This is a genomic window from Limnohabitans sp. Rim28 (assembly GCF_000293865.2).
Classification (GTDB): Bacteria; Pseudomonadota; Gammaproteobacteria; order Burkholderiales; family Burkholderiaceae_C; genus Limnohabitans_A.
Window position 1 is genome coordinate 1 of the sequence record NZ_ALKN02000014.1, and the last position, 55,237, is coordinate 55,237.

At 55.2% G+C, this 55,237-nt stretch carries 68 protein-coding genes and 1 riboswitch (1 of these 69 cut by a window edge); of the genes, 22 read left to right on the plus strand and 46 right to left on the minus strand.

Translation table 11 applies throughout. The annotated features are described in order from the left end of the window. From B472_RS17355 to B472_RS14140, 7 genes are all read left to right on the plus strand, one after another. On the plus strand, window positions 1-278 hold a 278-nt coding region (locus B472_RS17355; protein WP_238147453.1), incomplete at its 5' end, for a hypothetical protein. Then, complete coding sequence (locus tag B472_RS14115) at window positions 185-916, plus strand: SDR family NAD(P)-dependent oxidoreductase (RefSeq protein WP_026039268.1); 732 nt, start codon at window positions 185-187, stop codon at window positions 914-916. The genes B472_RS17355 and B472_RS14115, both read left to right, overlap by 94 nt. A gap of 18 nt (window positions 917-934) precedes the next feature. Continuing rightward, window positions 935-1,495: a pyridoxamine 5'-phosphate oxidase family protein gene (locus B472_RS14120; protein ID WP_019425623.1), complete on the plus strand. Its 561-nt coding sequence runs from the start codon at window positions 935-937 to the stop codon at window positions 1,493-1,495. A 106-nt stretch (window positions 1,496-1,601) separates the two neighbouring features. Then, window positions 1,602-2,159 (plus strand): GbsR/MarR family transcriptional regulator, encoded by a 558-nt coding sequence (locus B472_RS14125; protein WP_026039269.1) that lies wholly within the window; start codon window positions 1,602-1,604, stop codon window positions 2,157-2,159. 53 nt (window positions 2,160-2,212) lie between these two features. Continuing rightward, a complete protein-coding gene (locus tag B472_RS14130; protein ID WP_019425625.1) occupies window positions 2,213-2,692 on the plus strand; it encodes a DoxX family membrane protein in 480 nt (159 codons plus the stop codon). Between the two features lie 118 nt (window positions 2,693-2,810). Next, a complete protein-coding gene (locus B472_RS14135; RefSeq protein WP_026039270.1) occupies window positions 2,811-3,254 on the plus strand; it encodes a tetratricopeptide repeat protein in 444 nt (147 codons plus the stop codon). Next, entirely contained in the window at window positions 3,251-3,736 is a 486-nt protein-coding gene (locus B472_RS14140) for a DUF411 domain-containing protein (protein WP_040505771.1), read from the plus strand. Before B472_RS14135 ends, B472_RS14140 begins: the two co-directional genes overlap by 4 nt. 60 nt (window positions 3,737-3,796) lie before the next feature. Here B472_RS14140 and B472_RS14145 read toward each other — a convergent pair whose 3' ends face one another. The 28 genes from B472_RS14145 to B472_RS14280 all read right to left on the minus strand — a co-directional run bounded on the left by B472_RS14145 (window position 3,797) and on the right by B472_RS14280 (window position 28,487). Further along, entirely contained in the window at window positions 3,797-4,252 is a 456-nt protein-coding gene (locus B472_RS14145; protein WP_019425628.1) for a lysozyme, read from the minus strand. Further along, on the minus strand, window positions 4,249-4,725 hold the full coding sequence (locus B472_RS14150; RefSeq protein WP_019425629.1) for a hypothetical protein: 477 nt from the start codon (window positions 4,723-4,725) through the stop codon (window positions 4,249-4,251). The genes B472_RS14145 and B472_RS14150 overlap by 4 nt, the downstream gene beginning before the upstream one ends. After that, entirely contained in the window at window positions 4,722-5,021 is a 300-nt protein-coding gene (locus tag B472_RS14155) for a DUF6127 family protein (protein WP_019425630.1), read from the minus strand. The genes B472_RS14150 and B472_RS14155 overlap by 4 nt, the downstream gene beginning before the upstream one ends. 70 nt (window positions 5,022-5,091) lie before the next feature. Next, on the minus strand, window positions 5,092-6,381 hold the full coding sequence (locus B472_RS14160; RefSeq protein ID WP_238147450.1) for an SPASM domain-containing protein: 1,290 nt from the start codon (window positions 6,379-6,381) through the stop codon (window positions 5,092-5,094). Window positions 6,382-6,454: 73 nt separating this feature from the next. After that, a complete protein-coding gene (locus tag B472_RS14165) occupies window positions 6,455-7,072 on the minus strand; it encodes a hypothetical protein (protein WP_019425632.1) in 618 nt (205 codons plus the stop codon). Beyond that, entirely contained in the window at window positions 7,069-7,926 is an 858-nt protein-coding gene (locus tag B472_RS14170) for a hypothetical protein (RefSeq protein ID WP_133176102.1), read from the minus strand. Before B472_RS14170 ends, B472_RS14165 begins: the two co-directional genes overlap by 4 nt. Window positions 7,927-7,935: 9 nt before the next feature. Continuing rightward, on the minus strand, window positions 7,936-8,898 hold the full coding sequence (locus B472_RS14175) for a hypothetical protein (RefSeq protein ID WP_019425634.1): 963 nt from the start codon (window positions 8,896-8,898) through the stop codon (window positions 7,936-7,938). Then, the gene (locus B472_RS14180; RefSeq protein WP_133176103.1) at window positions 8,899-10,251 is read right to left on the minus strand and encodes an H-type lectin domain-containing protein; all 1,353 of its coding nucleotides are present in this window, start codon (window positions 10,249-10,251) and stop codon (window positions 8,899-8,901) included. It lies immediately after the preceding gene. 5 nt (window positions 10,252-10,256) lie between these two features. After that, window positions 10,257-10,703: a hypothetical protein gene (locus B472_RS14185; RefSeq protein ID WP_202862787.1), complete on the minus strand. Its 447-nt coding sequence runs from the start codon at window positions 10,701-10,703 to the stop codon at window positions 10,257-10,259. Window positions 10,704-10,783: 80 nt separating this feature from the next. Further along, the gene (locus B472_RS14190; protein ID WP_019425637.1) at window positions 10,784-14,287 is read right to left on the minus strand and encodes a host specificity protein J; all 3,504 of its coding nucleotides are present in this window, start codon (window positions 14,285-14,287) and stop codon (window positions 10,784-10,786) included. Further along, window positions 14,284-14,877 carry a tail assembly protein gene (locus B472_RS14195; protein WP_019425638.1) on the minus strand — a complete coding sequence of 198 codons (594 nt, stop codon included), beginning with the start codon at window positions 14,875-14,877 and terminating at the stop codon, window positions 14,284-14,286. Before B472_RS14195 ends, B472_RS14190 begins: the two co-directional genes overlap by 4 nt. Beyond that, complete coding sequence (locus B472_RS14200; protein WP_019425639.1) at window positions 14,852-15,568, minus strand: C40 family peptidase; 717 nt, start codon at window positions 15,566-15,568, stop codon at window positions 14,852-14,854. The genes B472_RS14195 and B472_RS14200 overlap by 26 nt, the downstream gene beginning before the upstream one ends. Next, window positions 15,568-16,272 carry a phage minor tail protein L gene (locus B472_RS14205; protein ID WP_019425640.1) on the minus strand — a complete coding sequence of 235 codons (705 nt, stop codon included), beginning with the start codon at window positions 16,270-16,272 and terminating at the stop codon, window positions 15,568-15,570. Before B472_RS14205 ends, B472_RS14200 begins: the two co-directional genes overlap by 1 nt. Next, a complete protein-coding gene (locus tag B472_RS14210; protein WP_081504913.1) occupies window positions 16,269-16,607 on the minus strand; it encodes a phage tail protein in 339 nt (112 codons plus the stop codon). Before B472_RS14210 ends, B472_RS14205 begins: the two co-directional genes overlap by 4 nt. Then, window positions 16,608-19,070, minus strand: a complete 2,463-nt coding sequence (locus B472_RS14215) for a phage tail tape measure C-terminal domain-containing protein (RefSeq protein WP_019425641.1) — start codon at window positions 19,068-19,070, stop codon at window positions 16,608-16,610. After that, on the minus strand, window positions 19,063-19,359 hold the full coding sequence (locus B472_RS14220) for a DUF4035 domain-containing protein (RefSeq protein ID WP_116798695.1): 297 nt from the start codon (window positions 19,357-19,359) through the stop codon (window positions 19,063-19,065). Before B472_RS14220 ends, B472_RS14215 begins: the two co-directional genes overlap by 8 nt. A 32-nt stretch (window positions 19,360-19,391) precedes the next feature. After that, entirely contained in the window at window positions 19,392-19,748 is a 357-nt protein-coding gene (locus B472_RS14225; protein ID WP_026039272.1) for a hypothetical protein, read from the minus strand. 5 nt (window positions 19,749-19,753) lie between these two features. Further along, window positions 19,754-20,167 (minus strand): phage tail tube protein, encoded by a 414-nt coding sequence (locus B472_RS14230; RefSeq protein ID WP_019425644.1) that lies wholly within the window; start codon window positions 20,165-20,167, stop codon window positions 19,754-19,756. A gap of 42 nt (window positions 20,168-20,209) precedes the next feature. Then, a complete protein-coding gene (locus B472_RS14235) occupies window positions 20,210-20,545 on the minus strand; it encodes a DUF3168 domain-containing protein (RefSeq protein ID WP_019425645.1) in 336 nt (111 codons plus the stop codon). 2 nt (window positions 20,546-20,547) lie between these two features. Further along, on the minus strand, window positions 20,548-21,036 hold the full coding sequence (locus B472_RS14240; RefSeq protein WP_157951984.1) for an HK97-gp10 family putative phage morphogenesis protein: 489 nt from the start codon (window positions 21,034-21,036) through the stop codon (window positions 20,548-20,550). Continuing rightward, entirely contained in the window at window positions 21,029-21,379 is a 351-nt protein-coding gene (locus B472_RS14245) for a phage head closure protein (RefSeq protein WP_019425646.1), read from the minus strand. Before B472_RS14245 ends, B472_RS14240 begins: the two co-directional genes overlap by 8 nt. Beyond that, window positions 21,376-21,999: a head-tail connector protein gene (locus B472_RS14250; protein ID WP_019425647.1), complete on the minus strand. Its 624-nt coding sequence runs from the start codon at window positions 21,997-21,999 to the stop codon at window positions 21,376-21,378. Before B472_RS14250 ends, B472_RS14245 begins: the two co-directional genes overlap by 4 nt. Further along, entirely contained in the window at window positions 22,000-22,446 is a 447-nt protein-coding gene (locus B472_RS14255) for a hypothetical protein (RefSeq protein ID WP_019425648.1), read from the minus strand. Between the two features lie 26 nt (window positions 22,447-22,472). After that, entirely contained in the window at window positions 22,473-23,810 is a 1,338-nt protein-coding gene (locus B472_RS14260) for a phage major capsid protein (protein WP_019425649.1), read from the minus strand. Between the two features lie 153 nt (window positions 23,811-23,963). Beyond that, window positions 23,964-24,908, minus strand: coding sequence for a S49 family peptidase (locus B472_RS14265; protein ID WP_019425650.1), 945 nt, complete (start codon window positions 24,906-24,908; stop codon window positions 23,964-23,966). A 107-nt stretch (window positions 24,909-25,015) separates the two neighbouring features. Continuing rightward, complete coding sequence (locus B472_RS14270; protein ID WP_081504915.1) at window positions 25,016-26,422, minus strand: phage portal protein; 1,407 nt, start codon at window positions 26,420-26,422, stop codon at window positions 25,016-25,018. A gap of 4 nt (window positions 26,423-26,426) precedes the next feature. Next, a complete protein-coding gene (locus B472_RS14275; protein ID WP_019425652.1) occupies window positions 26,427-28,139 on the minus strand; it encodes a terminase large subunit in 1,713 nt (570 codons plus the stop codon). 9 nt (window positions 28,140-28,148) lie between these two features. Beyond that, on the minus strand, window positions 28,149-28,487 hold the full coding sequence (locus B472_RS14280; RefSeq protein WP_238147451.1) for a phage terminase small subunit P27 family: 339 nt from the start codon (window positions 28,485-28,487) through the stop codon (window positions 28,149-28,151). Between the two features lie 180 nt (window positions 28,488-28,667). Here B472_RS14280 and B472_RS16980 point away from each other — a divergent pair, with 180 nt between their 5' ends. Beyond that, window positions 28,668-28,895, plus strand: a complete 228-nt coding sequence (locus B472_RS16980; protein WP_133176104.1) for a hypothetical protein — start codon at window positions 28,668-28,670, stop codon at window positions 28,893-28,895. A gap of 149 nt (window positions 28,896-29,044) precedes the next feature. On the opposite strand, the gene B472_RS14285 is transcribed toward B472_RS16980, so the two are convergent. Then, window positions 29,045-29,410 (minus strand): HNH endonuclease, encoded by a 366-nt coding sequence (locus B472_RS14285; RefSeq protein ID WP_019425655.1) that lies wholly within the window; start codon window positions 29,408-29,410, stop codon window positions 29,045-29,047. A 129-nt stretch (window positions 29,411-29,539) separates the two neighbouring features. On the opposite strand from B472_RS14285, the gene B472_RS14290 reads away from it, so the two are divergent. The 3 genes from B472_RS14290 to B472_RS14300 are packed head-to-tail and all read left to right on the plus strand — an operon-like array spanning window position 29,540 to window position 30,425. After that, window positions 29,540-29,746: a hypothetical protein gene (locus B472_RS14290; protein WP_019425656.1), complete on the plus strand. Its 207-nt coding sequence runs from the start codon at window positions 29,540-29,542 to the stop codon at window positions 29,744-29,746. Further along, window positions 29,746-29,934, plus strand: a complete 189-nt coding sequence (locus tag B472_RS14295) for a hypothetical protein (protein WP_019425657.1) — start codon at window positions 29,746-29,748, stop codon at window positions 29,932-29,934. Before B472_RS14290 ends, B472_RS14295 begins: the two co-directional genes overlap by 1 nt. A gap of 14 nt (window positions 29,935-29,948) precedes the next feature. Further along, complete coding sequence (locus tag B472_RS14300; protein WP_019425658.1) at window positions 29,949-30,425, plus strand: DUF3489 domain-containing protein; 477 nt, start codon at window positions 29,949-29,951, stop codon at window positions 30,423-30,425. Here the strand turns inward: B472_RS14300 and B472_RS14305 are convergent. From B472_RS14305 to B472_RS14385, 17 genes are all read right to left on the minus strand, one after another. Then, complete coding sequence (locus B472_RS14305) at window positions 30,371-31,657, minus strand: site-specific DNA-methyltransferase (RefSeq protein WP_050995410.1); 1,287 nt, start codon at window positions 31,655-31,657, stop codon at window positions 30,371-30,373. The genes B472_RS14300 and B472_RS14305 overlap by 55 nt on opposite strands. A 222-nt stretch (window positions 31,658-31,879) precedes the next feature. Further along, window positions 31,880-32,299 (minus strand): GNAT family N-acetyltransferase, encoded by a 420-nt coding sequence (locus B472_RS14310; RefSeq protein WP_238147452.1) that lies wholly within the window; start codon window positions 32,297-32,299, stop codon window positions 31,880-31,882. Window positions 32,300-32,388: 89 nt separating this feature from the next. Then, window positions 32,389-32,667 carry a DUF1778 domain-containing protein gene (locus B472_RS14315; RefSeq protein ID WP_026039274.1) on the minus strand — a complete coding sequence of 93 codons (279 nt, stop codon included), beginning with the start codon at window positions 32,665-32,667 and terminating at the stop codon, window positions 32,389-32,391. 64 nt (window positions 32,668-32,731) lie between these two features. Next, on the minus strand, window positions 32,732-33,253 hold the full coding sequence (locus B472_RS14320) for a hypothetical protein (protein ID WP_019425662.1): 522 nt from the start codon (window positions 33,251-33,253) through the stop codon (window positions 32,732-32,734). Then, on the minus strand, window positions 33,246-33,788 hold the full coding sequence (locus B472_RS14325) for a hypothetical protein (RefSeq protein WP_019425663.1): 543 nt from the start codon (window positions 33,786-33,788) through the stop codon (window positions 33,246-33,248). Before B472_RS14325 ends, B472_RS14320 begins: the two co-directional genes overlap by 8 nt. Before the next feature lie 399 nt (window positions 33,789-34,187). After that, complete coding sequence (locus B472_RS14330; RefSeq protein WP_157951985.1) at window positions 34,188-36,521, minus strand: PriCT-2 domain-containing protein; 2,334 nt, start codon at window positions 36,519-36,521, stop codon at window positions 34,188-34,190. Beyond that, window positions 36,518-36,787, minus strand: a complete 270-nt coding sequence (locus tag B472_RS14335; protein ID WP_133176105.1) for a DUF6511 domain-containing protein — start codon at window positions 36,785-36,787, stop codon at window positions 36,518-36,520. The genes B472_RS14330 and B472_RS14335 overlap by 4 nt, the downstream gene beginning before the upstream one ends. A 68-nt stretch (window positions 36,788-36,855) precedes the next feature. Next, on the minus strand, window positions 36,856-38,430 hold the full coding sequence (locus B472_RS14340; RefSeq protein ID WP_019425666.1) for a DEAD/DEAH box helicase: 1,575 nt from the start codon (window positions 38,428-38,430) through the stop codon (window positions 36,856-36,858). A 45-nt stretch (window positions 38,431-38,475) separates the two neighbouring features. Beyond that, the gene (locus B472_RS14345) at window positions 38,476-39,429 is read right to left on the minus strand and encodes an oxidoreductase (RefSeq protein ID WP_019425667.1); all 954 of its coding nucleotides are present in this window, start codon (window positions 39,427-39,429) and stop codon (window positions 38,476-38,478) included. Then, window positions 39,422-39,823, minus strand: a complete 402-nt coding sequence (locus B472_RS14350) for a hypothetical protein (RefSeq protein ID WP_133176106.1) — start codon at window positions 39,821-39,823, stop codon at window positions 39,422-39,424. Before B472_RS14350 ends, B472_RS14345 begins: the two co-directional genes overlap by 8 nt. Before the next feature lie 11 nt (window positions 39,824-39,834). Further along, window positions 39,835-40,347, minus strand: a complete 513-nt coding sequence (locus tag B472_RS14355; protein WP_019425669.1) for a DUF669 domain-containing protein — start codon at window positions 40,345-40,347, stop codon at window positions 39,835-39,837. Window positions 40,348-40,369: 22 nt separating this feature from the next. Next, on the minus strand, window positions 40,370-41,164 hold the full coding sequence (locus B472_RS14360) for an ATP-binding protein (protein WP_019425670.1): 795 nt from the start codon (window positions 41,162-41,164) through the stop codon (window positions 40,370-40,372). After that, a complete protein-coding gene (locus B472_RS14365; protein ID WP_019425671.1) occupies window positions 41,164-41,688 on the minus strand; it encodes a hypothetical protein in 525 nt (174 codons plus the stop codon). Before B472_RS14365 ends, B472_RS14360 begins: the two co-directional genes overlap by 1 nt. A gap of 14 nt (window positions 41,689-41,702) precedes the next feature. Beyond that, complete coding sequence (locus B472_RS16985; protein WP_133176107.1) at window positions 41,703-42,008, minus strand: hypothetical protein; 306 nt, start codon at window positions 42,006-42,008, stop codon at window positions 41,703-41,705. A gap of 230 nt (window positions 42,009-42,238) precedes the next feature. Continuing rightward, window positions 42,239-42,862: a sigma factor gene (locus B472_RS14375; RefSeq protein ID WP_157951986.1), complete on the minus strand. Its 624-nt coding sequence runs from the start codon at window positions 42,860-42,862 to the stop codon at window positions 42,239-42,241. Window positions 42,863-43,096: 234 nt separating this feature from the next. Then, window positions 43,097-44,041: a hypothetical protein gene (locus B472_RS14380; protein WP_019425674.1), complete on the minus strand. Its 945-nt coding sequence runs from the start codon at window positions 44,039-44,041 to the stop codon at window positions 43,097-43,099. Between the two features lie 53 nt (window positions 44,042-44,094). Then, window positions 44,095-45,123: a P63C domain-containing protein gene (locus B472_RS14385; protein WP_019425675.1), complete on the minus strand. Its 1,029-nt coding sequence runs from the start codon at window positions 45,121-45,123 to the stop codon at window positions 44,095-44,097. A gap of 173 nt (window positions 45,124-45,296) precedes the next feature. On the opposite strand from B472_RS14385, the gene B472_RS16990 reads away from it, so the two are divergent. The 11 genes from B472_RS16990 to B472_RS14440 form a co-directional block, all read left to right on the plus strand. After that, a complete protein-coding gene (locus B472_RS16990; RefSeq protein WP_133176108.1) occupies window positions 45,297-45,491 on the plus strand; it encodes a hypothetical protein in 195 nt (64 codons plus the stop codon). Beyond that, window positions 45,484-45,927, plus strand: coding sequence for a DUF2924 domain-containing protein (locus tag B472_RS14395; protein WP_019425677.1), 444 nt, complete (start codon window positions 45,484-45,486; stop codon window positions 45,925-45,927). Before B472_RS16990 ends, B472_RS14395 begins: the two co-directional genes overlap by 8 nt. Further along, window positions 45,927-47,270 carry a recombinase family protein gene (locus tag B472_RS14400; RefSeq protein ID WP_019425678.1) on the plus strand — a complete coding sequence of 448 codons (1,344 nt, stop codon included), beginning with the start codon at window positions 45,927-45,929 and terminating at the stop codon, window positions 47,268-47,270. The genes B472_RS14395 and B472_RS14400 overlap by 1 nt, the downstream gene beginning before the upstream one ends. Then, on the plus strand, window positions 47,267-47,665 hold the full coding sequence (locus B472_RS14405; RefSeq protein ID WP_019425679.1) for a hypothetical protein: 399 nt from the start codon (window positions 47,267-47,269) through the stop codon (window positions 47,663-47,665). Before B472_RS14400 ends, B472_RS14405 begins: the two co-directional genes overlap by 4 nt. Window positions 47,666-47,775: 110 nt before the next feature. Beyond that, window positions 47,776-48,012, plus strand: a riboswitch (cobalamin riboswitch). A gap of 78 nt (window positions 48,013-48,090) precedes the next feature. Next, on the plus strand, window positions 48,091-49,929 hold the full coding sequence (locus tag B472_RS14410; protein ID WP_019425681.1) for a TonB-dependent receptor domain-containing protein: 1,839 nt from the start codon (window positions 48,091-48,093) through the stop codon (window positions 49,927-49,929). A 27-nt stretch (window positions 49,930-49,956) separates the two neighbouring features. After that, on the plus strand, window positions 49,957-51,285 hold the full coding sequence (locus tag B472_RS14415; RefSeq protein ID WP_019425682.1) for a cobyrinate a,c-diamide synthase: 1,329 nt from the start codon (window positions 49,957-49,959) through the stop codon (window positions 51,283-51,285). 4 nt (window positions 51,286-51,289) lie between these two features. Beyond that, entirely contained in the window at window positions 51,290-52,108 is an 819-nt protein-coding gene (locus tag B472_RS14420) for an ABC transporter substrate-binding protein (RefSeq protein WP_026039276.1), read from the plus strand. Then, entirely contained in the window at window positions 52,101-52,682 is a 582-nt protein-coding gene (locus B472_RS14425) for a bifunctional adenosylcobinamide kinase/adenosylcobinamide-phosphate guanylyltransferase (protein WP_026039277.1), read from the plus strand. Before B472_RS14420 ends, B472_RS14425 begins: the two co-directional genes overlap by 8 nt. Next, window positions 52,679-53,563, plus strand: coding sequence for an ABC transporter substrate-binding protein (locus B472_RS14430; protein WP_019425685.1), 885 nt, complete (start codon window positions 52,679-52,681; stop codon window positions 53,561-53,563). The genes B472_RS14425 and B472_RS14430 overlap by 4 nt, the downstream gene beginning before the upstream one ends. Continuing rightward, entirely contained in the window at window positions 53,560-54,630 is a 1,071-nt protein-coding gene (locus tag B472_RS14435; RefSeq protein ID WP_019425686.1) for an iron ABC transporter permease, read from the plus strand. The genes B472_RS14430 and B472_RS14435 overlap by 4 nt, the downstream gene beginning before the upstream one ends. 1 nt (window position 54,631) lies before the next feature. After that, a protein-coding gene (locus tag B472_RS14440; protein ID WP_026039280.1) for an ABC transporter ATP-binding protein crosses the window boundary here: on the plus strand, window positions 54,632-55,237 show its 5' portion. It continues 177 nt past the right edge of the window; the window shows 606 of its 783 coding nt (coding positions 1-606); it begins with the start codon at window positions 54,632-54,634; the stop codon falls past the right edge of the window.

A 55,237-nucleotide genomic window follows, 5' to 3' on the forward strand; every position in this document is an offset into this window, starting at 1 on the left:
CCTGCCGCGATCGGACGCCTGCCGGGAGCTGGCTGGGTGATGGAGCGGATGTACCGGTTATTTTTAAGGTGGCGACCAACGATTCAGCGCTGGGCATTGCGCTGGGACCGACACAGCTAGACAAAGCATTCATCCTCCCGTCTAGCAAAAGCTTATTTTTCACTCCAGTTTCTCAAGGCATTTCATGGAATCCATCGTTCTCATTACAGGCGCCAGTGGCGGCATTGGCAGTGCTCTCGCACATCAACTCCATAGCAAAGGACTGCGAGTTGCCGTAGTCGGGCGTGACATGGACCGTTTGACCAACGTTGATGCGGCATTGCGCATTGCTGCAGACACAACCACGCCGGAAGGCGCAGCACAAGCAATATCAACCTGCCAAGAGTCGTTGGGCGCTGCGCCCTCGCTGCTGGCACATTGCGTGGGCAGCACTTTGATTGCGCCTCTGCATCGCACCAGTGTGCAAGCCTACCGAGAGGTCATGCGCATCAATCTGGATAGCGCTGTATTTATGTTTCAGGCTTGGGTTACCGCGCTTCAGGGCGGCCCAGGCGCTGCCGTGATGGCAAGCTCCGTGGTGGCTCGTATTGGTGTGTCCAACCACGAAGCAATTGCCGCTGCTAAAGGGGGAGTTGAGGCTCTGGTACGCAGCGCTGCTGCGACCTACGCCGCTCAAGGGCTACGCATCAATGCAGTGGCTCCTGGTCTGACCGAAACACCCATGACAGCCAACATGCTCAAGATGACAGCCATGCGCGAAGGAGCTGCACGCCAGTACCCTTTAGGTGGCATTCAATCAGCTGAGCAAGTCGCCGATGTCATGGCTTTTTTACTGGGAGATGGTGCCGCACGGCTGACGGGTCAGGTCATTGCGGTAGACGGTGGGTTCACCACAGTTAGGCCCTTGGTGCGTTGACTGACAATTTTCAGTTCCATGAAGCACGGCTTAGACACATCGCAGGAAATTCGCCAGCAAATCTGGAAAGAGCTTGGGCGCGCCAGCGTAGATCGTCACCACGCCTGGCGAACTCCTGTGCTGGCCACATTGGGTTGCGATGGCTCGCCCAATGCCCGCACGGTCGTGCTTCGTAAGGTAGACACCAACCAACAGACGCTTTGCTTTTATACGGACGCACGCAGCACGAAGGTCAGCGAACTTACAAAAGAGCCCAAGGCGGCACTTACCTTTTGGAGTGGTCGACTTAATTGGCAACTGCGCGTAAAAGTTGAAATCTCTGTTGCCACCGACGGTCCTGAACTTCAAGCCCTTTGGCAGCGGGTCCAGCAGTCGGCATCTGCTGGTGACTACATGGCTACTGAGGCCCCAGGCACCGAGCGCCCTAAAGGATTCGGCACCGCGCAAAATCTGAGTGGCGACCATCACTTCGCCTTGTTGAACGCCCAGGTCCTGCAGATGGACTGGTTGGAATTGGGCCATGGCGCACATCGACGAGCGCGCCTGAGCGCCAACACCTGGCAGTGGCTCGTCCCCTGAAATACTCAAACAAAACCCTCCTCCCTCCAATGTCTTAAAAGGCAACAACTTCGCAGGTTTCCTGTAAGTTCTAGAATTTCAGGAATTACTGAAATTTGGAGAACCTGTGAATCTGCCACCTTTGACTCAACGCTTTGTTCTGCACTTTGGCGAGATGGGCAGCCGCTGGGGCATCAACCGAACAGTTGGACAAATTTACGCACTGCTGTTTGTCTCACCCACACCTCTTAACGCAGATGAGTTGGGAGAGGCTCTGGGGTTTTCTCGGTCCAACGTCAGCATGGGCTTAAAAGAACTTCAATCATGGAACCTGGTCCGGCTCATTCATCAACCAAATGACAGACGCGAGTACTTTCAGGCACCAGAAGAAATGTGGGCCATCTTTCGAACACTGGCTGCCGAACGTCGCAAAAGAGAAATCGACCCAACTCTTTCCATGTTGCGCGACGCCTTAATGGAGCAGCCCAGTGTTGAAGCGGATATTCATGCACAAGAGCGCATGAGGCAAATGCATGGATTCATTGACCTGATGACCAACTGGCTTGATGACGTGCAAAAAATGGACTCTGCAACTCTCGCAAGCTTGATGCAAATGGGCTCCAAAGTTCAAAAGCTTTTAGAGATCAAAGGCAAAGTGAAAGAAGTTTTTTCTAGCAAACCGTGATGCTCCAGTGGAGCGAATGACCATAACTCAATCTTTTTAGAAGGAAAACTGACGTGCTTATTCAAAAACTACCGAGTTACTTCACCATCAGAAATTATTGGAATCAGCTCCCTGATTTCAGCCTCAGCCATATTCTGCTGAGAATACCCTTGGCGCTTTTATTCATTAATCAAGGACTCAGCAAGCTTCCGTTTGATGCTGCCGCAGGACAAGCTATGGGCATATCGCCACTTGTTTGGTGGTTCGTTTGTTACGGTGAGGTAGCAGCCGGTTTAGGACTTCTGATTGGCGGGCTGGCAACAATTCCTAAAATACGTGACACTGCTTTTTTAGCTGTTTTGGGTGACATGATTACTCGGTTTAGCGGCATTGTGATGTGCTGCGTTGTGACTGGGATCATTTGGACCGTCATCAAGCCAGAAAGTTTGTTGAACTTCATCCTTACTGATTACATGCACTTTTCCCTGTGGGCTGGCGGTCTCTACTTTGGCCTAAGAGGAAATTGGGCAGTGGCAATTGACAAAAAACTTTGATACGAAAAGTTTCGCGTCAGCTACAAGGATCGGCGTTACATCTTGCTTAATGCAAGCAAATACCGCCGAACTTACCCTTTAACTAACCAAGATCCTCTAGTTAATCCAGAAAAATAAAATGCGAAATCTATTTTTAAGTATTCTTTTAGGCTTGACGTTTTCTGTAAATGCTGCCGACACTTCGCCAGCAGGTCCTGCCGCACCCAATTGGCTGAAAGAAGCCAAGCAACTTATCGTTGATAAAAAATTTGACCAAGCCATCAATTTGCTTTCGCAAGCTAGCGACAAACAGTCCGCCGACTGGCATAACCTGATGGGCTTCAGCCTGCGTAAAAAATCTCCACCCGACTTGCTTGAGGCCGAGAATCAGTACAAAGCGGCTTTGGCTAAGGATCCTAAACACCGAGGTGCGCTTGAGTATTACGGAGAACTTTTACTTTTGAAAAATGACTTAGCTGGTGCCGAAATCATGGTGAGTAGATTAGATAAAGCTTGTACTTTTGGATGCGAGGAGTACTCGGATCTCAAGAAAAGCGTTGCTCAATTCAAATCTCGCAAATGATGCAAAGACGTCAATTACTTCGTGCCATAAGTTCTTTGGGACTTGTTGCACCGATCTTTTACTTTCCATCATTCGCACAAACAATAATTGTGGAGGTCTGGAAAGACCCCAATTGCGGATGTTGTCAATCGTGGGTTGATCACCTTGAGGCAAATGGCTTCAAGGTTGACGTCCGAAATGTGGGCAACACCGCTGCCCGTAAGCGTCTTGGAATGCCTGAAAAACTTGGCTCTTGTCATACAGCCAAAGTTAACGGATACGTACTAGAGGGCCATGTCCCTGCAGCAGACATTCGTAAGCTGTTAGCTGATCGTCCAATTGCTCTTGGTCTGGCGGTACCGGGCATGCCGATCGGCAGCCCAGGTATGGATGGGCCCGAGTACAAAGGCCGTAAAGATTCTTTCGAGGTGTTGTTGGTTCAAAAAAATGGAAACACGGAAAGTTTTACGCGCTACGCTGGCCAAAACCGCATAGTCATGTAGCAATAGCAACTCAGGGCGCTGTCGAGGTGGGAGATCGGAAAAAAGAGATGACCTAGTTGCTCAAAAAATTAGCAAAATCTCCGCGTTTCGCCTTAGTACCAACCCCGGCAGCACTTTGCCACCGCCGTAAACCCAGCGACGCAACTCCTGCGCTACACCTGGCCAGTCACGCTGATTGACCCGTCTTCTAAGTGTTGATGCCTGCAACCGGCCAGCACCAAGGTTGAATGTGAAATCAACAATGGCCGCAAGCCGCCCCTCCGGCTCAGTGGCCAGCACCGGGCAGTAGCGCAGTGTGGCTCTTAGTGCATCGGCCATGTCGGCAGCGAGATAAGCCTCGCCCTCTTCTATAGAGATCGGCGGATGCTTGGCATCGCATAGGTGACCGTATCCAATGGTCCAAAACCCTGCTGGACAGACATACGGATAAGCGCGGTCAGGGTCTGACTTGGGCACACGGCAGAACCCTTCGAACCGCTTGGCCAAATCGATAGCTGCTTGCGGAACATCGATCACGGCCGAACCTTGTCAAACACGCGGCCCAAGAACCAGAAGTTCAAGACCCCGGCCCACAGCGCCTGGTCGGCTTCGGTCCAGGCGTGCATAACTGCCGTACCCCAGTCCGCACCGGCAGAGAAAGCCGCCGCGAATGCTGCAGTCTTCGCCGCGCAGTACAGGGCCATGAACCAGTAGGTGATCACTGGGCGAACTGAGCTGGAAAGTGCATCGGCCCAGGCAACCCCAGTTTTTTCACCCTGAGTGCGCACTGCATCGCGCAAGGTTTCTATTGCGCCGCTGTTCCATGCGCCGTCGGACGTTGCGCCTATTTCTGACATGCGCTGGGCACCGCGCAGTTTCTCGAACTCAAGTGCCTTGTCCTGCATGACCAACTCGTGGCCACGCTCTCCTTGGCGGTCGAACCATTTCAGGACCTCGGGAGCCAGGCGAAACGCGCCACCCAGCAAGCCGCCCAATAGTGTCTCGATCATTGGGGACCTCCCATCAGCCGCAATTTGATGGCGATGCCGACAAGCAGTGCAGCCAACACACCGGTAGTCAGAACCTTGACCGTGGTTTGCCAGACGGTTCGGCGCGCTTCACGCCAGGCATCGATGAGACCTCGCAGGTCACGGATATCACGGGCAGCATGGCCGTTTTCGAGGCCAAGACAGGCCAATGCGCGCTCTGCACCTCGCTCGGCGGCGCGGGTAAGCAACTCATCTAGGTCCTCCGGGCGAAGGTTCAGGATGTCAGCATTTTGTGAACTGGTGGATTCTTCTGTCATAGGCATCTCCAAAAAGAAAAAGCCCGCACAGGAGTTAACCAGGCGGGCTTGAAGTGAAAATTTTTATTTTTTAAGCGGCAACAACCTGAACCGGAAATGGTTTGCGAGTAGCTACGGTTTCATTGGCATTTGTGTGGCCAAATCCAAAAATATCCTTTCTGGCCTCTGGGATGTCGCCATCTATGAAGACAGGCACCAAACCAGTGAGAAACTCAATCCCAGACGCAAAGATTGGGAGTGCATCGGAATAAGCGTTGTTGCAAGACGCTTCCCAAAGCGGCCCTTCAAGAAACATGCACGAACCTTTGCAAATTTGCAGCACTGGACATTTCGGACATTCAGATCGATGTGACCAGTGCGTTGCTGTTTTGAGCGCCACCTGATCCAGCTGGCTAGTGTGGCCAATGCGGTGAGACTCTCCGTTCGGAGCCAACGCAGCAGCACTCACGTTCTGACACGTGAGCACATTGCCCTTGAGGTCAACAGCAATTGAATCAGGCCGGTCCATTCCGCACTTTTGCCCAAGACTAGGCGCAGGACGCATGAAACGTAGCGAGTTAACAAATGACATCACCCTATCCCGTACGCTCGCGATGCGACTCGCCTTGCCATGCCGGATATCGTGAAACGCTTGACGTCTAAAGGAATGAAACTCATCTTCCCGTAGCGACTGATTGATTCCACCTGCATCGTAAGCATCAACAAAACCTCCCTCACCAATCAGTACGTTCGGATCACCCGTGAGGTTCACAAAGAACGATTGAATTTCTGCGCGAGACTGGTTATCTCGATTAAGCATGGCATTGAAGCTGAAACGCTCCTTAGGAGCTAGCCTTTCATACAGGTCCAAGATGGCAGTCCTGACCTGCTGATCTTCCAGCGGATCTGGCCCCCGCACATGCTGGCCAGGCCCATCATGGGAGATGCTGACGGTGAACTCCAAGTCTTCAAGCCATTGGTTGGTTTCAGGATTCAACAACGAACCATTTGTTATCACTGAGAACCTGGCAGCCGGAAACTTCTGACGCAAGGCATCTGCCAGGGGTCTGAGAGTCTTTATATAAACAAGGGGCTCCCCACCCCAGAACTCGATGGCATCTGGGGGGGTTAGGACCCAACTGTCTAACGATGCCAGAAACCAATCTATGTCGTCCGGGTTGGTTTCTATGTTTCGGGCAACGAAACGCTGCGAACAGTATTCGCATGAGTAGTTGCAGGACAAACCAAGAGAAATTTTAAGTACGCGCGGGGATGTTTTTCCAAGCGGAGCTTCACGGGATGTCACTAGAGCATCTTGCGTAGCAGCTAGAAGCGTGGGATCTACTGTTCGAACCATTGATCGCCCCTGAAGGTCGGTCAAGCTGGAGTCCGAGTTATCGTACATAAGAGGTACGACCGCTTCTGTTCGTGGATCCACTGTCGTGATTATGAATTTAGCCATTGAGTCTTTCCACCTTTATGTTGAGGAGCACCTGCATGAAGGGAACTTCGCCCGTATACGGCTTCTGAAAATGAACAGCACGAGCATCAAATGCCACAAGCAATCCCCTGTGAGGTCTGATCCAATACTTCGCGTGGTTTTCCCACGGCATAAGGCACTTGCCAAAACCTGAAGATCGCCAGTCGGGATTGCAAATGGCAAAGGCGTTAGGACCGTATTGGTTAACTTGCTCCAGCAGATCTTCTGACGGATCAAGTTCAGGACCGTTGGGGAAATACACCGCCTGCAGATGACATTCGTCTTCGTCGGAGTGCGGCATGATTTCCACGCCAGCAACTCGCACAACTTCTCGCCCTTGCAAATGGGTGATCCGCCCTTGTGGGCCTACAAAGTCACGCTGGAGGATGGGTATGGCCATACTGGCCAGTTGGGTAGCACTGGGGACAGCCCCGTCAAAGACGTCGTGAGGGTGCCGATCCCAGATTTCCCCAGCCTCAGTCTTCATCGCGCCATGGACCTTAAGCAGGTCCTGGTAAAGACACTGGTCGAAGCTAGAAGGGGTGTTGAGCACCCATAAACCCACGGCTGTGGGAAAAAGGTTCAGTCTCATTGGACATTCACCAGCAGATCATCGGTCCCCGAGAAGTACTTAAACCCCACCTTGATCTTGGCCACATCCCCTGTTGCCATACCATCCGGTCTGAAAACCGTACAGCCTGAGCCACCAGAGGTTCTGACCCGTCGTGCAACGAGATACCCAGCGGTGGACTCCAGATACACCTCGGCGTCTCGATCCTCAATCGGATCACCGTCTGGGATTTCGAGCTGGAAATCAATGCTCACCTCTCCACTGGCTGAGACATTGATAGATGGGCCACCTACGAAGCGGACAACGGGAAGCGTTTCCTCACGAACTAATGCCAAGGTGACGGCAGGAATGACTTCAATGTTCGAACTGACCTTAATCAACTCTGGATCAAAAACATTAAATCCAATAGACCAGTCCGCAATAGGAGATGTCTTAAACGGAACCAACACATGACCAATTGGATGCGTCTGGAGAACTGATGCGTGATACGCCTGTGCATCCATCTTTGATGCTAAGGTGGCCGCGTAGAGATTAGGGGTTTGCTGAAAAAAACCTGCTGAAGTTCCGCTTCTATCCATGAACCCAACAGGCGCATAAAGCATAAAACTGGCGTGATCTGAAAACTCTGGATGTTCCCGAAGGGAATCTAAATTTAGAGTGCGCTCATAGATCGGTTGTCCAAAGACGCCAAAGTTTCCACGCCACTCAGTGATCAAGCTTTGATCAAAAAACTTTCCACCGTTTGAGTGGTTCATTAGTGGATCACCGACGAATTCACGCTGCATAACTGCGCGAACAGAAAAACTTAGATTGCGCTCATCAAGTGCCACATCCAATGCGAATGGCGTGTTCTTGTTACCTGTATAAAGTTTCATCTGAACTCCTTAGCAACAGTTGCAATCGCAATTGCAGTTGTAGCGTGTGGTTTGCGAACCAAAGCTGATCGTTGAACCGCCATCAACGAGTCGAAGCATATAAATGCCGCTAGTGGGAACCTGATCACCGCAGTTGTAGAAATCGGCAGTATTTGCAGTGCAGTTGGATGCGCCTTGCCAGCCTGAACCTGGATTACTGCTTCTGAAGCAATTGCCAACTGCGTTGAAAAAGTAGTCGTGCAGCCATCCGTAATTGGCGGTCCACAAGGATCCACCGTTGTTCATGTACATGTCCCAGTTACCGTCGGACTTTAAAAATCCCATGAGGTTGCTGTTCACATGCAGTGAGCGAGTCACGTTGTCCGTGTCCTGCATCGTGAGTGTTGGGGCTGTGTTTTGAATCGTCAGATTCCCCGTCATCGTGTCACCCGTCTTGGCAACACGACTAGACAAGTCAATTACTACCGTGGCATTACCGCTTGCATTTGGACCGGCTCCATTTACCGATCTCACAAACGCGGTGGAGTCATAACCATCCAACTTGTCGGCGTCAGCGGCCTTGGCAGCAATACCAAGGTACGTTGCATTGTGGTTGTGAGTACTTGAGGCAAACGCACTAGCGTGCTGACCATCAAGCAGATCAGCATCCAAACCAGTTCCCGCCCCATCAACAGTAAGTAGCTTCGCTAAAACATCGGCAGCGGTGTAAGAAGAGGCATTGAGCTTGGTCGCGAACTGGGAGTCGATCCCACTGGACAAGTCCATGATGAAACGCCAGTTATCGGGGTTGACTCCGATCAACTGGTATAGCTTCAATTGATCTGTGCGGTAGCAGAGCATTCCAACTTGCTGGTTTGTAGTCGGGAAAGTGGTTCCGCTATTACAAGAAATTCCGGTCTTGTCGTTGTTCAAAATCTCAATGAGCGAATCTGAAAGCGAGCGCGACGACGGAATGTCGGTAAAGTTTTGCATCTAGTACCCCTGTGCAATCCAAGTGAAAGAACCGGCAACTCGAGTGCCGGACGTGTTTTCCAGAACAGCGGTAAACCCGCCTGTTGTGATGGAGCCAACTAGCCGCGCTATTGCCACGATCGTTCCGCCCTTGTGGGTCATGGTGACTTCGGGAGGAACCCGAAAGGTGCGTGTGAAAGTGATTGCGACACCAGCAGCTGCGTCGGTAATCTGAGCTGTACCCCGATCAAAGATGTCGGGCACATCCACCGTTACCCTCAGGGCATCAATAAAGCCACGGTCTGAATTTCTTGAGTTCAAAATCGCTCTGAATAGAGCGCGTCGGTAGGTGTAGTCACCCTGAATGAAATCTCGAAAGTCGGTGTAGCCCGGTGGATGTCCAGACTGAACGATGGCTGCAAAGTCATCTTCAGTGATCTCACCGCTGGCAACAATCATGTCGCTGATAACGCCATTGGCATGCCTGCGGTACTGCTCGGCAAGAAGTAACGCCTCTCGAGCGGTCAGCCTCAAAGCTTTTCGCAGTGCATCAGATACGCCGAAACCATCAGTGAGGTTGCGTCGGTATGCCACAGTCCTGCCTAGGGCCTCGCCAATAGCCACGGCTTCGGCAACTCGCTTGATCGCTTGGCGGGTCACCTTGTCGGACGTGCCAAAGGATTCGTTCAGTGGCTTTCTTACCTGCTTAGCGCCTAAATCGCTGACACCGAGGCCTTCGCTCACTCGCAGGACAAAGGCAATGAGGTCTGTGTAGGTTTCAGCAAACGCAATCGCCTCTGTGACCTGCTTTGTGATGACGCGGTCCAAGTCGTCGCCTAATCCCAAGCTTTCGGACCTGTTTTTTACTATGAGCTTTTGAAGAGATTCAGAGAGAGGCATCACTTCAGCCAGACGCTTTATGTTGTTTCGCCGAAGTGATTCAGACCATGTGAAGCTTTCACCGGTATTTTTTGTCAGTGCGCGCCTGAGGTCGTCAGAAGCCTGAAATGACTCTGCCGCTTGTTTTTTATTGCCTTTCGAGACGCTCTCTGAAAAGGCCATCGATTCAACCCAGCGCAAGACAAAAGCGATCAGGTCAGAGTAGGTTTCAGAGAACCCAACCGACTCAGACTCACGCAAGGTGAATATGTTTTTTCGACCTTCTGAAATTGGAAGGCTCTCACTAGAACGCTTTGTCCAGCTTCGCGATCCAGCTTCGATGAAGGCAAGCGTTGCGGCTACAGCAATGCTGTAAACCGCAGGATAGGCTGCAGTCCAGCTTTTGCCTGCACTGGCACTTGACCATGTGAATCCAGCCGAAGCCCAGGTGTATCGAGACCCCTGGGTTTCAGTAACCGTCACCGTTTCGGGCATGACGATCAGCTCATCGTGAAGGTGAAAACGGCGGTCAGGCTGTCATCAGCACCTTTATTGACCACAGGGAACACCACTCGGTCAAACATGATGCCAGCTGACGCTGCGTTGAATACCCCTGCCTCTGTGATTGCACCGGTCCCATCACCAGCCAGGAAATCAGCTGTGAAAGTAAATGTTTTGGTGCCAGCAGTATGGGCGTAGGTCGCAGCGTTGCGATCGAGTTCTGTCACCAGCGCCGACTGTGTTGCTGCGGCTGCGGTAGTCCCTGTGCCAAGGGCAATGAATCCCATCACGTTGGGACGACTGACAGACTTTCCAATGGCATCGGCAATAAAGTCGAAGCCCACGTTGACGATGATGTTGTCCTTATGAACAGTTTCAACCTCGCCGTTAGAACGGTGCACGATGAGAGTCATCGCGCCATAAAGCTGCATAGATTCTTGGATCATAAAAGTCCTCATTTAAAAAAAATGACGCCGCCTCTTGCGAGAGCAGCGCCACGGTTGGGTGAAATTTTGTTGAGCTAGATCTAGTACAAACGCAGGCTTGTAAAGGTGCCGACCGGCGCTATTGCAGCGCTCGCCGAATCGACATCACCACCCATTCGTCCTGCAAAGAGTCGGCGCTCGCTGGCCGTTTGACAAACACCAAGACAAATCCGGTCCGTAATGGATACAGAGAACGCCACACTCACTCGCCTTGCGAGATGGTCCTCCAAGAAAAAGGAGCCATTTGAAGCGTCATATCCCACGAGCAGTTGCCCCGATGAGCCTGTCGCAGCCCAGATGACACAAGTTGTAATCTCAGAAGGCGCAAACCAGAATGACGTGTGAAAGACGTCTGGAATACTCACACTCCAAGCGACTCGGGTCGTGTCCTTGACCATCAGCCCGTCGCCATACCGACCTGCGGCGTAACTCACGCTTGCTGCTTGGCTTAGCAACGGGTTACCAAGACCGCCAGTGGAACCATTAAGCCTCCAGCCGTAAATTTCTCCAGCTTGCAGCGCATCTTCACGCGCAATTTGAAACCGCGCATCCACGTTGGCAATTGCACCGTCATATGCCCATTGGCGTTTGGCAGCATCACTTGCCCAAGGAAAGTTAGCCTCCAGCCATGTTGTCCGGTCATCAACCGATGCACCCAAACTGTTGAGCAGCGTGTTCTGAGCACGAATGGGTGAGACCAAGTCCAACTCAAACAGATACTCAGCCGTCTGAGCACCTGTGCTCATGCGCAGCACATTGCGGCCATTGACCGAGACGACCGATGCGAAGTGCTTGGTACCAGGAAACCCTAAAGCCTGCTCATCGCGTGCGAGTATTAGATTTGCGTTTTGGGGTTGGGCCACCACCGTCGAGACAAAGGTCGGCGTGTCGCTGTAAATCCCAGGTGACGCAATTGCTTTGATCCAAAACTTACGTTCACCATCAAAACCGGAAGGCAGCGTGTAGCTGGTGGATTTGACCTCAGCAACAAATAGCGAAGCGTCCCAAGCCGCCCCTTCGCGTAACTCATAGCCCACCACCTCTGGCTCAGGGTTAGGTTGCCAGCGAAATTCCAAACGATTGGCCGATTGCACAACATCGAACTGCCGAACCGTACTCGGAGCAAGTAAATTCAAAACAAAGGTTGTGACGTGCGCGCTGTAATTTCCAGAGGTATCAATCGCACGAATGTGATACGGGTACTGACCTGCTGCACTTTGATCATGCAACATCTGAGTACCTGACGTCTTGGCCACAAGTTGAGCGTCATCCCAACCTGTCCCCACGCGCACCTCGTATCCTGAGAGGTCAGCATCTTGCAGTTCATCCCAGGCAATCATCAAGTCTGAAACTCTGCGCTGGACCGTAAATCCAGTGACGTCCGATGGCGGCAACGTCTTACCCAGCACTGTCGCGCTGAGGGTTGCGGGAATGCTCTCCTTACGGGTGATGCCAATGGCTCTCAGACTGAACTCGTACTGCCCCTCTTGGGCGTCACGAATTTCAGCGTAGTTTGCGCTGGTCAGTGGCAGGCTTACGAAGTTTCCGCCTGCGACCCGATAAGACAGGCGGTAGGCAATGGCAGTTTGAACCTCGGTCCATGAGACCTGAACCAAGACTTGAGCCTGGTCTTTCACCCTATAAAGACTCTCTTGCATTGCCAACCCCGTAGGCGGTGGAGGAATGTCCGAAAGAACAGTAATCGAGCGTGGCTGAAGTGCCAGACCTTCTTCAATCGCTGCGTATTTGCTGGGGTTGTGCGCCAGTGCCGTAACTTCATGGACACCCGGATCGCGCTCAGCGACAGACACCACCCTAAAAAGCTGCGGCTCAATGATTGAGGATGCCAACATCCAAATTGCATCAACTTGGGGGACCGAGCTGAACGGTATCGTCACTGTCAGAGTGCGACCGGATACAGGCCCCACCAGTCGCTCCTCGACAGTTCCATTCGGCAAAACGACCGCGAGTCGCCAAGGTAAATCAGCTGGCAACTCTTGGTCGAGCGTGACCGTGCTAGCCGTTGCAGCGGCGATCCGACCACCCAAGCGCATACCGCCGCGAACAGGATCAGCGACCTTGATGATGTCGCCTGGACGCACCACTGCACCTTCAAGGCCCGTTCGGAAAGTGACAATTTCTGACTCAGATTGCTCGGAGAACAAAAGCCATTTGCCCACCCGGTGGGCCTGACCGCGAGCAGTGCAACCGAGTGCAACTACGTCGCTTTGCACAATCCCATAGCGGGCGATACCTGCGGCGTCTTCGACATATTCAACCTTCTGACGGTAGAAATCATCTGGATCATTCCAGGTCACGAGCGCCACGGTGTGACGAGCTTTAGCTGAAGACCCTTGGTAGGCAAACTCACCGTCCACCACGTTGCCGGGGGCGAACTGGTAAACCGCATCACTGGGTGCGTCCTGCGTGACAGTGATTGCTCCACCCGACCAATACACCATGCCTCGAAAAATCGAGGCCATGTCCTGCACCACCTTGTAAGCCTGCTCGCGCGTCTGTAGATACAAGTTACAGGTAAAGCGTGGCTCAAAGCCCCCAAGCCCGTTAGGAACCAACTGGTCACAGTACTGCGCTACTCGGTAAAGCGCCCATTTGTCGACCTGTGACTCAGGGATGTATCCACCCAAGCCGTACCGGGTACTGGTGACCAGGTCATAAAAACACCACGCAGGGTTGTCTGTCCATGCGATTCTGAAGTTTCCGTTCCACACGCCACTGTAGGTTCGTGTACCAGGGTCATAGTTCACCGGCACACGGACACGCAGCAGTTTCATGTCGTAGCTGCGCCGAGGGATGGCCGAAAACTGCGAAGCATCTACCCTCAACGCAACCAAGGCGCTGTTGGGATAGCGCAGCTTGCTCTCAACAACTTCGGTGTAGGAGTCGAGGTAGGTCTTGTTCTGGATGGCGCTGGAGGTTGAATCCGCCGTGATACGCCGAACACGAATTTCCCATGGGCCGTTACCGGTTAGCGGCACGTAGTAACTGCGCTGGTACTTGGTCGTGGTCTTACCTGAGATCGTGTCGTTTATTACTTCGACAAACCCGCCGCCGCTGACCTGCCGATCGATGGAAAACGATACAGAGCTTCCGTTCAGATCTCCATTGGTCGTGTCTTGGTTGGTCAGTTGCCCAACGCTCACCTTAATCCTGACTGCGTCTACATCAGGATCAGTGATTGAACGAACCACAGGCTGGCTCGCCTTGATCTCAACGCCAACGGGCACCTCGTTTTCGACAGAAGAGAACCCAGGTACATAGCTTTGCTGCTGTGTGCCATCTCTGGTCTCAAGCGTTACGCCAGAAAAATTGGTTGTACCGTCGGCGTTCTGTATGGGCGTGTCGTCCAAATATACCGATTGGAGCCCATCGACCAAGCCCTCAATCTCTCCCTCGGAAATGAGATCAACAACTCGTGCATAGGCTTTGGAGCGTAAGCTGTCAGGCGCTTCTTGGGCTACGCGTGCGCTAGCACCTCCGCCCCCTTTGCCTCCACCTCCTGCGCCGATGATTAGTTCAGTCATGCAGGAATCTCGTCGACATCAATACCTGCACTGATCACAGCCGAGCCCACAATCAATCGACCATAACCCACAGGCACGGGGTGACCCTGTGCCGTCGTGTTGACTGCACCGTTGAAGCTGTAGCTTGGCTTGTTTTCTGGACGCTCAGATGGTTCAGTTGCTTTGGGTGTGGGTGCAATCATCTGCGCAACACCGCCAAGAATCATGGCTGTGCCCACCGAATAGAGCGTGGCCTGAGACAGAAATGCACCCGATGCAGCCCAGCCAAGTGGGTTCCACCATGCGACGGCAAGCAATGCTGCGCCAAGCAAGATTTGCCCCAAACCATCTCCGCCAGCGCCAGACAATACCGGCGCAATCGTGATGCGCTGGGAGCCGGTGGGCTCGTGCAATCGCTCCAAATTAAGGGAATCTCGGCCAGCAAGCACCCGGTAGCCAACCCCGCGTTCACCGGACGCAACCAACTCCCTCTCAAAGGATGGAAAGTTGGCACTAAGCGCGCGAATCGCTTCTGCGGCTGATGAAATGGCAAGGGTATGCCTGCGCCCAAAGCTGCGTCCGATTTCACCGAGAAGTATGACTGTGACCATATCGAATGACGTGCGTTGTAACTTTTTGCCAGTACCCACCGTAGATATCGCGGCTGGAAAGACGTCCCTGCAAGTGATGCAGGATCAGTCCATCCCCGAGATAGACGGCGGCGTGATTGGGAACAGGCGAAGCAACCTGCATCAAGATGCAATCGCCCATTTGGATTTCTTCTGGCTTCACTTGCGTAAAACCTACTTTTTCGAAGTTGTCGATGTACAAGTTCTCACCACGTTTCCACCAATCATCAAAGCGCACGAAGTTTGGAAGCACAAACCCACGCTCCGACTGGAACCAGTCCCGCAGTAACGCGTAACAGTCAAGAACACCGTGAGACCATTCACGCCCCACAAGCGGTGCGACATAGCCAGAAGGCTGAATTTGCGCCCATTGACCACTGGGAAAACTGATGATGTGCCAAGGCAAACCACTGGCTTCACAAGCCACGCGATCGGCCTGACTCGCTGTCGGAGGTAAGCCCGGATGGCTGTGCACCACGCCTACGATCTGCCCCCTTGAGTCAGCTTGTGCGAAGTCCTCGGGATGAATAACGAATTGATCGGTGCCCACGCCGATGTTTCGGCAAGGCACATACACCTCACGGCCACGGCGGATCACAAGCAAGCCACAAGATTCGCGCGGATACTCCTCGCGGGCGTGATCCATTGCCAGAGACTGGTTCTCGCTTTGCATCAACGAATCAACCCAGCTGCGGGGAAACCGCCGAATGGAAGCTCAGCGTTTTGTCCAAACCGCACTTGGCATGAAGCCAATCGCTTGCCACAGATATCCTGAATGCTTGCAACTACCGACTGATCGTTAGCGTTGAAATAATTTGAGCCTGTGTAGCCACACTCAGATCCCCGGTAACGCCAGGGACATACGTTTTGAACGATCTGCCTGCGCGGCAAAGTTACGCCCTCAAGATCGAATGAAGCCGCGAGTTCGAACTCAACAACATCTCTAGTCTCACGCGACTTTCGATCCACGTAATAAATGTCATCGGCAAACTCCGCCAAAGGGTCAGCAGTTGGGTTTGATCCACCGGAAAAATTAACTGCGTCAAGGTATTTGGCAAGCGTTCGCTTGCGTGTGATCTTGGCACCCACCAAGTCCTGATAGGTCAGTACAAGCGCCGTAATGGCTCCAGTGACGTTCGCCACGCGCAGACGCGGCCTTGGCACCTGGCCATTGCCGTTGAACTCGAACCCCTCGACCTCAATTGGAAATGCTTCGTAGGCGTTCCCCTGCCAGACCACGCGCTGCTGCAACGCATTTGTACCTGCATGAAAGCGCACTGGCCCCTGTCCAAAGATCGCCAGATCCAAAACGAACAGCTCAATGACACTACTGGGTGCGAGCTTCTGGATTTCCGAAGAGATGGCGACAGCAGTCATGAGAGATCAAATACCTGCTTAAAAGTTGCTCGGACAGATTCAATATTTGGCTCGTCCACGGAACGACTCCATTCATCACAAACAAACTTGGCAGGCAATCCACCTGGAGGCGTCCAATCAAAGGCCTGGACTGCACCACGAGCCCGAAGAAAGTTGTCGATTGCTACGGCATCACTACTGGTGCGTCCGCGAAACTCCAGCGACCACACCTGCGGCTGTGTATTGATTCCGAATCCCAAGCGCTGTTCATAGCCATCACCAAAGGAGACACGGCGCACTGTGGGACGCATTGACAAATTGGCACCAACAGAAGGAGTCCAAGTAAATGTGGCCATTTATGCCCCCCTGCGACCGTCAAGCAGGCCACCTGCACGTTTTTGCGCAAGGAGTTCTTGCCGCACTGCACTTGCTATTGCGCGGCCCAAATCACGCCCACCTGGGTCATCCCCACGGCTAGATGCACCTGAGTCAGTCAAACTGACGGAAATGTTGAAGACATCCCCACTGCCCCCAGCCCCACTCATGGTTACGGGAATTGAACGACCATCAGGCAGCGGTACATAGGCTTCTGGGCGAGAGCCCTCACCAAAAAGGGCTAACTGAGGTGAGTTGGCAATACCCCCGCTGGCATAACTGCGCAGTGCAGTTGGACCTGCAGAAGTCATGACACCTCCGCTGGCAAAACCAAAGAACCCAGCCATGGCGTTGGCCAGGGGCAATGTGATGGCCCTCTGAACCTGAATCCTGATCAAGTCAGAAATGATGGAGTTCGCCAAGGTTCTGAAATCAAGCTTGCCGGTCATCACAAAGTTCACCAAAGCATCGGTCATCCCGTTAAATGCTCGGGTGGTGGCTGACTCCATTTGCTTGCCAACCTGCTCGGCCTCTTCGGCAACAGATCGCAGGCCCTTGGCAAAACCAGCTTCCGGATCAGACAGTTCCTTGACGCGTAAAGTCAAAAGAGATGCGCCATCGGCTGCCTGTCGAGCCGCTTCCTCAATTTTTCTGAGGGCATCTGCTAGCTTTTCGTTACCAGGCGCTGCCTCAGCCAATTCACGTGCCTGTCGAGCAAGCGCTGACAATTGAAGACCACTTTCTTGGCGTGCCGTTGCCAGTTGCTGCAATGATTTCAGTTCACTGATAGCGCCCGTTTCACGCAAAGTTTTGATTTGCTCTTCAACTGCACGAAGCTCCCCAAGCCCTCGGGCTGCTTGCTCTTGGAGATCCTTCATCGACTCGCCAGGCAACCGAATCTGGCGCTCCAAATTCGACTGTTGAGCTTCACGCTCTAGTCTTTGCCGTTTTAAAGTGATTTCAGCCAGACGATCCTGAAGCTTAAGTTTGTCTTGGGTGGTCTTAGCGACTGTCTCTAGGCCTCTGCGCAAGATCGTCTCTTCATCTGCAGACAGTGCACGAAGCTTTTCCGTGAAGTCTTCTTGCGCAGCCAAGCGCGCCTCACTTGCATCTTTAAAGCTCAGGTAGCCCTGACTTTCGTAGAGGTCGATGATTCTTTGCCTGTCCTTGAGGATGGCACTTTCGACATCCACCTGCCCCTGAAGACGCTTAATCTCGCTGTCTATTACGGCCATTGCATTGGCCGAAACAGCGCCAGTCGCAGTGCTGTAATTCAACTGCTTTCTGGGAGCGGCTGCCTGAGTGGCTGCGTTGGAAGCCTCCGTACCTTTGCGGATCTCGTCAAATCGTTTAGTTACCGCATCTGCCAAAAGCGGCATATCCCAGAGCTCAACGTAGTTCTGGTTGGACTGCGCCACGATGGCATTTCGCTTTTCAAGCGCGGCCTGCAAGCGAGAACGGTTTTCATCTGAAAAAGGATTGAGCCCTTTACCCCCCGCCAAGAATGTTCCCGCCAATTCAATATCGGCCCAAACAGCAGAAAAGCTGCCGATGACCGATTTGATTGTGTGGCCAATACCTCGAAGTGCATCAATAACGACGGCAATCGCATAGGCCGTTTTCTCTGCCCAGTTGGTCAGCGTACCTTCAGCGCGCATGCGCTGAATTCCCTCAACTGCGTTATCTGTTCCTAGAAAAACACGCTTGAGTTCTTGTGTCAAAACGGACATTGAAGGAATTGCCGCCGTCATCAAAGTCTGAGCAACGAAATTCGACTCTGCTCTCATGCGGCCCATTGCCTTGGAGGCGTTGTCTGCCTCCTCAATTTGCATAGCCGTTAAGCGAATGTTTAGGTCTTGGTTTTCAGCCAAATCTTTAAGGAACGGGAGCATGGTGGCCCCCGACTTTCCAAAGAGTTCCATTGCAATAGCGGTTTTTCCAGCACCGTCCTCAAACTCCGCCAATTTGAGCGCGACATCATTCATGACCTCTGCAGGATCACGCAAAGTTCCACTGGCTTCTTTTGCGCGAATACCTAAAAACTGCAGCGCCTTCGTTGCCCCAGCAGTCTCATCATCAACACCTGCCAAGCCTTTGGAGAGTTTGGCAAGATTGCCGCCAATTGCCTCCATGGCCGTGCCTGAAATAGTGGCCACGGGTGCAAAGCCTGAAAGGGCCGCAGCACTTGCGCCTGTCTGCTCTGAGAGACCCTGAAGAGCCGCAGCGGCCTCGATGGTCTGACTAACAAAGTCTCTCAAGGCGGCAACAGAGGTCGCACCTATCGCTACCGCAAAGGTTGTCCTGGCAATGGATGAGACCTGCTGCAGCGAGGTCTTCATGTCATTGGCATGTCGATCTAAAAGTCGCGCCGTCCGTCCTAGATCGGCACGAAACTCAGAGGTTTCCGCCGAAAGCTTTACGACAAGTGAGCCAAGATCAGCCATGCTTTTTGACCCTGTGTGCAAACATTGACTTAAGACGAGCGACGTTCAATCGGGCCTCATCAATTGGCTCGGGTCGGTCGATAAATGGCATGAAATCTTCTGGCGTAAAAGGACGTGCGTGCTTGGTACGGTTGGCGTTGGCAAAGGTTGACGCAATCACACCACTTCTCAAATCAGCCCGCATGTCGCCAAAGGGTTCCAGTTGATAAAAGGCCATCCACTCGGTGATCTCGTCTGATCCGATCCGCTGCAATAGCTCACGAACCGGCATGCCCAGCGCAAGCGCCAAGCGAAAAGCGAAGCGACGAGTGGGATTGGCCTTTAGTCCTTTTTTGCTGATTCAGCCTGCTCGATACCGATACCGTTTAGACGCTGAGCAACAGCGAAAACCCTGTCTAGTGCACGAGCACTTTTTCGGCCAAGCGCAACAATTTCACCATCTTCAAAAAGACGGCTGCCCGTCGCATCGCAAAGGGTGAGCGCGACAAGTCTGGCTCGAACGTTTTCCATACGACCATCCTTTGCACCATCGCGAGCAATAAGGCTGCTCTCAAAGGCATCGCGGTCCGTACCGCTCATGGTGCGGACGTAGACGTCTCCACCCCACTCAGGTACGAGGACTGTTTCGCGCGGCAGATCATCGGCTGCAAGGATGGCTTCTTTGGTCAAAATATTCATAGTCTTTATGCCTCCGTGATGTCGCCATCGATTTCGATCGTGACGCTGGCTTCAACTACAGCATCCACACCACCTTGAACACTGAACTGTGTAACGTAGCCGTAGAAAGTCCATGTCGCAGCGGGTGTGGTGTCGGTGAAGGTGATCTTGAACTGGCGGCGCACGCGATTGGCTCTATCTGTACGAAGGCCCTGATGGACCGTGTCGTCAGGATTGAAGTGCAGGCTCAGTGAGAGTTGACCTTCATCGCGAAGACCGACTCTCTTCTCTTTGGCTGTTGAAGCAAGATTGGTGACGTCAATAACTGAAGCTTGACCCCCAGGCCCCTGAAAGGAAACTACGTTGGGGATGGTTTCAAACGTTGTGGTTCCAAACCGGGCAATGGTGATGCCCTGCGCGGTGATGGCAGTACTAGGCATAAAAGGCCTCCATAAAAAAATGAAAAGACAACCTGACCACCGTTACCGGTAGTAGGTGAAGTCCACGGATATCCGGTAAGTACCGGCTTCATCGTCGAAATCGGTAAGGCCCATGCGTACATCGGCCACCGTTTTGATACTGGCTAGCAATGCCGCAAGGACCTGCTCTTGCAGTTGTTCGCAAGCGACCAGTGTTAGTGCGTACGCATCAACTTGCACTCGCGAGCGCCGCAGCTGGTTTGGTCCGTCAAGCGACGCAACGTTTGACTGATCAATAGGGGTGTAAACAAGCGTCGGATACTGAGCACCCGCAGGTGCAACGATGGCGTACACCTGCCCAGCGGCCAGATGTTTGATCGCGTCATAGAAGTCCTGCATCGTTATCGACCATTCAAGGCTCGCGCTTCTATCTCGATGCGCTGGGTCAGTCGCTGCTTAATGGCATCAACGGCTTGGCGGCGTCGAGATTCCAGTGCCGGACGCAGAAATGGACGAGCCGCCATCTTGCGAGTACCGAATTCAACAAAGCGCCAATACCAAGCATCTTGCGATAGGTTCCCTCGCTTGCCCTGATTGCGGTACTTTTTACCGTGGCGCACCAAAACATAAAAGGTCTGGCGACCCCCACCAGATAGCTCGCGAACGTGCTTCATGATCACCGAACGCTTGAGCGTTCCGGGTGGTGGTTGCTTAGAGCCAAGCGACTGCGCAGCTTTTGGAGCCTGAGCACGCGCCTCATCACGTATGACCTTTGCTCCTGCGTAAACCGATGACCTGAGCCCTCGATTAGCAACACGGTCAGGCAGTTCACGAAGTGCACGATCAAGTTGTGCTAGTCCTTCAATGCGAACTGTTTCAACTCTAGCCATTGCGCGCCCCTTCACTTGCCAAAAGCATGACCGAGACATTGGCCTCGTCAACATTTAGGGCTGCGTGGATTGAAAAAATACGATCTCGAAACAGAACTCGCATTTGTGAAACGCTTTTGGGGTCGTTGAACTCGGATCTGTAACGCATAGTAATTTGATGACTCACCACCGCAGCTATACGATCTGCAATTCGTGCCTCGCGCCCTGATATCGGTTGGATATCAGCCCAGACAGTCGCTATATCGCTCCAGGTCTGTGTCGGCGCACCCAATGCATCCTTTGCAACAGTGGGCTGCTGAATGCGCACACGCTGGCTCATCTGACCTGCACTGATTAAGCTCATACAACGCTCACGCGGTAACCGTCTAAAAGTCCATCTACAAATGGCAATGAGTCAATGCGACCGCGCGTTAGGACTGCCATTTCTTCCCGATGTCCGTACAGGCTTCCCACACGCAACTTAATCCAACTCTTGATTCCCTCGGGCACAGAGGAGCCTGCGCCGTATCCTGCGTCAAAGGTGACGCTCACAGAGCCAATCTGTGGGAGAGTCGGGGGCCAAGTCTTACCAAATACCGGGGTGAGTCTCGCAGGCTCGCATGCTGCGTCCAAGACGTAATCGCCAGGCGGCATCAACTCGGGGTTGCCATTCATGTCAAGGTACTCGATGCTGACCAATGACTGCACTGGGCATTTATCAAGAAGGATTGCGTGCCCAGGCAAACTAAAGGAAGCATCGGATGGAACATGATTGGCCAAAGAACCCGGAAAGGCGTCGAGCACCAGCTTCCAGCGGGCAGTCATCAACTGCCTGCCGGTGCGAGTCTCGGCTGCCTGCCGGGCTGCCGTAATCAGCGAGCCGATCAATGCATCATCGTCATCAACATCCACCCGCAGGTGCTGCTTTGCCTCAAGAAGCGTGATCGGCTCCCCGGCTGGAGCTGAAACGAGTTGCAGTGGCATTTAGACAATCTGCACAACAGCCGCCTGATTACCAGCATTGGCAGGGAGCTCTCGCGGATTAACACCTAGGACTTGAGCAGCAGTTTGGCTGGCAGCCACTCCTACCGTCAGAGACAGGCGAACAAAGCCAAAGCCGTTGACTGTGTCGAGCTCCTCGGGCTTAACGTTGATAAGCGCCTGCTTGTTGTCGCCTGTGGCTTTGATGATCTGGGTGATCGCTTTGCCGGTGATGTCCTTGGCACTGATGCCAGTGGAATCAACAGCTTGCTGCAACTTCGCATCCACTGTGGCGCTGGTGCCGAGCACTCCGGTCTGAACCAAGGAGAGGAATCCGTGGTGGTTGGCCACAGAAATCCAGCCTGTAGTGACAGTTCCTGCGGCTTGCGCGGCAGGGTCGATGGTGGCGAGAACGGACAGCAGTTCGCTGCCTTTTGCGTTGGGAAACATAGTTTTCTCCTAAGGTTTGGGGCTGCTTAGCGCGCGCCCAGTTGGATGAAGGGCGACATCGTTGCGCTGCCTTTGGCAGGCGTGATCGCTGTAGAAATCTTCGACTGACCATCCATACGGAAGGTGGTTCGAAACGCCGTGAGATCAGCATCGAAGTACAGGTGCATCGATGTGGCGGTCTGCATGCCACCTGCCTTGGTGATGGTCTGGTAGTACTTCAGGTCCACCAGCAAGATGTCCCCTTGGGCCGAGAAGGTGTTGGCGTGCTGAGACACAAACACCGGGCGACCCAGCAGCGTGCCGTAGGGAGAGACCTGCATGCCGCCAACGTTCAATCCGGTAGGCAGGTAGATCGGGTAGTTCCCCAAGGTTAAGGTGAACAATGCTGGCAGCACGTCGTTGTTGACGATCCATACCGCATTGGCCAGGCTGCCCGAGGGAAGTCGCGCAATCATCTTGGCCAGGTTTTGCGGAAGCAGCGTTTGAGTCAACTGCCCAGTCTCCTTGGCCACACTGACCGTAGCGCCAGCATTGAGTGCACCTACCGGTACGCCAGAGCCCGAGCCGAACAGGATGGATTCATTGGTTTTCCAGCGAATGGAGTGTGCAATTTTCTCGGGCAGATAGGTCGACAAGGCATTGGCGTCTTCCAACAACTCATCGGTTGTTGGCACCAGAGCCATCAGCTTTTTGAGCCGCAAAGTAGACAGTCCTAACACGGGCTTGGTGGTCACCGAAGGCGCCGCTTCGCCTTGCCAGTAAGCGCGAATGCCGTTGGTGCCCCAGGGCGTGGTTTCATCCTTAGGAAACGCCATGGTGTTTCCGCTGATCTCCACATTGTCAGTAAGCGGCAGCAATGAGTCCTCGCCCAAAGACAGCTGGAAAATCTCCTTTGAGAACTGTGGCGGTACAAAGAAGCCACCGTCTTGACCGGAGCCTTCACTGCCAAAGGTGGCTGGAGCGGCAGCACCACGACCGCTGCCAATCAGCAGGCGATCGTCTATCGGGTTGCCTGGCTTTTGCGCATGGCAGACGTTTTGCAAAAAGTCACCCAGGCTTTGAAACCCATGTTTGGGGTCGAGTTCGCGGTTATCGCTCACTATGACGCTTGGGAATACCGAACCATTACCAGCACCAGAGTGGTTGCCTACATGCGCCCCCATCTGAACCTCTTCGGAAATCAAGGCCGACTCGCGGTCAATTGCTGCCGAAGCGGTCTCAATTCGACTCTTGAGTCCATTGAACTTGGTTACCTCCTCATCTGAGAGGTCACGGTTTTCTTGGGCGGCGATGTCAGTTAAGGCACGAGCCTCTTTGACAAGATCAGACTTACGAGCTTGAAGCTCGCGCAATTGCTTACTCATTTGGGTTTCTCCAGACGTAAAAAAACCACCTCTTGGGTGGCGGGATTGCAAATATTAAAAAATGCGCAAAGCTAGTCACGCATCAGGTTTGCGACCTACGGGTCGCCTTTCGGACTGGAGGCGCTCAACGGAGCAACTCCTGAGCAGTCCAAATTACAAAATCCCAAGCTCTGAGCGGGCTTGGGCCAATCGGGAGGTTTTGGGCTTGGCAGGTGGACTGGTCTTAGCACTTGACGCCGCGTCTTTATGCATCTTGCTCAAGACCTGATCGAAGCTGGCGATGCCGTCGACCATGTTTTGAGCCAAGGCCGCATCAGCGCCCAAGACCCGGCCCTGGCCCATTCCATCTCGTACCTGAGTGATGGGCACACCACGCCCCTTGGCCACAGCCTTGGTAAATGCGGCGTAATAGTCATCTACGCGGGACTGCATAAATCCTTGCGCTTCTTCGTCCAGTGGTGCATAGGGATTGCCCTCGACCTTGAACTTGCCCGCCGATATGAGCGTCGTCTTAACGCCAGCTTCATCCATGGCTTTGCTGTAGTCCTGGTGCGCCTGCCACACGCCAATTGAGCCGACTTCTCCGCCGGATGTGACGTAGAACTCACTGGCTTGGGAACCGATCCAGTAAGCCGCCGAAGCTGCCAGACTGTTAGCGATGGCCACCACCGGCTTTTGGGCACGAGCACTCAAAATAGCATCACCCAGTTCAGAAACGCCGTAGACGCTGCCGCCAGGGCTATCAATGTCCAGCAATATCTGACTGACCGCGTCGTCGGCAACAGCTTGTCTGAGCATTTGGGTGACGATCTGGGTGCTGACCATGCCAGGGCCGGAGACGTCATCCACCATATTTCCACGCTGTGTGATGACGCCGTAAATCGGGATGACGGCAATGCCGCCACCCGAAATGGCAGCCGAGGTCTGTCTGCGAGTGTCGCGCAGCACACGGTCTGTTTGGACCTGAAACCTGGCGGCGTCGCTGGCAGGCTCACCTTGCGACCACCGGGAAATGACAGTGGCCAGAGCACTTAAACGCTCAGGCATCAAGGCCCAAGGCGTTGCCAAAAATTCAGCGACTAAAAGTTGGTTTTTCATAAATTCTGTCCGAGGGAGATAAGTGATTCGGTAAGCTGTTTTTGATCTAGCGGCTCGTCTATTTGGCTTGCCCAAAGCTGAACCTGGTCTAGCGGTACGGCCAAGGCTTAGGAGATCAACAAGATGTCTTTTTCGGCCAGATGATCTGATCGGCTGATACGGCGAGCAAGTCGCTCAGAGGTCGTTTGAACAAGAGCGCTATATCGCCCACTGAGTCGGGTAACACTCTCATCCTCCGAAGGCTTGATCGCTTTTTTCTCCAGTGGCTTTGCCACTTCTGCTTGTGTATCGATTTCCAAATCCTCCGCCACGTCCTCCTCGACCATATTGAGTGGTCGTAGTGGCTGATCAAGTCCGTCAATGGGATTGAGATTTTCTGCAATGCGTGCTTCGTTTCTGGTGAGCCAGCCGTTCTGAATTCCGCTTTGGTAGTAGCTTGAGCGGCTGGACGCATCGCCGCGCATCAGATTGGCGAAATCAAACTCAATCTCTATATCGTCACTCTCAAGAAGTAACTCAGATTGAATGCTAGCCTCCCAGCGCTCAGCCCAAGGCGTCATGGTGTGCATGACGAACTCCAGACTCTGCTGCTCGATGTTGGAGAAGGTCGCTCTATCAAGATCAGCAATCATGTGCGGTGGCACACGAAAGAGCCGGGCCACGTCGGTGATCTGAAACTTGCGCAGTTCCAGAAACTGGGCGTCTTTGTTTGTGACGCCCACTTCGTGAAACTTCATGCCGTTTTCCAACACCAGGACCTTGCCCCGGTTGGAGCCGGACTGCGCCTGCTGATAAGACTCACGAAACACCTTCTTGGCCTCGGAGTCCTTGAACGAGCCAGGAAATTCAATCCACCCTCCTGTGGGCTTGGCGTCATTGGCAAAGAAACGTGCACCATAGCCTTGGGCTGCTAGTGCAGTACCCAGATTCTCCCGGGCAAGCTCAATCGGGCTCATACCCATCAAGCCGTCCGAGGACAGGCCACGCAAGTGCCAGACCTCCCCTCTTGGCAAGATCACCTCAGTGCCAGAACGATCGCTAATTCGGTAGCGGTATTCACCTGATGGCAACAACTCAATCTTGACCCGGTCCGGGTGGATCGGCATGAGTTCGATGATCTCGCCGCGCGGGTTGGTGATGATCTGGTTAAAGGCGTTACCGCGCAAAGCCAGGTGTCCTTGCAGCATCTCGCGCCACTCAAAAGGATTTTGAAACCGGTTCGGCCGCTTGGCCATTAAGCGGTAAAGCCAGTGGTCCGTGACCCTGTCCTTGCCGCCGTCAGGGCGGCGCTGGTAAACCACCAATGGCAGTGATGCAATTGTTTCGGCCAGTATCCGCACACAGGCATACACAGCAGCTAGGCGCAGCGCGCTATCGGGCGAGACGCGCATGCCACTGCTGGTACGCGCAGACACTGACTCGAATGAAAAGTCACCCCATGGCGAACGATCTCCACCTGAGGCGTTGGAGCTACCAGATCCGCGAAAGCGATCAAAAAAGGTAAACAGTCCCATCAGTTCAGAGCAACATCAACTCGTAGTCGGATCCCAGCACCACCGAGTCTCCCGGTTTGATTGCCCTTGAAAGGGCCATGATCAGTGCCACGATGCCGTCGATCTTGTTTTCTGCTCGCTCCTTGCGTGGGTAAATGTTGTCTTTGGCGTCCAGGTGGGCCACCACGTTGCTGACCATCCAACCCAGAACCGGGTCACCGTCGTGAACCAATTTCTTTTGAAGCACCAGGGCTTCAAGCGCCTTCATCGGTTCTGAGAAATTCAGCACCGTCGGACGCACTTCAATCATGGGCAGCCCCTCACTCAACATTCGGGTCGAGAGTTGCGTCGCCTGAAACGGATCAAACGCGACTGCCTGAACAGCAAAGCGAGAGGACAGATCATTCAGATCCGCTTCGATCCAACTGAAATCAATCACATTGCCCGGCGTCACGGTGAGGCGTCCGGTATGCATCCATCCCGGGTACTGACTGTTGCCGTTGGCATTGACCGTGTCCTCTGGCAGGTAGTACTTGCCGAAGACTACGAATGCGTCAGCAATCTCGGGATGGGCAAACACAATCACCAATGCCGCAATGTCTGTCTTGCTGGCCAAGTCCAGACCCACCCAGCAGGGCTGGCCAACAAAGGACTCGATGTCCAGGTCCTGATCAGCACAGGCGTCCCAGGAGCGCATGTCCATCCATGCAGTGTCAGCGTTGACCCACTCGTTCAAGTGCTTGGTCTTGAAGTTGTTCATTGCACTGGGCAACTGCATGGCCTTGGCCTGCAGCGGTCCCAGGATTTCCGGGCGCACCGAGATACCCCAGTTGGGGTTGGCCTTCATCAGCGAGTCTTCGCTGGTCCAGTCGTCCCCGTCGTCCAGCCCGTAGACGATGCCAAACTGGCTGTCGTCCTCGAACACACCATCGAGTAGTCGAGTTACAAAGGTGCGTACCTCGTAGCAAATGCCTGCGCGATTGCTGCCAGCGGTGGTGATCACCCACAAGAGCGAGTTGTCTCGCTTGCCGGTACCGGTCTCCACAACGTCGTAGACGGTGCGAGTCTTATGGGCGTGCAGTTCATCAATGCAGCCGAAGTGAATGTTCAGGCCGTCGAGCGTAGATCCCTCTGCCGAGAGCGCTTCAAACTTTGAGCCGGTATGCAGCACGTTCATGTTGTGCGCACCAACGTTGACAGAGAACCGGCTGCGAAAGCCCTGTGACCTGCGCGCCATGGTCTGCGCATCACCAAACACAATGCGCGCCTGGTCGCGGGTGGTGGCCAGAGAGTAAACCTCTGCACCACCTTCACCATCGGCGGCCAGCATATACAGCGCAAGCGCAGACGACAGGGTCGACTTAGCGTTGCCACGTGGCACCTCAATGTACGAGCGCCGAAAGCGGCGATTACCGTCAGGCTTGACCCATCCAAATACGGTGGTCAGGATGAACACCTGCCAAGGCTCCAACTTGATCGTTTCGCCTGCCAGCGGCCCCTTGACGTGGGGCAGGCGTTCAATGAACGCGCACAGGTTGTCAGCGGGATGGAATTCCCGCCCGTCCTTGTCGGTGAGCTTTGGGTTGAACTGGTAGGGACTTGCCTTGCCCTTGAACTTTGCCAGATCATTCAACTGCCGTTGGCATGCACGCTGGACCCATTTGCAGGTCAGGATGTCACCGGCAACGACTGCCTGTGCATACTTGCGGGCAACGGCGGCGTAGTTATCTGCTGCCAAAGTTCAGTCTCAGCCTGCTATGTCCGCCCAAGGATCGAGATCGATCTGGGTATCTGTGGGCTGTGTGATACGCGAACGAGAGGCTGGCGTAAATCCCATCTCCACCGCTGCCTTGGTCATGATCTGGGCCTGCTTGTTGGCGATGGCCAAGTACGGCGACTGCATCGGCACACCGGTGTTCGGCGCTTTGATCAGCAGACCCGTCTTGGTGATTCCGATCTGGGCCTTGCGGTACAAGTCAGCGGCGCAGGACCAAACCTCCAGCACCGACATATCGAGTTTGCGCAGCAAATGCTCAGGCGCGCTCTCAATGGCATAGCGCCAGGCCTGCTTGGCCCCGTCGGACATGTACTCGGGCGGCGCAACCAGATCCCCTTGGGGCTGCGGCTCATGCGGGTTGGTCCTGCACTTTTGCAGGGTTCCCCTGAGCTTTTTGATCTCCGTCGGGAGTGGTTTTCTTCCGGCCATCTGGGTTCAGTCGTTGGTAATCGTTAATATGGAGGCTTCAAACCCACCGGAAAACTCCCAGTGCGCAAAGCCGACGTCATCTCAAAATGCCTCGTTCAGTCCGCTCTGGCGGCTGATATGAAAGCTGGGCGTGAGGCGGTTCGATCTGCGTTTGACAAGAGCGTGACGGACAAAAGCTTTTCCAAATGGAACAGCGTCGTTGAAGAAAACGTCGCCAACTCCATCATTCGCTCGGTGGGGAAATCCAAAGCCATCAATATTGAAAAGTTCATCGCCGATCTCAACTGATCGGCTCTTAGCCCCGACCGGCGAGGCCCGGCATTAGGCTGCCTTCGGGCAACCCCCCTAGGTTTCAATTTGCACGCGCAAAAATCTTGGCAGGCGCACGCATCTTTGGCCGCCGTCTGTAGAGATTGAGACCCCCCCGGGGGGGGTAGTCAGCCCCGACCTGCAGTCTCACGCGCCGTCTTTCGGTTGTGACATGAGACGCACAGCCCTTGCAGATTGACCCAGTCAAAGCGCTCGCCGCCGTCCTTGAGCGGCCTGATGTGGTCGGCAACCTTGGCAGCCACCACCAGACCCGCCCCCTTGCACGCCACACACAGCGGGTGTTCACGCAGGAATGCAGCACGTACCTCACGCCAGCGCGCGGACTGGTAGAAGCCCAGCTCAGTATCAAAGCCACGCCTGGCACGCCCGTAGTCCCGGTGCACCTTGGGGCGGTGCTGCTCGCAGTAGCCGGGCTTGTCCAGCACCAACGCGCAGGCGGGGTGACGGCATGGTGTCGGGGCACTGCGGGGCATAGCGGCTCGGTATTGGCGTGTAAGCAACTCAATCAAAAAACTAATCGCAATTGATGCAGATAAAGCTTGGCTTCACTTGGATTCAGAGCGTTCATAGGAACGTCATCAACAACCCAAGGAGCTTTGCAAATGACCTACACCACACAGTTCACCGTCGACGAGGTCGGGTTCATCCAGATCGCGCTCACCAAGGTACTGGCAGCCGCCGCACGTGGGGAACTTGACCTCAACCTGCTGGCCCGCGAGGAGCTGGCCTCACGCGGCCTTGATACCCAAGGCGAGTGGGTCGGCTTTGACCGCGCCCGCCAGATCCACCAGGTGCGGGGAGCCAAGTGATGGACGCCAAAACATTGGAGCGTCTGCTCAACCAAATCGCCGCAGAGCATCTGCACATCGACACGCTGGCAACACGCAACAGCGACCGCCTGGACTTTCATGAAGTCAGCGTCTGGGGCCTCAAAGAAGCCCTGCAAGCCGCATTCACGGCTGGCCAGCAATCCAAACAAACAACCCAACCAAACTGATACCGGAGGTCAACATGAAACTCACACCCAGCCAAACCTTGCTTCTCAACGCTGCAGCCAGCCATCCTCAGCATGTGCTGACCGACTTCCCGTCCAACCTCAAAGGTGGTGCATTGATCAAGGTGCTGACCAGCCTTGGCAATGAAGGCCTGATCAGACCCCACAGCAAAGGACCAGAGGGCTCTACCCGTTTTGCCATCACCGTTGCAGGCTTGAAGGCCATTGGTATTGAGCCACCGGCCAAACCCAAACGCGAAGGCAGCAAACAGTCGGTACTCATCGATCTGATGAAACGCCCCGAAGGTGCAACCCTCCCTCAAATGGTGGAGGCCACAGGATGGCAGGCGCACACGGTGCGCGGTTGTATGGCTGGAACTTTGAAAAAGAAGCTGGGCCTGACCATCGACTCCGTCAAAGAGAGCGGTGGTGAGCGGGTCTACAGGGTCTCACCCTCTAGCTCGCTCCCCACAGCATCAGCTAAAACAGACTGACCTTGCGGCGATAGATCTGCAAATGCAGAGCCATCCGCTTCACGGGTGGCTTTTTGTCCTGTGTATTCCTCCCAACGCTTGACGATAACGTCCACGTACTTGGGATCCATCTCCATGAGACGGGCTTGGCGATTCGTTTTCTCGCATGCAATGAGCGTTGTGCCAGATCCGCCAAACAAATCGATCACGATGTCGCGTGTCTTGGATGAGTTCTTGATGGCACGCTCGACCAACTCCACCGGCTTCATCGTCGGGTGTAAATCGTTCACACGGGGCTTGTTGTAATTCCAAATGTCTGACTGGTCGCGGTCACCGCACCAGAAGTGTTTTGCGCCATCTTTCCAACCATAAAGGATTGGCTCGTACTGGCGCTGGTAGTCGGCGCGTCCAAGCGTAAAAGTGTTCTTGGCCCAGATCACAAATGTGGACCACTTGCCGCCCGCATCAAGCCAGGCTTTTTGCAAGGTGTGCAACTCAGAGGAGCTCATGCACACATAGCAGGCTCCTTTGGTGACCACCAACAAGTTGACGCAGGCGTCGTAGAGGAACTTATAGAACCCATCTCCTAGCGCATCGTTCATGATGCGACGGTCCTTGCCTCGCATCTTGTCTTTGGCGCTGTTGCCGTAGTCCACGTTGTAGGGTGGATCGGTGAAAGCCATGTCGGCGAGCTGGCCATTCATCAGTCGCTCCACATCGGAGAGCACGGTGGAGTCACCACACAGCAAACGGTGCTGACCCAAGACCCACACATCACCTGTTTTGGAAACAGGTTCGGCTGGCAACTCGGGTACTGCATCGTCTTCGGTCAGGCCCGTGGTGTCGCCATCACCGTTGAGCAAACGCTCAAGCTCTTCATCACCAAAGCCCATCAACTCCAGATTGAAGTCAGCCTCATCGAGTTCGGCAATCTCAAGCTTGAGCAACTCTTCGTCCCAGCCAGCGTTTGCAGCGATGCGGTTGTCGGCCAGGATGTAGGCTTTCTTTTGAATTGCGGTGAGGTGGCCCAGCTCAATCACGGGCACTTCAGTCAGTGCAAGTTTGCGCGCTGCAGCCAAGCGTCCGTGTCCTGCGATCACGCCTTTGTCCCCATCTGTCAGGATCGGATTGGTAAAACCAAACTCGGAGATGGATGCGGCAATTTGTGCCACCTGGTCATCGCTGTGGGTGCGGGCGTTTCGCGCATACGGGATGAGCGAATTCACCGCGACCATTCGGATCTCGGGTGTCATAGGGAAGCTTTCGGGTTGGAGCGCAGCTTGCAGGTCAACCAGCGAGGGCTGCTTGCAAGCGCGGTAAATGCGGGGAAGTGAAGACCCAAACAAAACGCCCACAAGGCGCAAACCGTGTGGGCGTAATTTGAGTGATTAGCTGAATGCTACCGCTTCGATATATACCGCGTCAAGGGGTTTTCGTGCGATTTATTCATCGACTAAATACCCTGTACTTTTAACTCACGATTTACCCACCATGGCCTTGATGTCCTTCATCAAAAGGAACAGGTGAAACGGATCAGATGGGCTGGGTTCAAACTCCCAATTGAGATACCACTGCCTGGCAGTCTCGTCCTTTGCATGCACCAGCAGTGCACGAATTCCGGCAATGTCTGCCGCTTGTGCAGTGCGCAGCAGCGCGTCTTTGAGCAGTGCTTTGCCAAGCCCAGCGCCTTGGTGCTGAAGGTCCACCGCAAGCCGGGCCAGAATCATCACCGGCACGGGGTGCTGTGGAATACCTTTGGTTACACGAGGTGCCGCACTGGAAGGCTCAACGCTACCAACCGCCAAACTGTAGAAACCAACGACCGAGCCCGAATGGCAACTCACGTAGGTTTGCGCGCTATTAGATTTTTGGTTGACGAGCGCAAAGCGCTGCAAAAACTGATTCAGTGCGCTCTGGCCACAGTCGAAGGACTCAACGGTGTCCGAGCCGGCCAGTTTGCGAACTGGCTCGTAAGCATGCGAACTCAACCAAGCAGCCCCGGCTCAGACAAAAGCTTCTTGAGCTTGGGCTTGGCACTCACGGGCTGGTCAAGTGCAGCCTGAAACGCCAACCACTTGTCGTCGCTTAGCTCGAAACGGGTGCGGTCAGCCAAGGTCTGGTTAGCCGCGATGATGCCCGCGTCAAGCAGAAACTCGCTCACATTTTTGTGCGCCACGCGCGCCGCTTCCTGAAGCAATTGCTTCACAGGCGTGCTGGCTCGCACATCAATGCGCTCAGATTTGGAATGAATGACTGCGGTCATGGCGACCCCTTTTTTGAAAAGTTGACCCATCATAGCGTCCGGACAACGTCCTGACAAGCGTTTTTTAACGACTGTACCCGTAATGCACCGCCAACACACCCAATGCGCCAACCAAAATGCCCTTGGCCTCGTACTGGTTGAGTGTGCGTCCGTTCCAACCTTCCTGAGCAGACCACTCCTTCACGCTTTGACCCAAACCGGCCACGTGCCAGACAGCGCAACCACCGGGGCTACTGATACCACCCACTGCATCGAGCGCCTCACCCAACCGCTTTCTAGCCCAGGCACAGCGCTCTGTCATCGTGTCCTGCCAATGACCACCAGGTATGCGATCAAGCGGTGGTGAGCCCGCTGAACTTAGCTGAGCAAAAACAAATGTGCGAGAGAAGTCCTGACCCGCGTCGTGCATCTGCGCCGTGATCGCGCCATTGCGCATCAAAAGGCCGAGCGAGTCGACAGTCCGGAAATGCTCGGTGCGAAAGCTGGTGCCTTCCTCCGCCTCACTGATCCACTCACCAACCCGACCGCCGGGCAGACTCACCAAAGTGCCATGGGTCAATGGCTGTGCAACTTGCTTTTTAGCCATGGCGCACCTCCTTGCTCAAGGCGGGATCCGTACACTGCGCCAGCGCCCAGTGCAAGAGCGCAAGAGCATCCGCCTCGTTGTCGTCGGTGACCGGGTGGCCCAGCGCTTTCATGGCCGCAATCACCTCGGCCTTGCCCGCGTTGCCTTTGCCAGTGGCATGGCGTTTGATGGTGCCCACAGGCACACCTTGGTACGGTATCTGGTGACGCTCACACCATGCGGTCAGCGTGGCCAGCAAACCGCCGTAGACATGCGCAGCATCTACGCCGAGGTGACGGCGCACCTCTTCAAAGTAAACGGCTCCAATGACCGCTGAATCGGTTGGTGCGTCACTCTCTGAGCCACTCAAGGCGAGCATGTCATCGAGCCAACGTCCAAAGCGCAGATAGCGCATGCCACCGCCCTCAAAGCGTTGGGACTTGAAGCTCACGAAGCCATGCGCCACAGGACCGTTTGCCGAGCGCAGTGCCCAGCCGGTGGTCGTACCCAGGTCAAGAGCCAGGATGACGAGGCGTGGGGTTGATTTGTAATTCATCAGGGATTTCCTCCAAGGGTTCGTACAAGTTTTCTTGTGCGACCTGGAGGAGCACTGGCACCAAAGCCGTGTCAGGGCGGGTGCGGCTCCCTCATGTCTGTCATTTCCGATTTTTTCAATCGGATGCGGTTATCAGGGCTTACAAAAAGTCTTCAACAGATGACGGGGCTTATTTCAATACTTCATCTTTCAAAGGTGGAGTCCGGGTCTGGTGGGGTACTTATTTCAATACTTCTTCTTTCAATATATATACCTATGTCTCTCTCTGACCACCTCCAGGGCAGGCGTTTCGCGCGCGCGAGGATTTTTGGGTGCGTATAGCGACCCCTGTATTTATTTGTATATAGAGGCACCCCCTTTGAAAGAAGGTCGTAATTGAAAGAAGTCCTCATAGACCGTTCACTGTTCAGTTGGGACATCATTTCCCGCCAGCTTGATCCACTGGCTAGGTCTGCCGCCCGTTGGCATGGCGAACACCTCAACCAGGTGGGCGTCCGTTAAGGTACGCAGCACGCCATCTCGCTGGCGGTGGTCCATGAACTGGGTGCGCCGTGTGAACTCGCTCTTTGACATACCAGCGGCATCGCCATCACGCAGGATTTGCAAAGCGCGCTTGTGGTTGGACTCGACTTGGTTTTCTGAAACGCGCGCGCTTGCTTCTCGAATAGTCAGCTCGGCACAGTGGCGCGAGAGCGCAATTCCCCAGTGCGCGTCGTGGTCCTCGATCTGCGGTGTCACCGCGTCGCGCGACACAGCGCGAATGAGAGCCAATTTGGTGGCGTTCTCTTCAATGCGCGCCAAGATCGATGAAAAACCGGTGCCTCTCGACAAGCGAAGCTTTGTCAACAACTCGTGGTCAAGCAAGCGAAACGCGTCACGCGCTTGCGCGGTCATCGGAACGACACGCGGATCCACCAGCACTTCATCAATCGCGCCCACATCCGTGAGGTTGCCGTTCAACTGACCACCTCCCTGGTGGATCAGCAGCAGTCGGTCGATTAAGTCTTGCGGGGGATCTATCGTGCCAAAAAGTTCGTTGCTATTGGGGAAATCGTCCTCGCTCTCCAGAATCAGAAAGCGCGCCAATGAACCGTCGGCCACATTCGACGCCTGCAGCGCCTGCCAAAAGTGCAAGGGTGTGGTGGTGCCGTAGATGCACGCGCAGGGCTGGTGAATGGCACGGTGCGCGTTGTTGAGTTGGTTGCTTGCGTACTCAATGCCAAAGTAAGTCGTGCCTGAAGTGGTGTACAGCTCGGTCATCAGGTCCAGGATTTCACACACGTAGCGCGGGGAGCGTTTACGGTCAGCGGCTGCCGACAAAAACATACCGAACTCATCTAGCTGAAAAAGAATGGCGGGCTGACGCTGGATGGCCGTCAAAAGACCGGAACCCGATGCGATCTTGTTGCCGCCCAGGTATTGCAGCAACCCGGCCTTGCGGAATAGCTCGTTGATAACCACGCGGCTGTGGTTCTTGCCTGCGCCGCTCTCAGCGATACCTACGACATAAAGGTTCGAGCGCGTGTTGCTCTCGGTGCGGTACTTACGCCCCATCAGCGCGCCGATGGCACACAAACTCGCTCCGAGCGCCAGCACAGGCTGTGGACGCTTTGCCGTCGTTGCCATGAGCGACATCATGTCGGCAATCACGCCGCCAACTTGGTCCCAGCCCGTCGGCAGTGGTTTGGGTGGTGGCAGCACGGGCGGTGCACCTGATCCATCAATCGTGATGGGGTTTGATGTTTGCAGCGTTTGCAGCATCTCCTTGGCCGGGTGATGTCCGTTCATCACAATCTCACCATTGAGCTGCAGGTCAGCATCTGGAATCCAGCCGTTGTCCAGCGCCAGCTTGTAGATGGTTCCCGCCCCAATGCGCTGAGGCGAAAAGCTCCCCCAACTTTTAGCGGTTGTCTTGGCATCGTTTTTACTGGACGACGCAGACCAGGACTCAAAGAGCGGCCACCCCTGCTCGGCAAGCGCACCTTTGATGGCCATGCCAATGCGCACCCAACTGTCGTAGTCCAGGTCCTGATTGGGGATGTACTGAAGCGCGTCTTGCACTGCCTCGAACGTGCCGCGTTGCTCGGGCAGATTGGCGAACGCCTCTGGAGACTTCAAACCTACAGCCAGACTTTTGGGGCGCATAGATTCGGGGACCATCTCGTACGCCTGGCGTGCAAACTCTCGAGCCTGTGCCTCGGTGATGACAGGCAGTTCTTCGATTTTCAGGTCGGCCAAGGTTTGCACGGGCCACTCGTAGGGCTTGCCGGTATCCGGGTGAATGCCATAGGCGATGAACTGCTGCCCCACACCCAAGACCTCAATGGGCGGGAACTTAAAGCCACTGAAGGGCTGGGCCGCACGGTACACCAGCAATCGCTTGGGGGCGTTGCCGATACGAACTGCAGGTGTGTCGCCCAGCAGCCGCTTAGCTAAGCCCTCAATCTGAACCGCGATGTCTTTGGACTGCAGCACATCAATGTCGATGCCAATCACCTTGCCTGCGGCAATACCAATGCCAGCTTCGGGCCAGTCGCCCCAGATATCGACTTCGTTTTCAGTCGTGTCGCGCTCACAGTGACGGCTCCACTTGGGATAGTCTTGCCAGGCACCCAGGCGAAACATGCCCGGCTTCTTAGTGCTAGGCTGGATCGGCAAAATGGCATAGCCGCGATCTACGAGCGTGGCCCCAAGATGGGCCATGTAATTATTTGGATTCATGCGTTCCTTCAAAATGGTGGGTCATCTGCATAGGCAATGCGAAGTGAGTCTTGAAAGGCGGTCACGACCACATCAATCAAGGTTGACCACTCCACTGCGGTGAAGGTGGCCAAGTCTGTTTTGGCAAGTGACTCGACGTACTCGCCACCTGTCTCGCAGGCCGCCGCCAGAGCGTTGGTTTCATGTTGGTTTGGATCAATCATTCCCTTTAGCCTTGCTGCAATGTTTTGACAGCGCCTCGAACACAACTTCACGCTCGGCGCATCAATACGGATCAAACATGGCGCGAACCCATACCCTCGGGCATCGCGCCTGCAAATGGCGCACATCATTTATGCGCTCGACATCAAAAGCGCGCGCCGACGATTTCTGTGTAACGCCCGCTCGGGCGCACCGCGATCTGCGATGGACACTTGAGCCGCTGCGATACGGCCAGAGCTTCATCAACACCACGGGGAAGTGGCAGCCCCGGTGCTCGGTTTGCCCACCAGCTCGCAGCCTTTTGCCGCGCATAGCCCTGGTGTTCAATGCAAACCCATTCGCTGTGGGAACTCAGTCCACTCCAGTAATCAACTCGAAGTGACGGCGGCTTACCAGTCTTGTCGTGCCGGGCATAGCTGACCCGTGTCACGGGCACCCACTCGGGTGGACCGCCAGAGAGGATGTCCAAAGTGCTGGCTTTGGCGTCAATCTTGATTTGCGGCTCCGGAAACATGTGGCCACAGTCGGGGCACTGACGTACCGCCGCGTGCACGATGCTGTCGCACTCAGGGCAGGCTTTGGTGGGCGCATCGCCGTCTTCACCCGCTTTGGGTGTCTTGGGCTTGATGGCGTCAATGGGTCCGTGGCGCGCAATGTTCCCGGCAAAGTCGAGCACCAAGCAGTCGGTCTTGCCCGGTGCAAGGCGGCAGCCACGACCAACGATCTGCACATACAAGCCCGCCGACTTGGTCGGGCGCAGCATGGCAATCAGGTCTACCGCAGGAGCGTTAAAGCCTGTCGTCAAGACATTGGCATTGGTCAGGCACTGAATTCGTCCGGCCTTGAAGTCATTGATGATCGCTTCGCGCTGGGCGCTGGGCGTATCGCCCACAATCGTCTCGCAGGTCACCCCTCTGCTGCGCACCGCATCACGCACGTGGTAAGCATGGTCCACGCCAGCACAGAAGATCAGCCAGCTTTTGCGGTTTGTTGAGTACGAGAAGATTTCATTGACTGCGCTTTGTGTGATCGCGTCCTGGTCAATGGCCGCTTCCAAATCCTTCGGGATGAACTCACCGCCGCGTGTACCCACACCAGTGAGGTCAATTTGCGTTGCCATGCGTTTGGAGATCAGTGGCGAAAGGTAGTGGTCATCAATCAACTCGCGCACCGAAACCTCGTAGGCGATGTCAGTGAAGATGGCCTCACTACCTTCATGCAACAACCCAGAGTCAAGGCGGTATGGCGTGGCCGTCAGACCAATCACTTTGAGCATGGGGTTAATGCGCTTCAAGCCATCAAGAAACTTGCGGTACATCGTGTTTGAGGAGCGTGGGATCAAATGCGCTTCATCAATCAACACCAGATCGCACTGCTGAACGTCATACACACGCTTGTGAATGGACTGGATGCCAGCAAACAAAATCTGCGCACGGATCTCACGCTTCTTAAGACCTGCTGAATAAATCCCTGCCGGGGCTTGCGGCCAAAGCTTTTTGAGTTCGGCAAAGTTCTGTTCAATCAGCTCACGCACATGAGTCACGATCAGGATGCGCTGATCTGGAAAGGCTTTGAGCACGCCTTCAACAAAGGTGGCCATGACAAGGGACTTGCCACCAGCGGTAGGAATCACCACCAGCGGGTTGCCGCTCTCATCTTGGAAATAGTTGTAGATGCCTTGGATGGCAGCGCTTTGGTAGGGGCGAAGGGAAAAGCTCATGACGGGACTCCTTTTTCAATTGCGTTTAGGTTTGCGGTTGGGGATTCAGTTGGCGGCGTGCTTTTTCAAACCGGCATCGCGCCAGCGAACACCGTTGGTAAATTCGTAGTCAACCCAGTCGTCACCCGCATCGACTTGCGTAGCAGGAACAAGTGGTGGCAAATACAGGTGCTGCTCACAGCCGCTGCGCTGATCTACTTCGGTCAGGCGCTTTTGATGCCGGTCGCAATGCCAACCACCATCCACGGGTGTTGAGTGCAGGCAAGTACGGCAATTGATCGCAGGTGCCACCACGCTGTTGCCACTTGCATGGCAAACCGGTGCGTGGTCACACATGCGGCACTGATACCAACTTGGCTCTTCGCTGATGCGTGGCAGTGGTGTTTGGGCAAAGATGATTCGCCGAGCTTTTTCCAGAAGAAGTTCCGCATAAGTGACATCTGCCTCCACGCGTTCGACATACAGGTCATCGGTGTCCTTGTTCACAGCCAAGTACATCGATCGGGTAATGCCCATCAGGTGCATGTAGATTTGCATCTGGGCAAAGTGCTGCGGTTTGGACTCGCGTACCTTCTTGGCCACCAGATCGCCAAAGCTCTTGTTAGAGTGCGTCTTGAACTCCAGCACGTGCCAGACTTTGGGTGCTTCAAGCAAATTGATAGCAACGCCATCGAGCGAACCTCCAAAATGGCCGCCATGGGCTTGAACACGAAACTGACGTCCAGTCTCGGGATCGACTTCCAGCACAGTCGCACCGGTGCGTCTCAGGTTCAGCACCAGGCGCGCCTCCTCCAGTTGACCGGTTTCAAACAAGCGCAGAAGTCGGCCTGGGTGCTTGCTGCGCGTGACCCAGCGAAAGTCGTACCAAAGCGCACGTTCGCATTCCTTGCCAATGAGGGATGCGCCAAGGTGGCTGCGAAACCCATCACTGGCATCTGCTTCGTAGCCAGAGAAGATGGCCTCGCGGGTAAGGCTTGTGATGGCGGGCAGTTCAGCCATGGTTTCCTCCTTGGCTCGCGTGTAAGTCACGCGCACGCTGCACCAGGCCCGCCCACTCCTGGTCATTGCAGTTTTCACGCACCACTTCAATCAAGGTGTCTTTGAAGGCATCACGGTGATTGGGCGCAGCGCGTTTATCAAAGGTTGCAAGATGCACAGTCACCTGCGCCAGCTCCTGCTGCTTTAAACGCAGCGCGGTTTTGGCGCGATGGAACCAGGCAGCATCAAGCGTCTTCTTCTCTGTTTGCCGCCGAATGTCAGTCGTTGCGATCTGAATACGAATGGAAGCAATCTCGCCTTGCAGCGCAGCCATTCGCTCCCGACAGCCCTGCGCAGAGTCCGGCAGGTGAACCGGCTCAAGCGCGTGTTGATGCAATGTGAAGTGTTCGTGCATGCAGTGGGACCTCAGGCTTGGCGCTTCCAGGGCAGTCCGTTGGCAGCAGGCGTTGCTGTAGCAACGGCAGGACGCGCTGGCGGGTTGGCTGGACCAGTGCTGAATGTGGGGGCGTTTGCAGCCTGACCGCTGCGAGGCAGGTAGCGGACCGAGTTGCTCTCGCCATACATGCCCTTCGGGGGGCGCACACGCACATCAGCAATCAATGGAATGAGGTGCAACTGCTCCGAATTGCTGACCTGCAACTTGCCAACGGCACGGCAGATAGATGACAGCGTGCGCTGTGCGATTTGCACAGCATCTGCATTGGCATTGATGAGGTTCAGGCGATCAAAGAGCTTGCGGCCTGCGTACTGCCCCTCAATGACATCCACCTCAAGGTAGAGGTACTGGCCCATGCCGTCTTTGGTTGCACGCATTTCGCTTGCAACAATTTGGGCGAGGTATTTACCGGGTGGCAGGACTTCGTAGCCGCTGCTGGGTTCAACTGAGGATGCGTCGAAAGTTTGTCCGAATGAAGCCATGGTGTTTTCTCCTATTTCAATTTCAGGTGGTTGGGTTGGTGGGGGTGACTGGGTTGGCGATCAACATGGGCTTGATCACATCGGGCATGGCCTGGGCAAAGGACTGCCAGTCCAGTGGCAGGGTCTCGGGAAGGCCATAGCGGTTCTTGGCCAAAAAGGCTGGGCGCTCGGCGGTGTGAATCACCCGCTCGCCCGAGCCCATGGCGCGGTTTACTTTTTTGTTGAAGCCGACATCGGCCTTCACGGTGGAGATGCGGTAGTTGGCAAAGAGCACGATGTCGGAGTGCTCTTGCATCAGCGCCGCTGCGCGGGTGTGCAACTTGATGACGTACCGGTCGTAGGGGTCGTGCTCAGGCGAGTCAAAACGCTTGATGTCGGTGTGCGCGATTTGCACAACGGTCATGCCACGGTCGTCACGCAGTGCGTTCAGGCCGTCGATGTACTGACGCCACAGAGTCAATGCGGCGACGTACCCTTTGCCGTAACCGGCGTCTTCGATGGATCCCCATCCGTTGTCGCGGCAGGCCTTGCCCCAAACCAAGGGCTCGAGCCAGTCAACGCTGTCAATGACCACGGTTTTGAAGTCATGGTCTTCGGTGTAAAGCGAGGCCAGTGACTCAAGGACTTCCTCAAACGTGCGTGCAAGCGGAAAGCTAGCTGCCGGAATTGTTCCCAGACCGTCTTCCGTTTGCACGAACACAGGTTTGCTGGCTTCTGCGGCGAAGGTGGTTTTACCAACGCCTGCAACACCGTGAATCAGAATACGGGGTGGCTTGGGCGTATTGGCGCGGGTGAGTTGTGCAAGTGAAATGGCCATCACACACCCCCACCAAAGTGACTGTCGTTGGCAGCGTCGGGAATTTCTCCGGTCTTGATCTGCTCGAGCTTGTAGCTGGGCTTGCCCGTTTTGAGCGTGCGTGCAGGTTCGAACAGATCGCGGATACCGGGTGGCCAGGCGGTGTACTTGGACTCGGCGACTTTGATTTCGATGCCGACATAATTCTCCGGGTCCTCGCCCCATTTACGCAGCGCTTCCACGGCTTCTTTGAGCTTGACCTGGTTGTATTCAGGGCGCTTAGGCAAATCGGCGACGACCATGTAGCCATCGACCTCAAAGCGCACAGTGCCGGTGGACTTGCCAGCCTCTTGGCGAAGCTGTTGGGCATGACCACCCAAGCGACTGTGCAAGGTGGACTGCAATGCGTTGAGGTACAAAGCGGCAGTGTCTTTGGCAGCAGTGACCTGTTTGATCATACGGTCAAGGTCTTGCAGCGGGAGCTTGTCGAGCTCGTTCATGTAAAGCTGGCCTATTTCATCCAGCACGTCGGGTTCGGCAGTCATGGGTTCTCTTTCTTTCAGTGGGGCTTGCGGTTGCTGGGAGCCATCTGCGCAATGCGCAGCTGGGTACGGATTTCGGGCGGCTTGAGCGGGGAACTGGAGCGCATGGCCAGGTAGCGGTAGTGGTCCTGCCCCACCTTTTGGCTAAAGAGATGCACCAGGCCAAGCTCGCAGGCGATCCACGCGCGACGGGCGACGGAGTGAATACGGGCGCGGTCCTTGGTGGTCAAGTCGCTGCTGATCTCTGAACGATCACGCAGCAGCAGGCCCTCGTGGTACTGGATGCAGTGGCCGATTTGTGCACTGGCGACCCAGTCACACAAAATGGCTTCTGTGACAGCGACGCCTGGTGAATAGAAAGGGCGTGCACCCCCGAGCGGCTCTGGTGCGACGAGGCCAAGATGGCTGCGCGATATTTCGACAAGTTTTTGTGGCGCTAACAATTTGGGCTCCGAAAGGTGTGAATTGGCCGTGGCGCAGGTATTGCGGCTCGGTTTGCTTGGGGACTTTTTGGCTGGCATAGGTGTTATTACCGCTGGACGCGTTATTTTTCTCAGGCCACTTCGCGCAGACCAAACATGCGCAGGTGCATGCGTAGCTCGTGGACGCGGCGGTAGAAAGATGCGGTGGATAAGCCGGATGCCACGCATGCGCTGGCGATATCCGAGTGATCAGTGAGCAGGTCAAGCAATGCGGACTGCTCGCCATTCATGAAGGCAATGGCCGCTTGCAGGTCATGCATAGCCATGCCGTCAGTGAAGAATTCGTGATCGGGGTCGCGTTTAAAGTTGATCGCGTCGATGCAGTCGTCTGCTGATTTGGTTTTGGACGTGCCCATCTCGGAGTCATTGGCGGCCCCCATCGTCTTGGATGCGGCGTCAAAATCCGTATAAAGCATGCGCTGTTTGATCATCCCGTCGAGCAATTCAACGGCACGGTGTTTTGACACCATGCCCGTGAATGTGCCCGGGCTACCCTTGGCCGGATCAAACTGGTGTCTGTGCTCCAGCAGGTCGAGCATCAGCTCCTGCTGAAAGTCCTCTCGCTCGGCTGGCGATAAGCCGTGGCGAGCGGCCAGTTGATGCGTCCGGACCCTGGCTGCATTAACGGCAGCTTCAAAATACGGATCGTTTGCGCTCTGGCCAAATAAATACCCACTGGGGGTATTGGCGGGCACATTTTTGCGACCTGCGCACGGGGTAGATGTCCGTGCTGTACAACTCTGATTTCCCATGATGACGACTCCTGTTTTGAATGAACAGGGCGATCATGGAGATGATGGGTAACCAAAGAAATACGCTTGCTTGGCATGCCGTGCGGCATGCTTCGGTTCACGTCCGTTTAGCCGCGCTGACTGTACGGTCGTTACCCTTGGCTGGATGTACGTTCAGCTTCGCTGACTGTATGAATTTCAGGCTGCCGCTTTAACCTTTTTATGGGCAGAAATCCACTGCGACACAGTTCGAGGTTCGAAGAAGTAAAGGTCTTGCGTTGCCAACCATGCTGAAAGCTTGATGCCCGCCTTAGCAATACTGAGCTTTTGCAATGACGTGTCTTGATCCCAATGTGCCAATGTTGCGGCCATCGACTTATTTCTATTAGCCTTACTCAGCTCGGCCATTTTTTTGGCATGGTCGGTTTTCTGCTTGGCCTCCTGCTCTTGCAGGGACTTCCACTTAGCTTCATTCGCTTTAAGAACCTTTGCGCTGGTGTGTTTTTCAGCTGCCTGAATCTGCTCAGTAAATCGCTTCTCACGACGCTCAATATCTCTCAAACTTTCAGCTCGACAGATAGCTTCCATCGCCTCAATTGCGCTGGCTGCAGCTCTTGTGTAGTCATACGACTCAAGTTTTTTCCTATCCTTTTTTGTGTAGGTTTTTGACTTGTAGTCATAGCTGTAAGTCACCCTATCGATGGCATCTGCGACTTTCCACAGCGCCATAGTTGCAAAGTATTCAAAAGCTTCTGGATTCTCGGAGCCATCGCCAAATACATCACTCCATCCATCAATACACTCTGTAAGCGCATCAATTTCGGTCGTGTTTTCGGCGGTTGGAAAATCGCGTTCATTTAATCGTTCCTCATTAATTTGAAGATGATTTCCATCCTCATCGCTATCAAAATAGCTCCATTCACCTTCACTTTTAAGCTTCTCAATTTCATCCTCTTTAGCTTGGCTAAAGTACTCATCCACTATCTGAGCAGAAAAGCTGGCCAGATGTCTGATTTGTTCGCTTGTCCGTTTTCGCAATAAGTTACGAGCTCGCCAGACAATTCCTGAATTTTGAGGAAATGGCCAGTACGAAACCTGCCCGGTCAACGGATCGAAATTGTCAAATTGATTCCAATAGCTCATTTAAAACCTCTTTATCTTTTATTTTTTGCGTGAGTCTTTCAGATGGCTACGTACTACGCCTGGCCATCGAAGTCGAGTTGGCCAGTGGTACCAAAACGTGGGTGTAAACGGTCTACCAAGTCACGGAACTGCTCTGGACTTTGCGACAGTTTCAGTAGAGTGACGATGGAACCCATGTGACTTTGTAATTTAGGGTGCCCCACCTCCTGACTTAGATGTTGGTGAAGCCGTGCTTTACGCTCCTCTTTGCTTGCCAGACGCTTTAGTTCTGGCAACAAACCTGGTGCAAGTCGATCGTAAACAACGTTATTGGTCACATGTCCGAGAAAACTAGGTCTCCACGATGGATTACCCACCGGTGGATATGGAATTTTGTAGATGCGGAAAAGTTCGCTGTAATACTCATCCGGGAACGTCTTCAACCATGGCTGGAGCTCTTTGGCGACGAAGGCTTCAAGAATCTTGGCTAGTGCCTGCTTGTCTCGATCCTTCTGATACCCAGTAGCCTCATCAATCAGCGCGACGATGCCAACGCGCGCGAATGCCCGCATCAAAATATCTGCCTGCACTGCATATCGCTGGTCTTGCTCCGTCAAGAGCAAATTGTTGTCACGCGCTGTGAGGATCGCTTCGCAAACTTCTTGCAAAACATGCGCCTCGTAACCATCACTTGGCACGTTGTCACCTTTCGGTGACTTGCCAACGAATTGAATCGGGTTGTCTATGGCGGCTATTAGGGCTGGATCACCATAGGCCTTAATGAGCTTGTGCTCAGCAACCCGAGAAACCCCAGCTCCGCGCCCTTTCATTCCGATGGCTGCAGTCAGGCCCCTACCAGAGATGACCCGACGTCCGTCGTCAAGTACAAAACACGGTAAGTCGATCAGGTTTGTAGCCAATTGACCAGAGTGAGTTGCCTTGGGCAACTTCTTCAATGCAGCCTTTGCTTGGGCAGCTGCACGGGCGTTTTCCTTGCGCTGCTCTGGCGTCATGCTGGCCATCCTGGCCAAGCCGCCGAGCGCGCGTCCGGTGGTGTTTTCTTCTTGCATCATTACTCCTTGGTGGTTGATGAGCAGCATCATATCACATTGCTAGTAAACAACCAGCATTATTACTGTTGCTCGGAAATAAATTTGTGATGTGTTCTGACTGGACTTGAGGACTGGGTGTCGTTTACATGGCGCAAATCGGCTTTTTGATGGCCAGAACGGGCACTGCCCTGAGAAAAAAACCCCCTGCGGCGGTATGAACCTACATGACCGCCCCAAATCGCACCCCACCACCAACCCCTCGCGCCGAGCCAAGCCCGATGGCCGTCATCGGCGCAATCCTGGCCCAGGGCGCTATTCGCCTTCTGGACCGCCAAAAACGCGAAGCTCAACTTGCTAACCGTACCGAAGAGAGCGTTCATGCAGGTGTTTTGACTACCAAGGACAACACCCATGAATGACTCACTTGTTGCACGCGTTGCAGCCCTTAAAACCTCGCCCACACCTGACCTCAAGCAAATGTGGCGAGAAATGTTTCAGACCGAACCACCACCGTTTAACCGGCGCTTCCTTGAAACGCGTCTGGCATACCGGATTCAGGAGCTGGCCCTTGGGGGCCTACGCCGCGAGACCGTCAAGCGCCTGGAGAAGCTTGGCGAACAACTCGATGGTGGCAAAGCCGATGTCCGCCGCCGCAGGGTTGATGGCAGGCCCATCTGCGGAACGCGCCTGATTCGGGAATGGGATGGTGAGCGCCACGAGGTGGTGGTGCACGTTGACGATTTCGAATACGCGGGTCAACGCTACAAGTCCATTTCACGCATCGCCATGGTGATTACAGGCACCAACCGAAACGGTTGGACCTTTTTTGGTTTGTCTTCTGGAAGGAGCGTCTAATGGCTACCACCCCTAAAGTCCTGTGCGCGATCTACACGCGCAAGTCCACAGAAGAAGGCTTGGACCAAAACTTCAACTCACTGGACGCCCAACACGATGCCTGCGCTAATTACATTGCCAGCCAAAAATCTGAAGGCTGGGTAACGCTCAAGGATCGTTACGACGACGGCGGTTTCTCAGGAGGAACCCTCGAGCGCCCGGCCATCAAGCGTCTGCTCGAAGACGTCCGGAAGGGTCTGGTGAACACCATCGTGGTTTACAAGATTGATCGTTTATCACGGTCGCTTGCCGACTTTGCAAAGCTGGTCGAGCTGTTTGATCAGCACAAGGTGACCTTTGTTTCGGTCACCCAGTCCTTCAATACCACCACCTCTATGGGACGGTTGACGCTCAACATCCTGCTGTCCTTTGCGCAGTTTGAACGTGAGTTGTCCGGTGAACGGGTGCGCGACAAGATTGCGGCCTCACGCAAGCGTGGCATCTGGATGGGTGGGATGCCCGCTTTGGGCTATGACGTGGTTGAGCGAAAACTGGTGCCCAACCCCAAAGAAGCAGCCATTGTTCAGGAGATTTTTGCTCGCTTTGCCGCAACGCCCTCGATGGCCACCATTGTCAAAGACCTGCGCAAGCGCGGTGTCACCTCCAAATCCTGGACAACAGCCAAGGGCGTTGTCCGCGAAGGCAAATTGATCACCAAAGGCCTTGTCTACAAGATTTTCAGCAACCCGGTCTACATTGGCATTGCGGCCTACAAGGGTCAGCACTTCCCTGGTGAACATGACGGCATCATCACGCAAGAGCTTTGGGATACGGTGCAGATGCACCTGAAAAACGGCACCCCTATGAATAAGGCGAGGCTGGCGGGTAGGGGCAGCGCGCCCTCTCTACTGCGCGGAATTATTTTTTCTGAGCAAGGACGGGCCTTCACGCCTGGCTGGACGCGCAAGCAGCACAAGACCTACCGCTACTACATCAACACCGACTCGATCAAGATCGGCAAAGAAAGCTGCGACATCTGCCGCATCCCCGCCGGTGAGATTGAACAGGTGGTTGTTGAAAAGATGCGCGGCATCCTGCGCTCACCAGAGGTGCTGGCCCACGCAGTGCGTGAGGTCAATGCGCAGCGGCCCAAGGTTGAAGAGACAAAAGCAATTAGCGCATTGCAGTCTGTCGACGCGGTCTGGGACGAACTCTTCCCTGCGGAGCAGGCCAAAGTTCTGCATACCCTGGTTGAACGCATCACTGTGCGCAAGGACGGCATATCAATCAAATGGCACGACAAGGGCTTGAACAAGCTGTTGCGCGACACGCTTGAGCCACAAAAAGAATTGGAGGCTGCATGAGCACCGATACCGAAGCGGGATTCACCACCGAGATTCCGATGACTTTTCGCAGGCGTGGGGGCAAGGCGGTGATCGTAATGCCCGACGGTTCTCGGGCGATCGAGCGGCGCGAGGCGCTGATTGATAACGCCATGGTCAAACTGCTGGCTCGCGGCCACCGCTGGCACCGGAAACTATTTGACGGTACCCACGCTTCAATTGAAGACATGGCCAAGTCAGAGAACATCAGTCCATCGTTTGTCAGCAGAATACTGCGCCTGGCCTATCTGTCACCCACAGTCATTGAAGCCATCCTAGACGGGAAGTACCCGGCGCAACTAACGATGAAAGATCTGATGGAGCCGTTTCCAATGGAGTGGTCTATGCAGGAGAAGATATTTTTGCAGCCAAAGTAGAAGCGAAAACAGCCTTCATTTCTTACGCACCAACGCAAATCCGAACCAAATGAATCTCTGGGTAGTTTCCAATTCACTTTACCTGTTGGTTTGATTCGAAGTGCTTTTTCGTTTACTATCGACAAGTTGGTGCTCGCGCTGTGGTTCACATAGCGCAGTTCAACGGGAAGCAGGAGAGAAGGTCACTCAAAGCCAACTTAACCTGCGCTGCCCCCGCAACGGTAAGTGGACGAATCCGCAGGGATTCCGCTTCCATCACAGCCACTGAGTGCCTTGAACAAGCGCTTGGGAAGGCGATGGAAGTCGTGCCACCAGCCCGGATACCGGCCAACAATGTGGTGGTGCGTCTTTTTAAAAGCGCGCTGCTGTAACGCTCATGTACTGGCGGGGATGCCGGTAAGGGCCTTTGTTTCGGGTTGATTCATATGCGAAAACTTCACTCACGCCGGCTCTTGGCCGCGCTTATCCACGCCCCCCTGTCAGTTCCGGCCGTCTATGCGCAATCAACGCCTGTAGACGTCCCCACACTTAGCCCAATTGTGGTGACGGCGACCCGTGTGCCGCAGCCGTTGGCCGACTTGGTGGCCGATGTAACGATCATTGACCGTGCAACCATCCAACGCAGCGGAGCGGTTGGCGTAGCGGATATCCTAGCCGGCGCGCCCGGTATTCAAATCAGCCGCCCCGGTAACGTTGGCTCTCCAACCAGCGTGTTCTTGCGTGGTGCGGAGTCGCGCTACACAGCGGTTTTTATCGATGGCGTGCGGGTTGATTCGCAGTCCACCGGCGGCGCAAGCTGGCAGACGATTCCGTTGGCCCAAATTGACCGTATTGAGGTGCTGCGCGGCCCGGCCGCTGCGGTGTATGGCTCTGATGCGATCGGCGGCGTGATTCAGCTGTTTACCCGCAAGGGTGATGGTGCATTAACGCCCTCGATCGGCGTTGGAATCGGTACTTACAACACAAAAAAGGTTGATGCGGCACTCAGCGGTTCAAGCGAAGCTATTGACTACTCGCTTGGGTTATCCAGTGAAACCAGTACTGGCTTTGACTCCCGGTCGGGTACACCTCACAATCCAGACAATGACGGCTACCACAGTAAATCAGCTAACGCTAGGCTTGGTTTGCAGGTCAGCAAAGCTCAGCGTGTCGAACTTACGGCACTGACGAGTAACGTTAACTCACAGTACGATGCCTTCGGCTATAACCTTGCAAAGCCGGTAGACGACCGCAGTCGCCTCAAGTTGACTACTGTCGGGGTGAACTGGCTGTCGCAATGGAGCGATACGTTCAGTTCGCGACTTAGCGTCACCGATTCGCGTGACCGCTACGAAACCACCCCCTCTTACTACCTGACCGAGACCAATCTGCGCAGCTACCTATTTCATAACAAGTTCCAGATGGGCAAGCATCTGCTGACAGCAACTCTCGAGCGAAGAGAAGACCACCTGAATAATGCTCCAATCAATGCCATTCGCTCGCAGGATGCGTTAGCTTTCGGCTACGGTTGGACTAACCGGAATCACACGATACAGCTAAACCTTCGAGGCGACCAGGACAGCGCCTTTGGTGGTTACACGACTGGCAGTGCCGCCTACGGCTTTGCTCTCTCGCCGCAGTGGCGCGTAACCGCCTCGGCTGGCACAGCTTTTCGTGCACCTACGCTTTATCAGCTTTTTAGCGAGTACGGCGTGTCAACTTTGCAGCCAGAAACCAGCCGGAATCTTGAGCTCGGCCTGCGTTATGCCCAGGGCACCAGTAGATTCAGTTTAGTGGCCTACCGCAATCTGGTCAGTAACCTGATCAGCTTTGGAACGGCAGGACCTTGTGCTTCAAGTCTCGGTTGCTACACCAACACGGCGCAAGCTGAGTACACGGGTTTAACGTTCTCAGGCCGCCAACAACTTGGAACAGTAAACTTTCATGGTTCGCTAGATCTGCAAGACCCCCGTAATCTGGCAAATGGTAATTTATTAGCACGCCGTGCGCGCCAGTACGGAACGTTTGGTGCCGACACCCGTGTTGCCGCTTGGACCGTGGGTACCGAAGCCCAGTTCAGTGGTTATCGCTATGACAATGCCGCCAACACAAGGCGCTTGGGCGGCTACAGCTTGATCAACCTGTACGCCAGCACTCCCATTAGCAAAGACTGGACGCTTCTTGCGCGTGTCAACAATCTTACGGACAAGAACTACCAGTTGGCTAATACCTACACGACTCCTGGGCGTACTTTTTACATGGGGGTGCGGTGGGCACCGCAGTGAAGATGACCGAGACTCTAAATGTCTGACATGACGGGTTGCCCCGCCATCCTCGTCGCTGCCCCGGCCTCCGGCCAGGGAAAGACGACGGTCGTGTCGGCCTTGGCGCGATTGCATGCGCGCCAGGGGCGCAAGGTGCGGGTGTTCAAGTGCGGGCCTGATTTTCTGGACCCTTACTGGCATTCGCTGGCCAGCGGCCAGCCGGTCTACCAACTCGATTTGTGGATGACTGGTGCCGATGACTGCCGCGCACGCTTGGCACAGGCTGCGTCGGAGTCAGATCTGATCATCGTCGAAGGCGTCATGGGGTTGTTTGACGGCGAACCCAGCGCGGCTGATCTGGCCGAGCGCTTTGGCCTGCATGTGCTGGCGGTCATCGATGCAGGCGCCATGGCCGGCACCTTTGGCGCGCTCGCATGGGGATTGCAACACTATCGCCCGGCCATGCCCTGGGCCGGTGTATTGGCCAACCGCGTGGCCAGCGAAGGCCATGCCGCGATGCTGAAAAACAGTATGCGTGCACCGGCCGACTGGCTGGGTGCTTTGATGCGCAATGACACGTTTACTTTGCCAGAGCGTCACCTGGGCTTGACGGTGCCCGGTGAAGTAGGCGATGCCATGGCGCGCTTGGACGCCGCTGCTGACGCGCTGGCAGCGACGCCTTTGGGACGCATGCTGCCGCAAGACATGGCGCACTGGGCTTTACGCTTGCCCGCCGGGCCGCAGCCTGCCTCAAGCCCGGGCAAACTTTTGCAAGGCCTCACAATTGCCGTGGCGCGCGATGCCGCGTTTTGTTTTATTTACCGGGCCAATCTAAATTGCTTGCAGGAGTTGGGCGCAGAACTGGTGTTCTTCTCTCCCTTGAAAGACAGCGCTTTGCCGGCCTGTGATGCTGTTTGGCTGCCCGGCGGTTACCCGGAGTTGCATGCGAACGTGCTGGGTGCCAACCATGCTCTGCGCGCTAGCCTGGCGCAACATATTGCCCATAACAAACCTGTCTGGGCCGAATGTGGCGGCATGATGGTTTTATTTGAAACGCTGATCGATGCCGACGGCCAAAGCCACGCGCAATGGGGATTGTTGCCAGGCACAGTGCACATGCAAAAACGCCTGGCCGCCTTAGGCCCGCATCAATTGCTTACGCCCGCCGGACTTTTGCGCGGCCATACTTTTCATTACTCCACTTGCGACAGCACTGCGGCGGTGCGCCAGCGTACCGCACGTCCCGGCCAGGAGCCCAAGCCCGACGCGGGCGAAGCCTTGTATTACCGTGGCTCGGTACAAGCCAGTTATTTCCATGCTTGGTTTCCCTCCAACCCGGTAGCTACCGCAGCGCTATTTATCGGCCAAGGAGCCTAGAGCTATGACAACTGGCTTTGACTACCCTATTGGTCCGCAGCGCATTATTTGTATGACCGAAGAGACCACCGAGTGGTTGTACCTGCTCGGTCAGGAATATCGCATTGTGGGCATTTCCGGCTACACCGTGCGACCCGCGCGTGCACGACAAGAGAAGCCTCGCATCAGCGCGTTTACCAGCGCGAAGATCGACCAAATACTGGCCTTGCAGCCCGATTGCGTGTTGGGTTTTTCGGACTTGCAGGCCGATATCGCATCGACCCTGATCCGCCAAGGCGTGCAAGTGACGATTTTTAACCAGCGTAGCGTGGCCGAGATTTTGTCCATGCTTTACCAGGTGGGTGCCATGGTCGGCCAAGCGCAGCAGGCCATGGAGCGCATCGCCGCCATGCAGGCGCAGATGCAGGCAGTGGCGCTTGCCGCTGCAGCCTTGCCACGCAGACCGCGTGTGTATTTTGAAGAATGGGACGAACCGCCTATCAGCGCCATCCGCTGGGTTTCCGAACTCATGGGGATTGCCGGTGGCGATGATTGTTTCCCCGAGTTGGCGCAGCAGTCCCTGGGTAAAAACCGAATCATTGCCGATAGCAGTGAGATCGTACGGCGCGACCCTGACATCATCATTGGCTCCTGGTGCGGAAAAAAATTTCGCCCCGAAAAAGTCACGGCGCGTGATGGTTGGCAAAACGTCAAAGCGGTACAACACCAGCAGTTATTTGAAATCAAGTCGCCCGACATATTGCAACCCGGCCCGGCATCGCTGACCGATGGTTTGGCGCATTTGCATCGCATCATCATGGACTGGGCGCGTGTGTATGCATAAAGCACTGACTATCGCGCGCAGCGAATTCATCCTCGGCGGTCAAAAGAGCGGTAAGTCGCGGCACGCCGAATTACTCGCGCAGCAGTGGCTTGGCCTGTCAACAGACCATAGCGCCGTATTGATCGCCACAGCCCAGCCCTGGGACGAGGAAATGCGCGCGCGCATCGGCCGCCATCAGGCCGACCGCGCGCAGCGTGTGCCGGGCATGCGAACCATTGAAGAGCCCCTGGCCTTGGCGCAGACTCTGGCCGTGCACAGTCGTCCCGATGTGCTGTTGGTAGTCGATTGCCTGACCTTGTGGCTGACCAACGGCATGATGCCCATGCACCCGCAAGCAGGCGCGCAATTTGATGTCGAAAGCCAAGTATTTGCCTTGACAGAGGCGATTGCCATAGCCACAGGCCCGGTGGTCTTGGTGGGCAATGAAATTGGCATGGGCGTGATTCCCATGGGCGCTGAAGTGCGCGCTTTTGTGGATGCACTGGGCCGGCTCAACCAGCGCGTGGCCCAGGCGTGTGCGCGTGTCACCTTGATGGCGGCCGGCTTGCCCCTAACTTTGAAAGCCGCTCCATGAAACGCTATTACTTTTATTTGCTGCTCGTCCTGTTGCAATCGTTTGCAGCGCAAGCGGTGGAAGTCGTCGACGACCGCGGTTTTCGCACCACCTTGCCGCATCCGCCGCAACGTATCGTCAGCCTCTTGCCGTCCTTAACCGAGTCGATTTGCGAACTCGGCTATTGCCAGCGCCTAGTGGGTGTGGACCGCTATTCAAACTTTCCCGCCAGTCTGCAAAACCTGCCCCAACTTGGCGGCGGGCTCGATCCGAATATCGAAGCGATTGTGGTGCTCAAGCCCGACGTGGTAATCATGGCGGCTTCGTCTCGTGCGGGTGAGCGTTTGCGCGCACTGGGTTTGAACGTGGTGGCGCTGGAGCCCAAAACCCATGCCGATGTGCAACGCGTCTTGCGCAAACTTGGTCAGTTGCTGGAAGCTCCCGATGTCGACAAAATCTGGCGCGCCATCGATGCCGGCGTATCGGCCGCCGCCCAATCGCTACCGTCTTCGGCGCTCGGCACGCGGGTGTATTTTGAAGTCAACCCCGCCCCCTATGGCGCGGGCGAGAACTCTTTCATCGGCGAGACCCTGTCCCGCCTGGGCGCAAAAAACATCATCCCTGCCAAGCTCGGCCCCTTCCCCAAGATCAACCCTGAATTCATAGTGCGCGCCAACCCGGATCTCATCATGGTAGGTGACAGTAGCGCCGAGGCCATGTTGCAGCGCCCGGGCTGGCCTGCCATGCGCGCCGTACGTGAACAACGCGTGTGCGCGTTTTCACCCGCGCAGTCCAATGTGCTGGTGCGCCCCGGCCCGCGCATGGCCGAGGCTGCGCGCTTGATGGCAGCGTGCGTCAACGAAAAGTCGCCGGGCTCGGGCCCTCGCAAGGTGCAGCGATGAACGTAGCTGCGCTGCGTCTGGCTGTGGTCTTGCTGCTGCTGAGCGCAGCGCTGATGCTGCTTGGCGTGTGCGTGGGTAGCGCTGGTTTTGAGGATTTGCTCCGGCCTTTGTTACATCCTCAAATTGACCCGGATCAAAGCGCACTGGCCGCGCAAATCGTGTTGGACATCCGCTTGCCTCGTACCATCGGCGCATGGACTGCTGGGGCTTTGCTTGGCTTGGCCGGTGCGGTGGCGCAAGGCTTGTTTCGTAACCCGCTGGCTGATCCGTATTTGCTGGGCAGCGCCTCGGGCGCAGCGCTGGCCGTAGCACTGGCACTGCTGGCCATGGGCGGCGCTTCGGGTATGTTGGGTGGTACCGTGATGAGCGCCGGCGCCACCTTCAGCGTCTACTCGGGCAGCCTGCTGGTACGACTGGGATTGACTGGTGCGGCCTTTGTAGGTGCGGTGCTGGCGGTGCTGCTCACGCTGATCTTGTCGCGTGGTGTGCAACACACTTTGCGTTTGTTGCTCGCGGGTGTGGTGGTCGGCGTGGTGCTGGGGGCGGCTACCCAGTTGGTCTTGTTATTCTCGCCCGAATCCTTGCAGGCTATGCAATCGTTTATGTTGGGCTCGACCGCCTTTGCAGGTTGGGCTGCGTGCGGCCTGATGGGCGTGGTCTGGTTGCTGGGCGTCGCCATTGCGTGCGCGCTCGGGCGGGTCCTGGACGGGCTCAGTTTGGGTGAGACTACGGCACGCAGTCTGGGCCTGCCGGTCGCCTCAATTCGCATGGTGCTGATCGTCGTGCTGGCTATCGCCACCGGAACTGCGGTTGCGCAAACCGGTTTGATTGCCTTTGTCGGCCTGGCCGCACCGCATTTGGTGCGCTCGGTCTTGAGCACGGGTCACCGCTGGTTGATTGTGCTGGCCAGTTTGATGGGCGCGGTCTTACTCATGGCCGCTGACGTGCTGGCGCGCTGGCTGATTGCGCCCCAGGAGTTACCCGTGGGCGTGGTGACTGCGGTACTTGGTGGTGCGTATTTGCTCTGGCTGATGCACCGCAGTACGCTGGCAAAAGGGGCTGCTTGATATGCCGGGTCCTAATGTTACAACCGCGCTGAAGGCGCAGAAATTACAGGTCAGCCTGATGGGTAGGCCGGTGCTGCATGGCCTGGACTTGGCTATTGCAGCCGGTCAGTGGACCAGCATCGTCGGCCCTAATGGCGCGGGCAAGTCCACCCTGCTCAAAGCACTGGCCGGCTTATTGCCGGCTGCTGGCCATGTTGAGTTGCTAGGCCAGCCCTTGCACAGCCTGCCAGTGCGCACCCGCGCATTGCAAATGGCCTGGTTAGGGCAAAACGAAAGCACGGGCGATGACCTCAAAGTTTGGGACGTCGCCATGCTGGGCCGCCTGCCGCACCAGTCTTGGTTGGGCGCCTCTAACCCCATAGACCATGCGGCAGTCGAGCAGGCCTTGCGCGCCACCCATGCCTGGGAGTGGCGCGAGCGTGCGCTGGGTCAGCTCTCGGCGGGTGAGCGCCAGCGTGTGCTTTTGGCGCGGGCGCTAGCGGTGCAAGCGCAGGTATTGCTGATGGACGAACCGCTGGCCAACCTGGACCCGCCGCACCAAGCCGATTGGTTGCAACTGGTGCGGGCCCTTGTCGCCCAGGGTTGCACGGTGGTGAGCGTCTTGCAC

What these genes read in the sequence shown, in the direction of transcription:
- B472_RS14260 (WP_019425649.1), bottom strand. Translation starts at nt 23,810, where the DNA reads ATGAGTAAGCAATTGCGCGAGCTTCAAGCTCGTAAGTCTGATCTTGTC.
- B472_RS14135 (WP_026039270.1), top strand. Translation starts at nt 2,811, where the DNA reads ATGCGAAATCTATTTTTAAGTATTCTTTTAGGCTTGACGTTTTCTGTA.
- B472_RS14115 (WP_026039268.1), top strand. Translation starts at nt 185, where the DNA reads ATGGAATCCATCGTTCTCATTACAGGCGCCAGTGGCGGCATTGGCAGT.
- B472_RS14255 (WP_019425648.1), bottom strand. Translation starts at nt 22,446, where the DNA reads ATGTTTCCCAACGCAAAAGGCAGCGAACTGCTGTCCGTTCTCGCCACC.
- B472_RS14380 (WP_019425674.1), bottom strand. Translation starts at nt 44,041, where the DNA reads ATGAGCTATTGGAATCAATTTGACAATTTCGATCCGTTGACCGGGCAG.
- B472_RS14420 (WP_026039276.1), top strand. Translation starts at nt 51,290, where the DNA reads ATGACAACTGGCTTTGACTACCCTATTGGTCCGCAGCGCATTATTTGT.
- B472_RS14215 (WP_019425641.1), bottom strand. Translation starts at nt 19,070, where the DNA reads ATGGCTGATCTTGGCTCACTTGTCGTAAAGCTTTCGGCGGAAACCTCT.
- B472_RS14345 (WP_019425667.1), bottom strand. Translation starts at nt 39,429, where the DNA reads ATGGCTGAACTGCCCGCCATCACAAGCCTTACCCGCGAGGCCATCTTC.
- B472_RS14405 (WP_019425679.1), top strand. Translation starts at nt 47,267, where the DNA reads ATGAGCACCGATACCGAAGCGGGATTCACCACCGAGATTCCGATGACT.
- B472_RS14425 (WP_026039277.1), top strand. Translation starts at nt 52,101, where the DNA reads ATGCATAAAGCACTGACTATCGCGCGCAGCGAATTCATCCTCGGCGGT.
- B472_RS14320 (WP_019425662.1), bottom strand. Translation starts at nt 33,253, where the DNA reads ATGGCTAAAAAGCAAGTTGCACAGCCATTGACCCATGGCACTTTGGTG.
- B472_RS14435 (WP_019425686.1), top strand. Translation starts at nt 53,560, where the DNA reads ATGAACGTAGCTGCGCTGCGTCTGGCTGTGGTCTTGCTGCTGCTGAGC.
- B472_RS14265 (WP_019425650.1), bottom strand. Translation starts at nt 24,908, where the DNA reads ATGAAAAACCAACTTTTAGTCGCTGAATTTTTGGCAACGCCTTGGGCC.
- B472_RS14235 (WP_019425645.1), bottom strand. Translation starts at nt 20,545, where the DNA reads ATGCAGGACTTCTATGACGCGATCAAACATCTGGCCGCTGGGCAGGTG.
- B472_RS14280 (WP_238147451.1), bottom strand. Translation starts at nt 28,487, where the DNA reads ATGTCCGACGGGGCCAAGCAGGCCTGGCGCTATGCCATTGAGAGCGCG.
- B472_RS14430 (WP_019425685.1), top strand. Translation starts at nt 52,679, where the DNA reads ATGAAACGCTATTACTTTTATTTGCTGCTCGTCCTGTTGCAATCGTTT.
- B472_RS14295 (WP_019425657.1), top strand. Translation starts at nt 29,746, where the DNA reads ATGGACGCCAAAACATTGGAGCGTCTGCTCAACCAAATCGCCGCAGAG.
- B472_RS14165 (WP_019425632.1), bottom strand. Translation starts at nt 7,072, where the DNA reads ATGAGACTGAACCTTTTTCCCACAGCCGTGGGTTTATGGGTGCTCAAC.
- B472_RS14400 (WP_019425678.1), top strand. Translation starts at nt 45,927, where the DNA reads ATGGCTACCACCCCTAAAGTCCTGTGCGCGATCTACACGCGCAAGTCC.
- B472_RS14315 (WP_026039274.1), bottom strand. Translation starts at nt 32,667, where the DNA reads ATGACCGCAGTCATTCATTCCAAATCTGAGCGCATTGATGTGCGAGCC.
- B472_RS14175 (WP_019425634.1), bottom strand. Translation starts at nt 8,898, where the DNA reads ATGCAAAACTTTACCGACATTCCGTCGTCGCGCTCGCTTTCAGATTCG.
- B472_RS14245 (WP_019425646.1), bottom strand. Translation starts at nt 21,379, where the DNA reads ATGAGCTTAATCAGTGCAGGTCAGATGAGCCAGCGTGTGCGCATTCAG.
- B472_RS14240 (WP_157951984.1), bottom strand. Translation starts at nt 21,036, where the DNA reads ATGGCTAGAGTTGAAACAGTTCGCATTGAAGGACTAGCACAACTTGAT.
- B472_RS14155 (WP_019425630.1), bottom strand. Translation starts at nt 5,021, where the DNA reads ATGACAGAAGAATCCACCAGTTCACAAAATGCTGACATCCTGAACCTT.
- B472_RS14325 (WP_019425663.1), bottom strand. Translation starts at nt 33,788, where the DNA reads ATGAATTACAAATCAACCCCACGCCTCGTCATCCTGGCTCTTGACCTG.
- B472_RS14200 (WP_019425639.1), bottom strand. Translation starts at nt 15,568, where the DNA reads ATGCAAAGCGAGAACCAGTCTCTGGCAATGGATCACGCCCGCGAGGAG.
- B472_RS14270 (WP_081504915.1), bottom strand. Translation starts at nt 26,422, where the DNA reads ATGGGACTGTTTACCTTTTTTGATCGCTTTCGCGGATCTGGTAGCTCC.
- B472_RS14385 (WP_019425675.1), bottom strand. Translation starts at nt 45,123, where the DNA reads ATGATGCTGCTCATCAACCACCAAGGAGTAATGATGCAAGAAGAAAAC.
- B472_RS14195 (WP_019425638.1), bottom strand. Translation starts at nt 14,877, where the DNA reads ATGGTCACAGTCATACTTCTCGGTGAAATCGGACGCAGCTTTGGGCGC.
- B472_RS14350 (WP_133176106.1), bottom strand. Translation starts at nt 39,823, where the DNA reads ATGCACGAACACTTCACATTGCATCAACACGCGCTTGAGCCGGTTCAC.
- B472_RS14410 (WP_019425681.1), top strand. Translation starts at nt 48,091, where the DNA reads ATGCGAAAACTTCACTCACGCCGGCTCTTGGCCGCGCTTATCCACGCC.
- B472_RS14355 (WP_019425669.1), bottom strand. Translation starts at nt 40,347, where the DNA reads ATGGCTTCATTCGGACAAACTTTCGACGCATCCTCAGTTGAACCCAGC.
- B472_RS14290 (WP_019425656.1), top strand. Translation starts at nt 29,540, where the DNA reads ATGACCTACACCACACAGTTCACCGTCGACGAGGTCGGGTTCATCCAG.
- B472_RS14140 (WP_040505771.1), top strand. Translation starts at nt 3,251, where the DNA reads ATGATGCAAAGACGTCAATTACTTCGTGCCATAAGTTCTTTGGGACTT.
- B472_RS14395 (WP_019425677.1), top strand. Translation starts at nt 45,484, where the DNA reads ATGAATGACTCACTTGTTGCACGCGTTGCAGCCCTTAAAACCTCGCCC.
- B472_RS14285 (WP_019425655.1), bottom strand. Translation starts at nt 29,410, where the DNA reads ATGCCCCGCAGTGCCCCGACACCATGCCGTCACCCCGCCTGCGCGTTG.
- B472_RS14205 (WP_019425640.1), bottom strand. Translation starts at nt 16,272, where the DNA reads ATGACTGCTGTCGCCATCTCTTCGGAAATCCAGAAGCTCGCACCCAGT.
- B472_RS14190 (WP_019425637.1), bottom strand. Translation starts at nt 14,287, where the DNA reads ATGACTGAACTAATCATCGGCGCAGGAGGTGGAGGCAAAGGGGGCGGA.
- B472_RS14230 (WP_019425644.1), bottom strand. Translation starts at nt 20,167, where the DNA reads ATGCCTAGTACTGCCATCACCGCGCAGGGCATCACCATTGCCCGGTTT.
- B472_RS14225 (WP_026039272.1), bottom strand. Translation starts at nt 19,748, where the DNA reads ATGAATATTTTGACCAAAGAAGCCATCCTTGCAGCCGATGATCTGCCG.
- B472_RS14340 (WP_019425666.1), bottom strand. Translation starts at nt 38,430, where the DNA reads ATGAGCTTTTCCCTTCGCCCCTACCAAAGCGCTGCCATCCAAGGCATC.
- B472_RS14365 (WP_019425671.1), bottom strand. Translation starts at nt 41,688, where the DNA reads ATGACTGCCGAACCCGACGTGCTGGATGAAATAGGCCAGCTTTACATG.
- B472_RS14210 (WP_081504913.1), bottom strand. Translation starts at nt 16,607, where the DNA reads ATGGCCACATTTACTTGGACTCCTTCTGTTGGTGCCAATTTGTCAATG.
- B472_RS14150 (WP_019425629.1), bottom strand. Translation starts at nt 4,725, where the DNA reads ATGATCGAGACACTATTGGGCGGCTTGCTGGGTGGCGCGTTTCGCCTG.
- B472_RS14415 (WP_019425682.1), top strand. Translation starts at nt 49,957, where the DNA reads ATGACGGGTTGCCCCGCCATCCTCGTCGCTGCCCCGGCCTCCGGCCAG.
- B472_RS14170 (WP_133176102.1), bottom strand. Translation starts at nt 7,926, where the DNA reads ATGAAACTTTATACAGGTAACAAGAACACGCCATTCGCATTGGATGTG.
- B472_RS14180 (WP_133176103.1), bottom strand. Translation starts at nt 10,251, where the DNA reads ATGCCCGAAACGGTGACGGTTACTGAAACCCAGGGGTCTCGATACACC.
- B472_RS16990 (WP_133176108.1), top strand. Translation starts at nt 45,297, where the DNA reads ATGACCGCCCCAAATCGCACCCCACCACCAACCCCTCGCGCCGAGCCA.
- B472_RS14250 (WP_019425647.1), bottom strand. Translation starts at nt 21,999, where the DNA reads ATGCCACTGCAACTCGTTTCAGCTCCAGCCGGGGAGCCGATCACGCTT.
- B472_RS14360 (WP_019425670.1), bottom strand. Translation starts at nt 41,164, where the DNA reads ATGGCCATTTCACTTGCACAACTCACCCGCGCCAATACGCCCAAGCCA.
- B472_RS14120 (WP_019425623.1), top strand. Translation starts at nt 935, where the DNA reads ATGAAGCACGGCTTAGACACATCGCAGGAAATTCGCCAGCAAATCTGG.
- B472_RS14305 (WP_050995410.1), bottom strand. Translation starts at nt 31,657, where the DNA reads ATGACACCCGAGATCCGAATGGTCGCGGTGAATTCGCTCATCCCGTAT.
- B472_RS14300 (WP_019425658.1), top strand. Translation starts at nt 29,949, where the DNA reads ATGAAACTCACACCCAGCCAAACCTTGCTTCTCAACGCTGCAGCCAGC.
- B472_RS14185 (WP_202862787.1), bottom strand. Translation starts at nt 10,703, where the DNA reads ATGATCCAAGAATCTATGCAGCTTTATGGCGCGATGACTCTCATCGTG.